Annotated in this window: 45 protein-coding genes, 1 tRNA gene and 1 pseudogene (1 of these 47 only partly in view); 15 read left to right on the top strand and 32 right to left on the bottom strand. The window is 70.6% G+C overall.

The genetic code is table 11. From position 1 onward, the window contains the following. Positions 1-28: 28 nt before the first annotated feature. Complete coding sequence (locus ACTWP8_RS30010; protein WP_443325223.1) at positions 29-772, bottom strand: cinnamyl alcohol dehydrogenase; 744 nt, start codon at positions 770-772, stop codon at positions 29-31. 178 nt (positions 773-950) lie between these two features. Here ACTWP8_RS30010 and ACTWP8_RS30005 point away from each other — a divergent pair, with 178 nt between their 5' ends. Beyond that, the gene (locus ACTWP8_RS30005) at positions 951-2,309 is read left to right on the top strand and encodes an APC family permease (RefSeq protein WP_443325222.1); all 1,359 of its coding nucleotides are present in this window, start codon (positions 951-953) and stop codon (positions 2,307-2,309) included. 69 nt (positions 2,310-2,378) lie between these two features. Here the strand turns inward: ACTWP8_RS30005 and ACTWP8_RS30000 are convergent, their stop codons facing one another. The 3 genes from ACTWP8_RS30000 to ACTWP8_RS29990 all read right to left on the bottom strand — a co-directional run bounded on the left by ACTWP8_RS30000 (position 2,379) and on the right by ACTWP8_RS29990 (position 5,049). After that, positions 2,379-3,272 (bottom strand): MurR/RpiR family transcriptional regulator, encoded by an 894-nt coding sequence (locus tag ACTWP8_RS30000; RefSeq protein ID WP_443325221.1) that lies wholly within the window; start codon positions 3,270-3,272, stop codon positions 2,379-2,381. Between the two features lie 47 nt (positions 3,273-3,319). Next, the gene (locus ACTWP8_RS29995; RefSeq protein ID WP_443325220.1) at positions 3,320-3,472 is read right to left on the bottom strand and encodes a hypothetical protein; all 153 of its coding nucleotides are present in this window, start codon (positions 3,470-3,472) and stop codon (positions 3,320-3,322) included. A 161-nt stretch (positions 3,473-3,633) separates the two neighbouring features. After that, positions 3,634-5,049 (bottom strand): acyl-CoA synthetase, encoded by a 1,416-nt coding sequence (locus ACTWP8_RS29990; RefSeq protein ID WP_443325219.1) that lies wholly within the window; start codon positions 5,047-5,049, stop codon positions 3,634-3,636. A 92-nt stretch (positions 5,050-5,141) separates the two neighbouring features. On the opposite strand from ACTWP8_RS29990, the gene ACTWP8_RS29985 reads away from it, so the two are divergent. Continuing rightward, positions 5,142-5,567: a hypothetical protein gene (locus ACTWP8_RS29985; RefSeq protein ID WP_443325218.1), complete on the top strand. Its 426-nt coding sequence runs from the start codon at positions 5,142-5,144 to the stop codon at positions 5,565-5,567. A 453-nt stretch (positions 5,568-6,020) separates the two neighbouring features. Here ACTWP8_RS29985 and ACTWP8_RS29980 read toward each other — a convergent pair whose 3' ends face one another. Next, complete coding sequence (locus tag ACTWP8_RS29980) at positions 6,021-7,409, bottom strand: cystathionine beta-synthase (protein WP_443325217.1); 1,389 nt, start codon at positions 7,407-7,409, stop codon at positions 6,021-6,023. Between the two features lie 203 nt (positions 7,410-7,612). Between ACTWP8_RS29980 and ACTWP8_RS29975 the strand changes: the two genes are divergently transcribed. From ACTWP8_RS29975 to ACTWP8_RS29965, 3 genes are all read left to right on the top strand, one after another. Beyond that, entirely contained in the window at positions 7,613-8,656 is a 1,044-nt protein-coding gene (locus tag ACTWP8_RS29975; protein ID WP_443325228.1) for an SGNH/GDSL hydrolase family protein, read from the top strand. A gap of 203 nt (positions 8,657-8,859) precedes the next feature. Continuing rightward, complete coding sequence (locus ACTWP8_RS29970; RefSeq protein WP_443325216.1) at positions 8,860-10,080, top strand: acetyl-CoA C-acetyltransferase; 1,221 nt, start codon at positions 8,860-8,862, stop codon at positions 10,078-10,080. A gap of 265 nt (positions 10,081-10,345) precedes the next feature. After that, a complete protein-coding gene (locus ACTWP8_RS29965; protein WP_443325227.1) occupies positions 10,346-11,242 on the top strand; it encodes a hypothetical protein in 897 nt (298 codons plus the stop codon). Between the two features lie 65 nt (positions 11,243-11,307). Here ACTWP8_RS29965 and ACTWP8_RS29960 read toward each other — a convergent pair whose 3' ends face one another. After that, complete coding sequence (locus ACTWP8_RS29960; protein WP_443325215.1) at positions 11,308-11,619, bottom strand: hypothetical protein; 312 nt, start codon at positions 11,617-11,619, stop codon at positions 11,308-11,310. 122 nt (positions 11,620-11,741) lie between these two features. On the opposite strand from ACTWP8_RS29960, the gene ACTWP8_RS29955 reads away from it, so the two are divergent. Next, positions 11,742-11,972, top strand: a complete 231-nt coding sequence (locus ACTWP8_RS29955) for a DUF4287 domain-containing protein (RefSeq protein WP_443314005.1) — start codon at positions 11,742-11,744, stop codon at positions 11,970-11,972. Positions 11,973-12,110: 138 nt separating this feature from the next. Here ACTWP8_RS29955 and ACTWP8_RS29950 read toward each other — a convergent pair whose 3' ends face one another. Together ACTWP8_RS29950 and ACTWP8_RS29945 are read right to left on the bottom strand one after the other, a co-directional pair. Next, complete coding sequence (locus ACTWP8_RS29950; protein WP_443325214.1) at positions 12,111-13,010, bottom strand: Bax inhibitor-1/YccA family protein; 900 nt, start codon at positions 13,008-13,010, stop codon at positions 12,111-12,113. 144 nt (positions 13,011-13,154) lie between these two features. Continuing rightward, positions 13,155-13,237, bottom strand: a tRNA-Leu gene (locus ACTWP8_RS29945). Between the two features lie 374 nt (positions 13,238-13,611). Between ACTWP8_RS29945 and ACTWP8_RS29940 the strand changes: the two genes are divergently transcribed. Together ACTWP8_RS29940 and ACTWP8_RS29935 are read left to right on the top strand one after the other, a co-directional pair. Continuing rightward, positions 13,612-14,400 carry an ABC transporter ATP-binding protein gene (locus tag ACTWP8_RS29940; RefSeq protein ID WP_443325213.1) on the top strand — a complete coding sequence of 263 codons (789 nt, stop codon included), beginning with the start codon at positions 13,612-13,614 and terminating at the stop codon, positions 14,398-14,400. Between the two features lie 56 nt (positions 14,401-14,456). Further along, a complete protein-coding gene (locus ACTWP8_RS29935; RefSeq protein WP_443325212.1) occupies positions 14,457-16,997 on the top strand; it encodes an ABC transporter permease in 2,541 nt (846 codons plus the stop codon). 88 nt (positions 16,998-17,085) lie between these two features. On the opposite strand, the gene ACTWP8_RS29930 is transcribed toward ACTWP8_RS29935, so the two are convergent. The 10 genes and pseudogenes from ACTWP8_RS29930 to ACTWP8_RS29885 all read right to left on the bottom strand — a co-directional run. Then, positions 17,086-18,402, bottom strand: a complete 1,317-nt coding sequence (locus ACTWP8_RS29930) for a class I SAM-dependent methyltransferase (protein ID WP_443325226.1) — start codon at positions 18,400-18,402, stop codon at positions 17,086-17,088. Between the two features lie 326 nt (positions 18,403-18,728). Then, positions 18,729-20,102 carry an NAD(P)/FAD-dependent oxidoreductase gene (locus ACTWP8_RS29925; protein WP_443325211.1) on the bottom strand — a complete coding sequence of 458 codons (1,374 nt, stop codon included), beginning with the start codon at positions 20,100-20,102 and terminating at the stop codon, positions 18,729-18,731. Between the two features lie 355 nt (positions 20,103-20,457). Further along, positions 20,458-21,423, bottom strand: coding sequence for a Ppx/GppA phosphatase family protein (locus ACTWP8_RS29920; RefSeq protein WP_443325210.1), 966 nt, complete (start codon positions 21,421-21,423; stop codon positions 20,458-20,460). Positions 21,424-21,469: 46 nt separating this feature from the next. Then, entirely contained in the window at positions 21,470-21,997 is a 528-nt protein-coding gene (locus ACTWP8_RS29915; RefSeq protein WP_443325209.1) for a DUF501 domain-containing protein, read from the bottom strand. An 84-nt stretch (positions 21,998-22,081) separates the two neighbouring features. Further along, positions 22,082-22,555 (bottom strand): FtsB family cell division protein, encoded by a 474-nt coding sequence (locus tag ACTWP8_RS29910; protein ID WP_443325208.1) that lies wholly within the window; start codon positions 22,553-22,555, stop codon positions 22,082-22,084. A gap of 115 nt (positions 22,556-22,670) precedes the next feature. After that, entirely contained in the window at positions 22,671-23,951 is a 1,281-nt protein-coding gene (gene eno, locus ACTWP8_RS29905; protein ID WP_443314013.1) for a phosphopyruvate hydratase, read from the bottom strand. A gap of 195 nt (positions 23,952-24,146) precedes the next feature. Beyond that, positions 24,147-25,058, bottom strand: a complete 912-nt coding sequence (locus ACTWP8_RS29900) for a transglycosylase family protein (RefSeq protein WP_443325207.1) — start codon at positions 25,056-25,058, stop codon at positions 24,147-24,149. A 127-nt stretch (positions 25,059-25,185) separates the two neighbouring features. Continuing rightward, positions 25,186-26,484, bottom strand: a complete 1,299-nt coding sequence (locus ACTWP8_RS29895; RefSeq protein ID WP_443325206.1) for a cytochrome P450 family protein — start codon at positions 26,482-26,484, stop codon at positions 25,186-25,188. A gap of 325 nt (positions 26,485-26,809) precedes the next feature. After that, on the bottom strand, positions 26,810-27,001 hold the full coding sequence (locus tag ACTWP8_RS29890) for a hypothetical protein (protein ID WP_443325205.1): 192 nt from the start codon (positions 26,999-27,001) through the stop codon (positions 26,810-26,812). A 129-nt stretch (positions 27,002-27,130) separates the two neighbouring features. Next, positions 27,131-27,208, bottom strand: a pseudogene (locus tag ACTWP8_RS29885) (IS5/IS1182 family transposase); the annotation flags it as partial. Between the two features lie 231 nt (positions 27,209-27,439). Here ACTWP8_RS29885 and ACTWP8_RS29880 point away from each other — a divergent pair. After that, the gene (locus ACTWP8_RS29880; RefSeq protein WP_443325204.1) at positions 27,440-27,784 is read left to right on the top strand and encodes a chaplin; all 345 of its coding nucleotides are present in this window, start codon (positions 27,440-27,442) and stop codon (positions 27,782-27,784) included. Between the two features lie 265 nt (positions 27,785-28,049). Here ACTWP8_RS29880 and ACTWP8_RS29875 read toward each other — a convergent pair whose 3' ends face one another. The 3 genes from ACTWP8_RS29875 to ACTWP8_RS29865 form a co-directional block, all read right to left on the bottom strand. Next, the gene (locus ACTWP8_RS29875; RefSeq protein ID WP_443325203.1) at positions 28,050-28,802 is read right to left on the bottom strand and encodes a lysoplasmalogenase; all 753 of its coding nucleotides are present in this window, start codon (positions 28,800-28,802) and stop codon (positions 28,050-28,052) included. 505 nt (positions 28,803-29,307) lie between these two features. Continuing rightward, a complete protein-coding gene (locus ACTWP8_RS29870; protein ID WP_443325202.1) occupies positions 29,308-29,724 on the bottom strand; it encodes a DUF6479 family protein in 417 nt (138 codons plus the stop codon). 84 nt (positions 29,725-29,808) lie between these two features. Beyond that, the gene (locus tag ACTWP8_RS29865) at positions 29,809-30,828 is read right to left on the bottom strand and encodes a nucleoside triphosphate pyrophosphohydrolase (RefSeq protein WP_443325201.1); all 1,020 of its coding nucleotides are present in this window, start codon (positions 30,826-30,828) and stop codon (positions 29,809-29,811) included. Here ACTWP8_RS29865 and ACTWP8_RS29860 point away from each other — a divergent pair. Further along, entirely contained in the window at positions 30,811-31,275 is a 465-nt protein-coding gene (locus ACTWP8_RS29860) for a zinc-binding dehydrogenase (protein ID WP_443325200.1), read from the top strand. The two genes, ACTWP8_RS29865 and ACTWP8_RS29860, sit on opposite strands and share 18 nt — an antisense overlap. A 622-nt stretch (positions 31,276-31,897) precedes the next feature. On the opposite strand, the gene ACTWP8_RS29855 is transcribed toward ACTWP8_RS29860, so the two are convergent. The 3 genes from ACTWP8_RS29855 to mfd form a co-directional block, all read right to left on the bottom strand. Continuing rightward, entirely contained in the window at positions 31,898-32,539 is a 642-nt protein-coding gene (locus tag ACTWP8_RS29855) for a SurA N-terminal domain-containing protein (protein ID WP_443325225.1), read from the bottom strand. Positions 32,540-32,705: 166 nt separating this feature from the next. Next, positions 32,706-33,488 (bottom strand): HNH endonuclease family protein, encoded by a 783-nt coding sequence (locus ACTWP8_RS29850; protein WP_443325199.1) that lies wholly within the window; start codon positions 33,486-33,488, stop codon positions 32,706-32,708. Positions 33,489-33,641: 153 nt separating this feature from the next. Further along, positions 33,642-37,208 carry a transcription-repair coupling factor gene (gene mfd, locus ACTWP8_RS29845; protein ID WP_443325198.1) on the bottom strand — a complete coding sequence of 1,189 codons (3,567 nt, stop codon included), beginning with the start codon at positions 37,206-37,208 and terminating at the stop codon, positions 33,642-33,644. A gap of 409 nt (positions 37,209-37,617) precedes the next feature. Between mfd and ACTWP8_RS29840 the strand changes: the two genes are divergently transcribed. From ACTWP8_RS29840 to ACTWP8_RS29830, 3 genes are read left to right on the top strand one after another with little or no spacing between them, the layout of a single operon-like run. Then, a complete protein-coding gene (locus ACTWP8_RS29840) occupies positions 37,618-38,772 on the top strand; it encodes a CapA family protein (protein ID WP_443325197.1) in 1,155 nt (384 codons plus the stop codon). A 12-nt stretch (positions 38,773-38,784) separates the two neighbouring features. After that, positions 38,785-39,453, top strand: coding sequence for a protein-L-isoaspartate(D-aspartate) O-methyltransferase (locus ACTWP8_RS29835; protein WP_443325196.1), 669 nt, complete (start codon positions 38,785-38,787; stop codon positions 39,451-39,453). Between the two features lie 44 nt (positions 39,454-39,497). Beyond that, positions 39,498-40,040, top strand: coding sequence for a class I SAM-dependent DNA methyltransferase (locus tag ACTWP8_RS29830; RefSeq protein ID WP_443325195.1), 543 nt, complete (start codon positions 39,498-39,500; stop codon positions 40,038-40,040). Between the two features lie 14 nt (positions 40,041-40,054). Here the strand turns inward: ACTWP8_RS29830 and ACTWP8_RS29825 are convergent, their stop codons facing one another. Both ACTWP8_RS29825 and ACTWP8_RS29820 read right to left on the bottom strand, forming a co-directional pair. Further along, positions 40,055-40,564 (bottom strand): hypothetical protein, encoded by a 510-nt coding sequence (locus ACTWP8_RS29825; RefSeq protein ID WP_443325194.1) that lies wholly within the window; start codon positions 40,562-40,564, stop codon positions 40,055-40,057. 133 nt (positions 40,565-40,697) lie between these two features. Beyond that, positions 40,698-41,120, bottom strand: a complete 423-nt coding sequence (locus ACTWP8_RS29820) for a hypothetical protein (protein ID WP_443325193.1) — start codon at positions 41,118-41,120, stop codon at positions 40,698-40,700. Between the two features lie 267 nt (positions 41,121-41,387). Here ACTWP8_RS29820 and ACTWP8_RS29815 point away from each other — a divergent pair, with 267 nt between their 5' ends. Both ACTWP8_RS29815 and ACTWP8_RS29810 read left to right on the top strand, forming a co-directional pair. Further along, positions 41,388-42,239, top strand: coding sequence for a helix-turn-helix domain-containing protein (locus ACTWP8_RS29815; protein WP_443325192.1), 852 nt, complete (start codon positions 41,388-41,390; stop codon positions 42,237-42,239). 11 nt (positions 42,240-42,250) lie between these two features. Then, the gene (locus ACTWP8_RS29810) at positions 42,251-42,451 is read left to right on the top strand and encodes a DUF397 domain-containing protein (RefSeq protein WP_443325191.1); all 201 of its coding nucleotides are present in this window, start codon (positions 42,251-42,253) and stop codon (positions 42,449-42,451) included. Positions 42,452-42,482: 31 nt separating this feature from the next. Here the strand turns inward: ACTWP8_RS29810 and ACTWP8_RS29805 are convergent, their stop codons facing one another. The 6 genes from ACTWP8_RS29805 to ACTWP8_RS29780 form a co-directional block, all read right to left on the bottom strand. Beyond that, entirely contained in the window at positions 42,483-43,646 is a 1,164-nt protein-coding gene (locus ACTWP8_RS29805) for a hypothetical protein (RefSeq protein WP_443325190.1), read from the bottom strand. Positions 43,647-43,929: 283 nt separating this feature from the next. Continuing rightward, positions 43,930-44,604, bottom strand: a complete 675-nt coding sequence (locus tag ACTWP8_RS29800; RefSeq protein ID WP_443325189.1) for a hypothetical protein — start codon at positions 44,602-44,604, stop codon at positions 43,930-43,932. 24 nt (positions 44,605-44,628) lie between these two features. Continuing rightward, positions 44,629-45,303, bottom strand: a complete 675-nt coding sequence (locus ACTWP8_RS29795) for a hypothetical protein (RefSeq protein ID WP_443325188.1) — start codon at positions 45,301-45,303, stop codon at positions 44,629-44,631. Positions 45,304-45,326: 23 nt separating this feature from the next. After that, positions 45,327-46,685, bottom strand: a complete 1,359-nt coding sequence (locus tag ACTWP8_RS29790) for a hypothetical protein (RefSeq protein WP_443325187.1) — start codon at positions 46,683-46,685, stop codon at positions 45,327-45,329. After that, positions 46,682-47,113, bottom strand: a complete 432-nt coding sequence (locus tag ACTWP8_RS29785; protein ID WP_443325186.1) for a hypothetical protein — start codon at positions 47,111-47,113, stop codon at positions 46,682-46,684. The genes ACTWP8_RS29790 and ACTWP8_RS29785 overlap by 4 nt, the downstream gene beginning before the upstream one ends. Positions 47,114-47,128: 15 nt before the next feature. Further along, positions 47,129-47,565 carry the 3' portion of a hypothetical protein gene (locus ACTWP8_RS29780; protein ID WP_443325185.1) on the bottom strand. Its footprint extends 595 nt past the window's final position, so the window shows 437 of its 1,032 coding nt (coding positions 596-1,032); the start codon falls outside the window, past its right edge; its stop codon occupies positions 47,129-47,131.

Below are 47,565 nucleotides of genomic sequence, written 5' to 3'. Positions count from 1 at the left end.
GGTGGGCAGGGCGGCGGTGCGGATTCCGTCACTTGACCCAGTAGTGGATGTTGCGGAAGCGGGCCTCCGCCCTGCCCTCCCCGTGGTGGTAGACGCCGTTCTTGAAGTGCCGGGTCGCGGGACCCCGGTCGTCGGCCGTCAGCACCAGCTCGTCGTCGGCGTAGACCTGGATCCTTCCGGCGTCCGCGTCATGGGCGACCTTCAGGTTCCACCACGTGTCGTAGACACCCTTCTTGATGACCTGGCTGTCGTAGCGCTTGACGGTGCCGCCGTTCTCGTTGTGGATCCGCATCATGATGTCGGTCGCCGGCGTGCCCGCCGGGTGCTTGGCCCGCAGGATCTGCATGAAGTCGGCGCCGTCCGAGCCCGCCGGGATGTAGACGTCGGCGTCCCACATGTGCTTGCCCGAGGTGTACTCCTGGCGCCAGCGCATCTCGGTGCGCGGGTCGGTGCCGCTGCCCTGCTCGAAGGGCTCGTCGGTGGAGTACACCCACAGGGCGTGGGTCTTCGAGCCCGAGTCGTACCGGTAACGCTCGCTCAGGTCCAGGTTCCACGGCTTGTGCATCGAGTGGCTGAAGGACGCCCGTTCCCAGCCGTCCGTCGGATCCGCGGCCGGTGCGGCGGCCCCATCGGCGGGTGCGGGCGCACCCCCTTCTCCGGCGATGACGGGAGACTCCGCCGCGACGAGCGCCAGCCCGCCCAGCGCTGCGGCCGCTGCGACGGATGCCAGGATGCGGCGTTTGGACCTAACGGCTCCGCGGCGTGCGGACATGACGACTCCTCAGCGTGGGGGGATCGGGGTCAGTCCGGGCCGGCCGCGCCACTCAAGGGCTGGCCCAGACCAATGGGCAACGTAGTGGCGCTGGATTGTCATGTCTATACCAATGACTGGGCGCGAGTCCGCCGTGATGCCGGGTGACGCGGGGGCGCGAACGGGGTAGCCGCGTTCCATGCAGACCACGGACACCTCACCCGCCGAAGGCAGCGCTCCCGAAGACGGCACTCCGCTCAAGCGCGCGATCGGCACCAAGCTGATGATCCTGTTCGTCATCGGCGACATCCTCGGCACGGGCATCTACGCCACCACCGGCAAGGTCGCCGGGAAGATCGGCGGGGCGCTGTGGGTGCCATTCGCGATCGGCTTCGTCGTCGCGCTCCTCACGGCGGCCTCGTACGTGGAGCTGGTCGGCAAGTACCCGAGGGCGGCCGGGGCGGCGCTCTACACGCAGAAGGCGTTCAAGGTCCCCTTCCTGACCTTCATCATCGCCTTCATGGTGATGTGCTCGGGCCTGTCGTCCGCGAGCGCGGCCGCCCGCGCCTTCAGCGGCGACTACCTCCAGGAGTTCGTGGACATCCCGCCCACGCTCATCTCGATCCTCTTCATCCTTGCCCTCGCCTCGCTCGCCCTGCGCGGCGTCTCGGAGTCCGTGAAGACGAACGTGGTGCTGACGCTCGTCGAGCTGACCGGCCTGGTGGTCATCCTCTCCATCGGGGCGTGGGCCGTGGTCACGGGCGAGGGCGAGCCGTCGCGGCTCGGCGACTTCCACACCGACGGGTCGGGGTACGCGCTGCTCACGGGTGTCCTGGGCGCGACGGCGCTGGCGTTCTTCGCGTTCGTGGGCTTCGAGGACTCGGTCAACATGGCCGAGGAGACCAAGAACCCGGCGCACACGTTCCCCCGGGCCATCTTCCTCGGCGTCACGGTCACCGGCACGGTCTACGTCCTGGTCGGCTTCGTCTCCTCGCTCCTGGTCGACTACAAGGTGCTGGAGACGTCCTCCGGGCCGCTTCTGGAGGTCGTCAAGGCGAGCGGGCTCGACTTCCCGCCGAAGCTCTTCGCGCTCATCGCGCTGTTCGCGGTGACGAACTCGGCGCTCATCAACATCATGATGGCCTCGCGGCTCTGCTACGGGATGGCGAACGAGCGCATCCTGCCCCGCGGCATGGCCCGCGTCCTCCCGCGCCGCAGGACGCCGATCGTCGGCATCCTCTTCACCACCGCGATCGCGGTCGGCCTCGTCTCGACGGGCGAGATCGAGGGGCTCGGCGACACGACGGCCTTTCTGCTGCTGTGCGTCTTCGCGGTGGTCAACGTGGCCGTGCTGGTGCTCCGCAGGGACCGCGTCCCGCACGCCCACTTCCGTACGCCGACGGCCCTGCCCGTATTCGGCGCCATCACCGCCGTGATCCTGGCCAGCCCGCTGGCGGACCGCGCGGCGGACGTCTACATCCGGGCGGGCGTGCTGCTCGCGATCGGCATCGGGCTGTGGGGGGTCAACAAGCTGGTGCTGCGGGCGCGCGGAGAGTGAGGCGACGGGCCCTACGAGCCTGTACGCCCGTACGAGCGCGAACCGGCGGCAGTCATCACCGGCCCCGGGTCACTCCACGAACAACCCCCGTTCCGCCGCCTGTGCGTCGAACTCCTCCAGGCGCGCCTGGGCGTCGGGAATGGCGTCGCACATGGCCTCCAGGAGGGCCCGGCCGAGCAGCATCGGTGCGCACGCCGTGTCGAAGGCGAGGCCCGTGCCGACCGCCGCGGGCAGCAGCAGGTCGCTGTGCTTGGCGACCGGGGCGAAGGCGCTGTCGGCGACCGTCACCACCGTCAGGCCCGCCTCGCGCGCGTGGTCCAGGGCCTCGACGACCTCGCGCGGATGGCGCGGCAGCGCGAAGCACAGCAGCGCGCTCGCGCCCGCGCGGCGTGCCGCGTCGATCCGGTCGGCGAGCATCGTGCCGCCCTCGTCGAGAATCCGTACGTCCGGGTGCACCTTGGCCGCGAAGTAGCCGAAGCCACGCGCCTGCGCGGAGGCGGCGCGCAGCCCGAGCACCGGCAGCGGCCGGGAGCCGGCGAGCAGCCTGCCCGCGCGCTCGACCGGTGCCGGGTCGGCGAGCGCGGCCGCCAGGTGCCGCAGGTTCTCGATCTCGGCCTGCACCGCCTGCTGGTACTCGTTGTACGAGTCCGCGCCCGCCGTACGCTCCGCGGGCGCGACCTCCCGCAAGTGCCGCCGCAGCGCCGGGTATCCGTCGAAGCCGAGCGCGACCGCGAAGCGGGTCACCGACGGCTGGCTCACCCCGGCCAGCTCGGCCAGCTCGACGCTCGACAGGAACGGCGCGTCCGCCGCCCGCCGTACCATGCAGTGCGCGATGCGCCGCTGTGTCGGCGTCAGCCGGTGCCCCTCGAAGAGCTTCTGCAGCCGCGCGGACGCACTGGCCGTACGGCTGTCCCCGCCCCTGCCCGTACCGCCACCGCTGGTGCTGCTCTCCGCGTCGCTCATGTCCACGTCCTCCCGTCCGTCGTCGCGGAAACCCCGCGTCCCCCGGTTCACCGTTCGGCCAGTTCCGCGAACCGATCGAGCACCCCGGCCGCTCGCGGCCAGTCCCGCGCCCTGGACCGCGCGTCCGCGGCGAGCCCCCGTGCCTGCTGGTCGGGAACGTGCCGGGCGGCGTGGTCGGCCGGCCGTACAAAGTCGGTCACCGACAGGGCCCGGCGTCGAGGACGAAGGCGGCCGGGCTGCGGCCGGGTGCGTCCATCTATTCAGTCCCCAAGAACTCTGCATGAGCATATGCAAACCGGCGAGGGATGGCCAGTGATCACGTTCGACGCGGCAACCGGCCGCCCCCGCCGCGGGCGCCCCGTCACGCAGGCGGCAGCAGCTTCTTCTGCGGCTTGCCCATGGCGTTGCGCGGCAGCGCGCTGAGGAAGACGACGCGGCGCGGGCGCTTGTGGGCGGAGAGGTGGGCCGCCACGAAGTCCGTCAACTGCCGCTCCGTGACGCCCTCGTCGGCGACGACGTACGCGACGATCTCCTGGCCCAGATCGTCGTGCGGCGCGCCGACCACCGCCGCCTCGTGCACCGCAGGGTGGTCGAGCAGCGCGTTCTCCACCTCGCCCGCGCCGATGCGGTAGCCACCGGACTTGATGAGGTCGATGGAGGCACGGCCGACGATGCGGTGGGAGCCGTCGGGGTCGATCGCCGCGATGTCGCCGGTGCGGAACCAGCCGTCCTCGGTGAAGGAGGCGGCGGTCGCCTCGGAGCGGCCGAGGTAGCCACTGAAGAGCGTCGGCCCGGTCAGCTGCAGCTCGCCGATCCCGGCGTCTTCCTCGGTCGCGATGCGGGTGCTGATGCCGGGCAGCGGCGTGCCCACGTACCCCGGGCGGCGCTCGCCGCCCGCCCGCGCCGAGACGGTGATCAGAGTCTCCGTCATGCCGTAGCGCTCCACGGGACGGTGGCCGGTCAGCGCCTCCAGGTCCCGGAAGACGGGTGCGGGCAGCGGCGCGCTGCCCGAGACCAGCAGCCGGGCTCCGGCCAGCGCCCGCGCCGAGGTGGCATCGCGTACGACACGCCCCCACACCGTGGGGACGCCGAAGTAGAGCGTGCCGCCGGCCGCCGCGTACGCCTCCGGGGCCGGGCGGCCCGTGTGCACCAGGCGGCTGCCCACCCGTAGCGCGCCCAGCACGCCGAGCACCAGACCGTGCACATGGAACAGCGGCAGGCCGTGCGCGAGGGTGTCCTCCGGGGTCCACTCCCAGGCCGCGGCGAGCCCGTCCAGGTCGGCCGCCACCGCGCCCCTCGGGATCAGCGCGCCCTTGGGCGCCCCGGTCGTGCCCGAGGTGTAGAGGATCAGGGCCGTGGTGTCGGGCCCCGGCTCCGGCTTCGTCCAGGATCCGCGCTCGGAGAGATCGACCGGTACGGATTCCATGCCCGGCGCCACAGGCTCCGAGCCCTCGGCCGCGTGCCCGTGCCCCGCCGCGCTCAGCAGCAGCTCGGCGCCCGAGTCGCGCAGGATGTGGTCGCGCTCGGCCGGGCCCGAGTCCGGCGGCAGCGGCACCACCGGCACCCCGGCCAGCAGGCCGCCGACCACCGCCGCGACCGTCTCGAGCGACGCCTCGGCCCGCACGGCGGCCGCGGAGGCCCCCGCGATACGGACCGCGACCGCGGCCGCCGCGCCCGCCAGCCGCTCGCGCGAGCAGGGCCGCCCCGCGACGGTGATCGCGTCGGCTCTGTCATCGCCGTACGGCCCGGTCAGGGACGGCAGCAGAACGTCGGACACGGGCGCTCCTTCTCCTCGGGGGGCCGGCCCCCACTTCGCTTCGGGGGTTACCCCTACCGACACCTTCCATCCGTGACCGTAGCGTGAAGGACATGGAGGCCCGCGACCCCGAGCTGAAGAAGGAACTCGACGCGACCCTGCAAGCTCGCAAGGAGCTGGGGCCGGAGTACGAGTCGGAGCTCGTCGACTCGTTCCTGGAGAAGGTCGGTCAGCGGGTGGACGGGACGATCGACCAGCGGATGCGCAGGCAGCTCGCCGAACACCGGATGGTGGTCGCCCGGGGCGCGCGGCCGCCCGGAGCGGCCGCAGGCGGCGACACCTTCGGGGAGCGGTTCGGCTTCGGCATCATTTCGCTCATCCTGGCCGTGCCGCTGTCGGCGATCGGCGCGGCGCACGAGGGCCTGCCCGGCCTGGTCGTCTCCTGGCTGGGCATCTTCGGCGTGAACGCCGTGCACGCCATGGGCCGGATGCCGTGGCAGCTGCGCCGCCGGAAGTCCGCGGGCGGCGACGGGGACTGAGCCATCGGGGCCCGCGGGAGGCCACGGGACACCACAGGGCCGACCGAGAGGGAACCGAGCCGACGGGGACCCGGCCGAGGGGGAAATGACGACCGGGCGGCCCGTATCCGCAGATCACGGGCCGCCCGGCTGTGAGATGTGCGCGGGGACCGCCGCACCCCGGCCGGGCCGGGGGCGGGACGACGGCGGTCCCCGCGAAGGACGCGTGCCGGGTCAGGGCCGGTCTTCCACGTCCGAGGCGACCAGGAGGTCCGGGAGCCGCTCCGGAGGTCCATGGCGCCGTTCTCGGGTGTCGGTTCGTTCACTCGCTTTCGCTTGCTCGCTGCCGCTGTTCCCTTGCCGACGTCCTCTAATGTGCCGGACCCTTGTTAAGTCCGTGCTGCGCGCGCGTGACGCATACGTACCAGTTCTCCGTCGGTGGGGTGGACGGCGCCAACGGCCCTGCCGCACGCGTCACTTGGCCGTGGTCTTGGCCAGGAACGCCAGCAGGTCCTGCCTGCTCACCACGCCCGTCGGCTTGCCCTCCACCAGCACGATCGCCGCGTCCGCGCCCTCCAGCACGGTCATCAGATCCGCGACCTGCTCGCCCGAGCCGACCTGCGGCAGCGGCGCGGACATGTGCTTCTCGAGCGGGTCGGTGAGCGTCGCGCGCTGGGTGAACAGCGCGTCCAGCAGCTCGCGTTCGACGACCGAGCCGATGACCTCCGCGGCCATGACGTCCGGATGTCCCGCGCCCGGCTTCACGATCGGCATCTGCGAGACGCCGTACTCGCGCAGCACCTCGATGGCTTCGCCCACCGTCTCGTCCGGGTGCATGTGGACCAGCGAGGGCAGCGCGCCCTCCTTGTACGCCAGGACGTCGGCGACGCGGGCCGCGGGCTCGCCCTCCTCCAGGAAGCCGTAGTCGGCCATCCAGTCGTCGTTGAAGATCTTCGAGAGGTAGCCGCGGCCGCTGTCGGGCAGCAGCACGACCACGACGTCGTCCGGGCCGAGCCCCTTGGCGACCTTGAGCGCCGCGACGACCGCCATCCCGCAGGAGCCGCCGACCAGCAGGCCCTCCTCCTTGGCGAGCCGGCGGGTCATCTGGAAGGCGTCCTTGTCGGAGACCGCGACGATCTCGTCCGTCACCTCGGGGTCGTACGCGGTCGGCCAGAAGTCCTCGCCGACGCCCTCGATGAGGTACGGCCGCCCGGAGCCGCCGGAGTAGACGGAGCCCTCGGGGTCCGCGCCCACGATCCGTACCCGCCCGTCCGAGACGTCCTTCAGGTAGCGGCCGGTGCCGGTGATGGTGCCGCCGGTGCCCACGCCCGCCACGAAGTGGGTGATCTTCCCCTCGGTCTGCTCCCAGAGTTCGGGGCCTGTCGACTCGTAGTGCGACCGCGGGTTGTTCGGGTTGCTGTACTGGTCGGGCTTCCAGGCGTTCGGTGTCTCCCGCACCAGCCGGTCCGAGACGTTGTAGTACGAGTCGGGGTGCTCGGGGTCGACGGCGGTCGGGCAGACGACGACCTCGGCGCCGTAGGCCCGCAGCACGTTGATCTTGTCGGTGGAGACCTTGTCCGGGCACACGAAGATGCACTTGTAGCCCTTCTGCTGGGCCACGATCGCCAGGCCCACACCGGTGTTGCCGGAGGTCGGCTCGACGATGGTGCCGCCGGGCCGGAGTTCGCCCGACTGCTCCGCGGCCTCGATCATCCGCAGGGCGATGCGGTCCTTCACCGAGCCGCCGGGGTTGAAGTACTCGACCTTGGCCAGGACGGTCGCCTGGATCCCCTTGGTCACGCTGTTGAGCCGCACCAGCGGGGTGTTGCCGACGAGCTCAATCATCGAATCGTGATACTGCACGACGTTCTCCAGGTCAGGCGGGGTCTCCGCGGTTCGGCCGGACAGCCGTGCTCGTACTGCCGGTGCGACCAGCCTATTCCGCCGGGAACCCGGCGGACCCGCCGTATGGGGACGGGGGGAGTTGCGGGGCGGTCCACAACGGGCAACCAGTCAGTAGCAGGGCGTACGAGCGAGTGCGGCGGGAGGCGGGCCGGCAGATGTCGATGTCGATGTCGAGGGCGAGGGTGGCACGGCGGATCGCGGCCGCGGCGGCGTACGGCGGCGGCGGGATCGGGCTGCTGGGCGGGGCCGCGGTCGGGCTGCTGCTGACCGAGGTGCAGTTGGCGAGGCGGTCCGTGGGCGGCTCGGGCGACGCGCCGCCGAACGCGGACGGGCGGTACGGGGCGGTGTTCGCGCGCCACTCGGGGCAGCGGCCGCTCCGGCTCGCTCTCGCCGGGGACTCGACAGCAGCAGGGCAGGGCGTGCACCGCCCCCGGCTGACGCCGGGGGCACTTCTCGCGTCGGGTCTTGCGGCCGTCGCGGAGCGGCCGGTTGACCTGCGGACGGTGGCGCTGCCGGGTGCGCAGTCGGACGACCTGGAGCGGCAGGTGACGATGCTGCTCGCGGACAGCAGCCTGGTCCCGGACGTCTGCGTGATCATGATCGGCGCGAACGACGTCACGCACCGCATGCCGCCGGCGCGCTCGGTGCGGCTGCTCGCGGACGCGGTGCGGCGGCTGCGCCAGAGGAACTGCGAAGTGGTCGTGGGGACCTGCCCGGACCTGGGCACCATCGAGCCGGTCTACCAGCCGCTGCGCTGGGTGGCCCGGCGGCTGAGCCGCCAGCTGGCGGCGGCGCAGACGATCGGGGTGGTCGAGCAGGGCGGCCGTACGGTCTCGCTGGGCGACCTGCTCGGCCCGGAGTTCGCCGCCAACCCCCGCGAACTTTTCGGCCCGGACAACTACCACCCGTCGGCGGAGGGCTACGCGACGGCCGCGATGGCCGTCCTGCCGACGCTGTGCGCGGCGCTGGGCCTGTGGCCGGAGGCCGAACGGCCGGACGCGGCGCGGCGCGAGGGCATCCTGCCGGTCGCGGAGGCGGCCGCCCAGGCGGCTTCGGAGAGCGGCACGGAGGTCGCCGCGGCGGCCCCGGTCGGAATCCGCGGACCGTGGGTGCTGCTGAAGCACCGCCGCCGTCGGCGCCTGCCCACCGGCGAAGCGGCCACGGCGGAGGCGGAAGCGGAAGCGGTCCGCGACACGAAGTCGTAGCCCTTCGGGCGTCGCGGAGTCATACTGGTAGCGAGCACTGAGCAAGCGCTTAGAAAAGAGGCCCTCATCACAGCACACAGGCCGTGACCTCTCGGCATACGTACGGGTAACTTCCCACACAGTCCTGCCGAACCTCCCGTCCGCCGCCCGACCACCGCCCCTCAACGAGGCGCTCTGCGCCGCACCTTCCCTCTGGAGCCGTGATGCCCGAAGCCGTGATCGTCTCTGCCGCCCGCTCGCCGATCGGACGGGCCTTCAAGGGTTCCCTCAAGGACGTCCGCCCAGACGATCTGACCGCCGAGATCGTCGCTGCCGCGCTCGCCAAGGTTCCGGAGCTGGACCCGCGCGACATCGACGACCTGATGCTCGGCTGCGGCCTCCCGGGCGGCGAGCAGGGCCACAACCTGGGCCGGATCGTCGCCGTGCAGATGGGCATGGACCACCTGCCGGGCTGCACGATCACCCGCTACTGCTCCTCGTCCCTGCAGACCTCCCGCATGGCGCTGCACGCCATCAAGGCGGGCGAGGGCGACGTGTTCATCTCCGCGGGCGTCGAGACGGTCTCGCGCAGCGTCAAGGGCAACTCCGACACGCTGCCCGACACCCACAACCCGCTCTTCGCCGAGGCCGAGGCCCGTACCGCGGCGCGCGCCGAGCAGGAGGGCGCGGACTGGCACGACCCGCGCGAGGACGACCTGATCCCCGACCCGTACATCGCGATGGGCCAGACCGCCGAGAACCTGGCCCGCCTGAAGGGCATCACCCGCCAGGACATGGACGAGTTCGGCGTCCGGTCCCAGAACCTCGCCGAGGAAGCCATCAAGAACGGCTTCTGGGAGCGCGAGATCACCCCGGTCACGACCCCCGACGGCACGGTCGTCGCCAAGGACGACGGGCCGCGCGCCGGCGTGACGCTCGAGGGCGTGCAGGGCCTGAAGCCCGTCTTCCGGCCCGACGGCCTGGTGACCGCGGGCAACTGCTGCCCGCTGAACGACGGCGCCGCCGCGCTGGTCATCATGTCCGACACCAAGGCGCGCGAGCTCGGTCTGACCCCGCTGGCGCGGATCGTGTCCACCGGCGTCTCCGGCCTCTCCCCCGAGATCATGGGCTACGGCCCGGTCGAGGCGTCCAAGCAGGCGCTCGCCCGCGCCGGTCTCGGCATCGGCGACATCGACCTGGTCGAGATCAACGAGGCCTTCGCCGCGCAGGTCATCCCCTCGTACCGCGACCTGGGCATCGACCTCGACAAGCTGAACGTCAACGGCGGGGCCATCGCCGTCGGCCACCCCTTCGGCATGACGGGCGCCCGGATCACCGGCACCCTCATCAACTCCCTCCAGTTCCACGACAAGCAGTTCGGCCTGGAGACGATGTGCGTGGGCGGCGGCCAGGGCATGGCCATGATCATCGAGCGGCTGAGCTGACACCACGGGGCTTACGGCACACCGGCCCCATCAACCACACCGGGCCCAGCCACCACCGGGTCGTGACCGAATCTCCCCCAGGATGTGATGTATGTCCTGGGGGACTTCGTTTCAGCAGGTCAGGATGGCTGGGAGGGGAATCGGGAGCACCGGGGGTCTGCCCATTTCGTGATGTTTTGCACTGACAGCGGGCAGCGGTCCACGACAACCTGTTGTAGGAATTCGGAGGACCTCTTTCAATCCCGGGAGTACGTCAGTGAGCGCCATGTCCCTTGCCCTGCTGCTGGCGGCTGCCACGGCCGCGGCCGTGGGCGCCGCCGCCCTGCACGCTGCTCATGGGCTGCGCAAGCAGCTCACCGCTCTGCGTGCCGAGCTCGCCACCTCGGACCGGGCGGCAGCCGCCTCCGTACCCGCCGCCCGGACGACGCCCGCCGAGGAGATACGCGCCGCCGTCGCCGACGCACTCGCCGAGGAGCGGGAGCGGGAGCTGGCCGAGGCCCGCGCGTTCTGGGCCGCCCAGGAGGCGCGCGACGCCGCGGACGCGCCTCCGATGCTGGGCAGCCCGGGCTCACTGGGCGACGAGGTCCCGGTGTATCTGCCGCGCCAGGCCGACTTCGCGGGCCTGGAGCCGGCACTGGGCGCCGAGGTCGCCGAGGTCCTGGAGAGCATCGACGCCGTGGACGCCTCCATCGAGGCGTACGAGCAGGGCCTGGCCGCGGGGAGCCCGGCCGAGGGCGGCGGCCCGGCGGAGGCCGAGGAGTCGCCGGAGCTGGCCGCCGCCCGCCGCCGCCATCCCTCGCACCCGGCCAACTCCCACGATTCAGGCGGCTCGCCCACGGTGCCGCCGGCCCTCGTCGGCCACGACCGCACCATGTCCCGGCTCGAGAAGCTGGCCGAGGACGCCACCCCGCTGAGCGACGTGCGCCCCGGCCCGCTCGGCACGCTCGACGTCTACGTCTTCGCGGACGGCACGACGATCTGCATGACCCCGGGCCACCGCGAGACGGCGGAGCAGCTGGCTCAGGCGCTCCGCGAGGGCAAGGAACCCGTACTGCTGGGCGGTTCCGGCATTTCAGGCGCTTACGCCCTGACCTTCGCATACGGCGATGAGCATGAGGAGAGCGTCTATATCCTCGCGGACCGGGTCATCGCCTCGCTCTGACCCCGCCCGTCGAACGGAAATCCGGCGCATTTCCGACGACACCCACCGGCCGGCGCGGACCCGGACTAGATGCGGTCGGCCGCTTTCTCGACGAATGCCACGGCCTCTGCCAGATCCTCGGCAGAGGCCGTACGCAAGGCTTCGGCCAAATCGTGTCCGGCGACCGCGACCTGGTCCGCAACCGCGAACATCCCCGCGTCCGGCATCGGCCAGGGCTCCTCGCCGGGGAACTCCAGGCGGTGCGCCCGCGCCGCCAACTCCCTCGCCAGCGCCAGTCCTTCCGCCGCGGCGCCGCGCTGCAGCCTGCTCTGCGGAGCCGCCCGCAGCCGGTCGGCGATTCGGTCCACGGCGGCCACCAAGGGCGTCACATCGAGCACGGCGCGAGCCTATGCGCCGACCCCTGCCTGTTGCCAACAGGCGAACACTCAGGCACGGTGTCGTGAAGGACCACTCCTGGGCCAGGTGAATGACCCAGCAATGGACGCGTCCGGAGGCGCCGATGTCCCAAGTCTTCTCCGAAGAGACCCACCGGAACCTGCTCTCCCGTATCCCCCAGTGCACCGGCCGTGAAATCTCCGACTGGCTTCGCACCGTCGACGAAGGCCCCGCCCTCTTCCGTTTCGAGGAGAAGGTCAACTGGCTGCGCGGCGCGCACAACCTCGCGTACGGCCACGCGAAGGCGATCATCCACGAGTACGACCTGCGGCGCGCCGCGCGAAAGTTGCTCTAGCAGCGCCCGCGCACACCGCCCGAGCGAGAAGGCCGAAGGGCCCGGAGGCGGCGCCTCCGGGCCCTTTGCGGTGGTCCGTGCAGTGGCAGTGTCCGTGCGGACCCCGCACCGTCTCCGTGCGGACCCCTGTGCGGACGGTCAGTCGCCGCGCAGGATCGAGATCAGGCGCAGCAGCTCCAGGTAGATCCACACCAGGGTCATGGTGAGGCCGAAGGCCGCCAGCCAGGACTCCTCGCGCGGAGCGCCGTACGCGACGCCGTCCTCGACCTGCTTGAAGTCCAGGGCCAGGAAGCAGGCGCCGAGGATGACGCCGACCATGCCGAAGAGGATGCCGAGGCCACCGCTGCGGAAGCCGAGGCCGTCACCGCCGCCGAAGGCCATGAACAGCAGGTTCACCGCGGTCAGCAGCACGAAGCCGATCGCGGCGGCCATCACATAGCGGTAGAAGCGCCGGTTGACCCGGATCAGCCGGGTCCTGTACGCGATCAGCACGCCGACGAAGACCGCCATCGTGCCCAGCACCGCCTGCATCGGGGCGCCCGCGAACCGCTCGTTGATCGCGCCGCTCAGCGCACCGAGGAAGAGGCCCTCGAAGCCCGCGTACGCCAGGATCAGCGGCGGCGAGGGCCGGCGCTTGAACGCCTGGACCAGACCCAGGACCATCGCGACGAGACCGCAGACCACGGCGAGCCCGAGCGGCATCTCCATGAGCCATGCGACGGCCGCGCCCACGACGACGGTGCCCAGGGTGATGCCGGTCCGCATGACGACGTCGTCCATCGTCATCCGGTCGGTCAGCGGCGGCGCTGCCGGCGGCGCGCCCTGCGCGTACGGATCGGCGGTCTGGGCGTACGGGTTGCCGGACGGCTGCTGCGCGTACGGGTTACCAGGCTGCTGTGCGTACGGGTTGCCGGTGGCGTACGGGTTGCCCTGCTGAGCGGCGGCGGGGCCCCCGGCCTGCTGCGCCGCGTTGAAGCCCGCGAAGCCGTTGTCGCGGCTGAATCCCCGTCGCGAGAAGACCGGGTTGCTGCTCCTCATCTCACTCCTCCATGGCCGCCGGGCGCGACCTTGCCACAAGAGTAATGGGTGGGCAAAGAATGCACCCTAGTACCAGAGGAGGATCTTAGAGAAGAGAGGGCGAATCGCCGGGGGCCGTGGAGTGCGCGCCCGGGGGATTACGGGTGCCCGGAGCCGGACTTGAACCGGCACGGCCCTTAAGGCCAGTGAGGTTTAAGCTCACCGTGTCTGCATTCCACCATCCGGGCAGGGTCCCGGACCTGCGGTCCCCCCAGGGCGCATCCAGAGCCTATCCGGGTCGATCCCCCGAACTGCGGGCGGACAGACCGATGTTGTCTTATTTTATTGGCAACTGAGGGTGCGTCAGACAAGCGGTACCTGCGGTAGGCACATGCCTGGGCGGTTGCGCACGTGCATCTGCACGGGCCCGGGAATGACGGAAAGTCGTCGCCCTTCTCAGGGGTGCCCCAGGGCCGCCGTCATCCCCAGGTAGGACCCGGCGGCGCCGGGCTACCTCCCAGGGCTGCCCCGGGAACGGGAACGTGGACTGATCCTGACGGGGCTTCCGGCCACCACGATGGAAGCCGACCATCCGGACCACGTCCCGACAGGAGACAGACCCGTGCCCCTCTCCCCCACCGGCTTCCCGACCGCCGCCCGCGCCACCACCACCGCGGTGGCCGCCCGCGCCTCGGACCTGACGAAGGTGTACGGCCAGGGTGAGACCCAGGTGGTCGCTCTGGACAGCGTGTCCGTCGAGTTCCGGCAGGCCGAGTTCACCGCGATCATGGGTCCTTCCGGCTCCGGCAAGTCGACGCTGATGCACTGCGTCGCGGGCCTCGACTCGATCTCCTCGGGCTCCGCGCGCATCGGCGAGACCGAGCTCACGGCGCTGAAGGACAAGCAGCTCACCCGCCTGCGCCGGGACAAGGTGGGCTTCATCTTCCAGGCATTCAACCTACTGCCGACGCTGAACGCGCTGGAGAACATCACCTTGCCGATGGACATCGCCGGCCGTAAGCCCGACCGTGCGTGGCTGGAGAAGGTCATCGGCACAGTCGGCCTGTCCGGGCGGCTGAAGCACCGGCCGACGGAGCTGTCGGGCGGTCAGCAGCAGCGCGTGGCCGTGGCCCGGGCGCTGGCGGGCCGGCCCGAGATCATCTTCGCGGACGAGCCGACCGGCAACCTCGACTCGCGCTCCGGCGCCGAAGTTCTGGGCTTCCTCCGCAACTCCGTCCGGGAGCTGGGCCAGACCATCGTGATGGTCACCCACGACCCGGTCGCCGCGGCGTACGCGGATCGCGTCGTCTTCCTCGCCGACGGCCGGATCGTCGACGAGCTGTACGGGCCGACGGCCGACGCCGTCCTGGACCGTCTGAAGGCGTTCGACGCCAAGGGCCGGACCAGCTGAGCCGGCGCCCACGACCGACCACCACCGGCCCCATCTCCCAGGACTGACACAAGCCCATGTTCCGTACTGCCGTGCGCAATGTGCTCGCACACAAAGCCAGGCTGCTGATGACCGTGCTCGCCGTCATGCTCGGCGTCGCGTTCGTCTGCGGCACGCTGGTCTTCACCGACACCATAGGCGAGGCCTTCAAGAACAAGTCGGCCAAGAGCTTCGACAAGGTCTCCGTCGCCATCCAGTCCACCAACTCCTACGCCGAGCCGTTCGACACCGGCCAGGAGGCGAAGCAGGACCCCGTACTCACCGACCGGCTGCTGAAGAGGATCGAGGACCTGCCGGGCGCCGAGTCCGCGACCGGCACCATCTCCGGCTTCACCGCACTCGCCGACAAGGACGGCAAGCTGGTCGGCCAGGGCTGGGGCAGCAGCGGCGCCAACTACTACCCCGGCGCCGGTGGCGAGGACTACCGCTACAGCTTCACCGACGGCCGGGCTCCCCAGGCCGCCGACGAGATCGCCATCGACAGCCGCACCGCCGAGCGCACCGGCTACAAGACCGGCGACACCGCGCGCGTGTCCACCGACGGCCCGGTGATGAAGCAGAAGATCACCGGCGTCTTCGACACCGACGACGGCAGCGTCGCGGCCGGCGGCAGCCTCGTCCTCTTCGACAACGCCACCGCCCACAAGGTCCTCGGCACCCGGGGCGAGTACCACGAGATCACCGTCCAGGCCGCCCCCGGCACCTCCGACGCCGCGCTCAAGACCGCGGCCGAGAAGATCCTGCCGAAGGACACCGAGGTCACGACCGGCAAGGTGCTGGCGGACGAGCAGGCCGAGCAGATCGCCGAAGAGACGAAGCAGTTCGGCCAGGTGTTGCTGTACTTCGCCGGAATCGCCTTGTTCGTCGGCGTCTTCATCATCGCCAACACCTTCACCATGCTGGTCGCGCAGCGCACCAAGGAGCTGGCCCTGCTGCGCGCGGTCGGCGCGTCCCGCCGCCAGGTGACCCGCTCGGTCCTCCTGGAAGCGCTGATCGTCGGCCTGGTGGCCTCGGTGACCGGCTTCGTGCTCGGCCTCGGCATCGCCGTCGGGATGCGCTCGGGCCTGGGCGCGTTCGGCGCCTCGCTGCCCGACGGCCCGCTCGTCATCGCCCCGAGCACCGGCGTCTACGCCTTGCTGGTCGGCGTCATCGTGACCATGCTCGCCGCGTGGCTGCCCGGCCGGCGGGCGGCGAAGATCCCGCCGGTCGCGGCGATGAACAGCGTGCACGCCACACCCACCACCCGCAGCCTCGTCGTACGCAACAGCATCGGCTCGGTCATCACCGCACTCGGCGCGGCCCTGCTCTTCAAGGGTGCCTCGGGCTCGGGGAACAAGTACCTCGCGGGCGGTGCGCTGTTCATCCTCATCGGCGTCATCGTGCTCACGCCGCTGCTGTCCCGCCCGGTCATCGCGGCCGCGGCCCCGCTGCTGCACCGCTTCGGCGTCTCGGGCAAGCTGGCCCGGCAGAACGCGGTCCGCAACCCGCGCCGTACGGCCGCCACCGCCGCCGCGCTGATGATCGGCCTCACCCTCATCACCGCGATGACGGTGCTCGCCACCTCCATGCAGGGCGCCATCAACAAGATGGCCGTGGGCTCCCTGAAGTCCGACTACACCGTCAGCATGGCCAACTTCACCCCGCTGTCCCCGGACGTGCGCAGGAAGCTGGACACACTGCCCGACGTCGAGACGAGCAGCCCGCTGCGCACGGCGTACGGCGAGGCCGACGGCGTCTCCACGGAGATCTCCGGCGTGGACCCGGAGTCCATCGACGACCTGCTCGGCCTCGAGTTCAGCAGCGGCTCGTTCGACGGCCTGACGGGGAACGGCGCGCTGGTCGACCAGAGGACGGCCGACCGCAAGAACCTCAAGGCGGGCGACAGTTTCCCGTTCAGGTTCGAGGACGGGAAGACCACGACCCTGAAGGTCGCCGGGGTGTACGAGGGCAACGACATGATCCAGGGCCTCTTCGTCCCCGCCCCCGTCGTTGACAAGCACCTCGACAAGGTCGCGGACCGGCAGGTGCTGGTGAAGATGAAGGGCGGCGCGTCCGACGCGGCCGAGGACACCCTCGTCAAGGCCCTGGGCGGGAACCCGGCCATCGAGGTCAAGGACAAGCAGGCCACCAGCGACGAGATCGGCAAGCAGATCAACCTGGTGCTGAACATGCTGTACGGGCTGCTGGCGATGGCCGTGCTGATCGCGGTGCTCGGAGTGGTCAACACCCTGGCCATGTCGGTCTTCGAGCGGAAGCACGAGATCGGGATGCTGCGGGCGATCGGCCTCGACCGGGCGAAGGTCAAGCGGATGGTCCGGCTCGAGTCGGTCGTGATCTCGCTGTTCGGCGCGGTGCTGGGGATCGGCCTGGGAATCTTCCTCGCCTGGGCGGCCGGGACGTCCATCGCGAAGTCGGTCTCGACATACGCGATGACGATCCCGTTCGACCGGATCGCGGTCTTCCTGGTCCTGGCGGGCCTCGTCGGCGTACTGGCCGCGCTGTGGCCGGCACGGCGGGCGGCCAAGCTCAACGCCCTGGAGGCCATCAAGGCGGAGTGATCTCCCCGGCCCCATTCGTGATCTCGCCCGCCCGGGCTCAGTGCGCCCGGGCGGGCGGGGTCATGGCTGCGGTGGGGCTGGCGGGGGGCTAGCGCCGCCAGTCCCTGGTGCGAAGGGGGATTCCGGACGTGCCGGACTCCGGGGTGCGGACGGCCAGGATCTGGTTGACACCGATCCGGTTCCGCTCGAAGGAGACCGCGGAGGCGGCCATGTAGAGCTTCCAGACGCGGGCCCGCCCCGGGGAGCTGAAGCGCACGGCCTCGGCCCAGTTCGCCTCCAGGTTCGCCACCCACTGGCGCAGCGTCAGCGCGTAGTGCTCGCGGATGGCCTCCACGTCGCGCACCTCGAATCCGGCCTCCTCCAGGAGCGAGACCGTGGTGCCGACGGGCGCCAGCTCCCCGTCGGGGAAGACGTACGCATCGATGAACTCGTCGACGTGGTAGCGCTCTTCGTTCCCCGGGTCCAGCGGGCGCCGCGCGATCTGGTGGTTGAGCAGCCGCCCGCCGGGCTTCAGCAGGGAGTGCAGGCTCGCCGCGTACTCCCGGTACTGGGCGGAGCCGACGTGCTCGGCCATGCCGATGGAGGAGATCGCCTCGTACGGGCCGTCGCGCACGTCGCGGTAGTCCTGGACCCGGATCTCGACCCTGTCGGTGAGGCCCTCGTCGGCGATGCGCTTGCGGGCGTACGCGGCCTGCTCGGTGGAGAGCGTGACGCCGACGGCCGCCGCGCCGTACTCGCGCGCCGCGTGCAGCACCATCGAGCCCCAGCCGCAGCCGACGTCCAGCAGCCGGTCGCCCGGCTTCAGCGCGAGCTTGCGGCAGATGAGGTCGAGCTTGGCGCGCTGGGCGTCCTCGAGCGTCGACCCGTCCTCCCAGTAGGCGCAGGAGTAGACCATGGACGGGCCGAGCACCCGCTCGTAGAAGTCGTTGCCGACGTTGTAGTGGTGGCTGATGGCGGCCCTGTCGCGGCGCGGGCTGTGCAGAACGCCGCGGCGGCGGCGCACCTCTTCGCGGGGCGGGGCCGGCGGGAGGCCGGCACCGGCGAGGACGATCAGCTCGCGGGCGGCGGCGCGCAGCCCGGGGTCACGCAGGGCGGCGACAGTGGTGAGGGCGCTCCGGCCCTTGCCGGTGGCCGGATTGCGCTCCCAGAAGAGGCCGGCGAGCCGGTCGAGCGCCTCGTACACGTCGCCCTCGATATCGAGTTCGCCGGCGACCCAGGCACGGGCGAGGCCGAGCTCACCGGGCCGCCACAGCAGGCGGCGCAGGGCGCGGCGGTTGCGGACGACGAGGGTGGGGGCGCCTGGCGGGCCTGCCTCGCTGCCGTCCCAGGCGCGGATGCGGACGGGGAGCGGGGCTCCCAGCAGTTCCTCGGCAAGAGCGGTGAGCCGCGGCGCGGCTTCGGCCATGTCGTACACCTCCATGACGGCGGAATCGACGGGGAGGACCTTCACCTACGTAAACCCAACGGACACGTTTCGCAGTCCAGTTCTCACGTAAGAGAACGGTAAAACCCGCAAATATCCATACGCCACGGTGCGGTGGTGAAACACCGGAAAGGGGTCCGCACCACCCCTCACCTCGCCGGGGAGGCCGCTCCACGCCGGGAGTTCGCCTGGTCGGCGCCGGGTCGGCGGAACAGCCTGGCAGACCGGCCGGAAACACCCGAAAGGGCGCCCGCACCACGGATGGCGGGCGCCCTTTCGGGATCAGGTGAGTACGACCTCGGCTGCGGTCAGCCGGCCTTGGCCTTCTCCGACTTGCCGGCCGGGGCCGGGGCCGCGGAGACCGGGCGGGCGGCCTCGTAGAACTCCTCGCGCGGGTTCTCCATCGCGCCGAGCGAGACGACCTCGCGCTTGAGGAACATCGCAAGCGCCCAGTCCGCGAAGACCCGGATCTTCCGGTTCCAGGTCGGGACCGCGAGGCCGTGGTAGCCGCGGTGCATGTACCAGGCGAGGCGGCCCTTGAGCTTGATCTTGGCTTTGCCCAGGACGATCATCGCGACGCCCTTGTGCAGCCCGAGACCGGCGACCGCACCCTTGTTGGCGTGCTTGTACTCCTGCTGCGGGAAGCCCCGCATGCCGGAGATCACGTTGTCGCCGAGGATCCTGGCCTGGCGCAGCGCGTGCTGGGCGTTCGGCGCGCACCACTTGCCCTCGCCCGCGGCGAGGTCCGGGACCTGGGCGTTGTCGCCCGCGGTCCAGATGTAGTCCGTGCCCTTGACCTGGAGCGTGGGCTCCGCGTCCACGTGGCCGCGCGGGCCGAGCGGCAGGCCGAAGCGGGCCAGCGCCGGGTTCGGCTTGACGCCCGCGGTCCACACGATCGTGCTGGAGTCGACCTCGAGCCCGTTCTTGAGCACCACGTGGCCGTCGACGCACGACTCCATCGACGTGTTCAGGTAGACCTCGATGCCGCGCTTCTTGAGGTGCTCCAGGCCCCACGTGCCGAGCTCGGGGCCGACCTCCGGGAGGATCTTGTCGGCGGCGTCGACGAGGACGAAGCGCATGTCCTCGCGCTTCACGTTCGTGTAGTACTTGGCGGCGTCCCGCGCCATGTCCTCGACCTCGCCGATGGTCTCCGCACCGGCGAAGCCACCGCCCACGAAGACGAAGGTCAGCGCCTTGCGGCGGACGTTCTCATCGGTGGTCGAGTCGGCCTTGTCGAGCTGCTCGAGGACGTGGTTGCGCAGGCCGATGGCCTCCTCCACGCCCTTCATACCGATGCCCTGTTCGGCCAGGCCGGGGATCGGGAACGTGCGGGAGACGGCGCCGAGGGCGACGACCAGGTAGTCGAAGGGCAGCTCGTAGGCCTCGCCCACGAGCGGCGCGATCGTGGCCACCTTGCGGTCCTGGTCGATGGTGGTGACGCGGCCGGTGAGGACCTCCGCCTTGGGGAGCACGCGTCGCAGGGGGACAACGACGTGGCGAGGGGAGATGCTGCCGGCGGCAGCTTCGGGAAGGAAGGGCTGGTACGTCATGTACGAGCGCGGATCGACGACCGTGACGGTCGCCTCGCCGTACCGCATCTTCTTGAGGATGCGGCGCGCCGCGTACAGGCCTACGTACCCACCGCCTACTACGAGGATCCTGGGACGCTCCGTGGTGCTCATGTTTCGAGTATCCAGCACCCCCCATAGGGGTGCTCGTGAGCCCCTTCACAAGCATCCCCGGCACCTCTGCTACACTCCGCCGCCGCCGTGACCGAGGCCATAGCGCGGGCGGGGGACCACGGTATAGGGGAGGGCATCGAGTACGGCCCCTGAACTGGCCTTGTGGACAGCCGTACGACTGGACCGCCGGCACCGTACACGGGGCCGCAACACCCTAGAAACGGCGCGTCCCTGCGATTGAGCGGCCGGACGGGACGTTTACCCGGGCTTTGGGAGCCCCCGAGGCCGCCATCGGCCCACTTTTTCATGTGAAGAGTTTCACGAAGTTTTTTCGGCGGGGGCCCGGGACGGCCTCTCAGACCAGGCTCCAGGCGATGCCGTCGAGGATGTCGTGCTCGCTGACGACCACCTCCCGGGCCCCGGTCCGCTCCATGACCGACAGCAGAACGAGGGCTCCCGCGGCGATCACATCCACCCGGCCCGGGTGCATCACCGGGATCGCGGCGCGCTCGGCGTGCGTCGAGGACAGCAGGTTCCCGGTGATCTCCCGGACCTGGTCCAGGGAGATCCGCGAGTGGTGGATCGCGGCCGAGTCGTAGGCGGAGAGGCCGAGGGCGATGGCCGCGACGGTCGTGACGGACCCGGCGAGCCCGACGAGGGTGCGCGCCCCGGAGAGCGGCACGGTCTCCTCGGCGAGGTCCAGGGCCGCGGCGATGTCCGCCTCTATGGCGGTGACCTGGCCGAGCGTCGGGGGGTCGCTGATGTGCCCGTCCCGTACGAGATGACGCTCCGTCATCCGGACACAGCCGATGTCGACGGAGCGCGCGGCCCGCACGTGGTCGTCCCCGACGACGAACTCGGTCGAGCCGCCGCCGATGTCGACCACCAGATACGGCTTCTCGAAGTGGTCCCGGCCCGCCAACTCCTTGGTGGCGCCGGTGAAGGAGAACTCCGCCTCCTGGTCGCCGGTGATCACCTCCGGCTCGACACCGAGGATGTCCACCACGCCGCGCACGAAGTCCTCGCGGTTCTCGGCGTCGCGGGAGGCGGAGGTGGCGACGAACCGGGTGCGGTGGGCGCCGAGTTCGCGGATGACTTCCGCGAACTCGCGGCAGGCGGCGAAGGTGCGGTCGAGCGCCTCGGGCGCGAGCCGCCCCGTGCGGTCGACGTCCTGGCCGAGGCGCACGATCGTCATCCGCCGGTCGAGCTCCTTGAGATCGCCGGTGGCGCCCGCGCCGGAGGCGCTATCGAGCACAGTGACGTCCGCCACGAGCAGGCGGATCGAGTTGGTGCCGCAGTCAACGGCCGCGACGCGTGTCATGCGCACTCCTGCAATCGTCGGGGGGCGGGGGCGGGGCCGGGGAGCATCACGCTTCGCCGGTGCACGGGGTCACGCAGGGGCCCTTGCGCCACCACTCGGGCAGCATCGCGATGGCCTCGTCCCCGAGGGGGTTCACCCCGGGGCCCGCGGCCAGGGAGTGCCCGACCAGGACGTGCAGGCACTTCACCCGGTCCGGCATGCCGCCCGCGCTCGGGAAGCCCTCGAGCACCTCGATGGCGTCCCGGCGCCGGATGTAGTCCTCGTGCGCGGCGCGGTAGGCGGCGGCCAGCTCCGGGTCCTCCTTGAGCCGGGCCGTCATGTCCTTCATGACGCCGTCCGCCTCCAGCGTGCCGATGGCGGAGGCGGCGCGCGGGCAGGTCAGGTAGTAGAGCGTCGGGAAGGGAGTGCCGTCCTCCAGGCGCGGCGCGGTCTCCACCACGTCGGGCAGCCCGCAGGGGCAGCGGTGCGCGGTGGCGCGCAGCCCGCGCGGCACGCGGCCCAGCTGCTCGCCGATCGCCTCGATGTCGGCGTCGGTGGGCGGGGTGGGGTCGGTCTGGGGAGGGGGCGTTTCCATGCCTGCGGGGGTTCTCTTCTTCGGCTCGGATCGGTTCGGTCAGGGGGCGGTTCGGGTCGGTTGTCGGCCGGGAGCGGACCTGGCTCAGTCGCGGGCGTCGACGCGGTCGACGCCGTCCCAGAGGTTGCTGTACCAGGCGCGGTCGGCCCTGCCCTGTTCCTTGGGGCGGCTGCTGTCGTACGTACTGCCGTCGACCACGGTGTAGCCGGTCTCGCCCGGCCTTATGAAGTGCAGGTGCTCGCGCGCCTTCCGCTCCACGTACGCCGGGTCCTGCCAGCGCGCCTTCTCGTCGCGCAGCTTCTCCACCGCCTTGCGCGCCTGCTCAGCCTGCCGCTGCTGCTCGGCGATCTCCGAGCGCTGGGACACCCACTGCCGCATGGGGTAGGCGAGGGCGACGACGAGCGAGCAGACGACGAGCGCGAGCAGCGCGGCGCGGCCGGTGAGCCGGCTGCGGCGCGGGGCTCTGCGGGCCTGGGCCCGGTAGACCCGGGCGGCCGCCTGCTCGCCGAGCGCCTTGAGCCTGGTCGCGGTGGAGAAACGCTCCCGGTCCGCGCCCACGTCGCCTCCCTGCTGTCACGAACGTACGTCCCCGGCCACGGTACGGGACCGCCGCCGGGGACGTACGAAGGACTGGCTGCCTTTGAGCTCAGCCGCGGGGCTCAGCCCGTGCGGCTCAGCCCTTGAAGCGGGGGAACGCGCTGCGGCCCGCGTACACCGCCGCGTCGTCGAGGATCTCCTCGATGCGCAGCAGCTGGTTGTACTTGGCGACGCGCTCGGAGCGCGCCGGGGCGCCGGTCTTGATCTGGCCGCAGTTGGTGGCGACGGCCAGGTCGGCGATGGTGACGTCCTCGGTCTCGCCGGAGCGGTGGGACATCATGCACTTGAAGCCGTTGCGCTGGGCGAGCTCGACGGCGTCGAGGGTCTCGGTCAGGGAGCCGATCTGGTTGACCTTGACCAGCAGGGCGTTGGCCGTGTTGTTCTCGATGCCGCGGGCGAGGCGCTCCGGGTTGGTGACGAACAGGTCGTCGCCGACCAGCTGGACCTTGTCACCGAGCTGCTCGGTGATGGTCTTCCAGCCGTCCCAGTCCTCCTCGTTCAGCGGGTCCTCGATGGAGACCAGCGGGTACGCCTCGACCAGCTCGGCGTAGTACGCGGTCATCTCGGCGGCGCTGCGGGACTTGCCCTCGAACTCGTAGGAGCCGTCCTTGTAGAACTCGGTGGCGGCGACGTCGAGCGCGAGCGCGATGTCCTGGCCGGGCTGGAAACCGGCCTTCCTGATGGCCTCGACGATCAGGTCGAGGGCGTCGCGGTTGGAGTCGAGGTTCGGGGCGAAGCCGCCCTCGTCGCCGAGGCCGGTGGACAGGCCCCGCTCCTTCAGGACGGACTTCAGGGTGTGGTAGACCTCGGCGCCCCAGCGCAGGGCCTCGGAGAAGGACTCCGCGCCCACGGGCGCGATCATGAACTCCTGGATGTCCACATTGGAGTCGGCGTGCGAGCCGCCGTTGAGGATGTTCATCATCGGGACCGGCAGCAGGTGGGCGTTCGGTCCGCCGAGGTAGCGGAAGAGCGGCAGGTCGGACGCCTCGGAGGCGGCGTGCGCGACGGCGAGCGAGACGCCGAGGATGGCGTTGGCGCCGAGCGAGGACTTGTCCGGGGTGGCGTCCAGGTCGAACATCGCCTGGTCGATCAGCCGCTGCTCGGTGGCGTCGTACCCGACGAGCTCCGGGCCGATCTGCTCGATGACGGCGAGCACGGCCTTCTCCACGCCCTTGCCGCCGTAGCGGTTCTTGTCACCGTCGCGGAGCTCGAGGGCCTCGAACGCTCCGGTGGAGGCACCGGAGGGGACGGCGGCACGACCGGTGCTGCCGTCGTCGAGGCCGACCTCGACCTCGACGGTGGGGTTGCCTCGCGAGTCGAGGATCTCCCGGGCTACGACGACGTCGATGGACGGCACGAGCATCTCCTTCTGGGATGTGACGCTGGAATCGCAGGGACTGTGGATCTCTGTGGATCGCTGTCTCTGCGGCACGAGCCTAACCGCCCCCGGGGCATCGGTTGGCCTTCGCCCGCCCGGCGAGACGAAAAGGCCCCCAAAGGTCCGCAAAGCGGACCTTTGGGGGCCTTGAGCGCGGGCTCGTACGGGCGGGACTCAGCTCAGCTGTAGCTGCTGGCCCGGGTGGATCAGGTCCGGGTCGCCGCCCACGACCGCCTCGTTCGTCTCATAGAGCGCGGGCCAGCCACCGTCGAGCGAGTGCTCTTCGGCGATCTCCGACAGGCTGTCGCCCGGCCGGACGGTGTAGTCGCCGCCCTTCCCGGCGCGGCCGGAGTCGCCGCCGCGGGAGGCGTGCCCCCCGTCCTCGCGGCCCTCGGCGCCCGCACCGGCGTCGCCGCCCCTGCCGTCCTGGAGTTCCTCGTCCGCGGGCTTGCCGCGGTGCTTGCCGGTGCCGGAGCCCTCGGCCGGGGTGGAGGCGCCGGACCCGTCGGGCTTCTCGTACGAGCCCCCGGAAGGCTCGCCGGAGTCCGCACTGCCGCCCGTACGGTCCTCCGTACGGCCGTCCGAGCCGCTGCCGCTCGCGCCGTCGGCCTCGTCCCGACCGTCGGTGGGCGCCTGGTCCCCGGAGTCGGGCACGAGGGAGTCGGCCGTCCCCGGGAGATCGATACCGGGGTTCACGTCCGGGTCGGCGCCGTCCTCGGTGAGCCCCGCGTTCGTCGCGCAGTTGGGCCACGCCTCGGGGCCCTCGACGGCGAGCACCTTCTCGGCGACGGATATCTGCTGGGCGCGGCTGGCGAGGTCGGCGCTCGGCGCGTAGTCGCGGCCGCCGTACTGCTCCCAGGTCTCCTGGGTGAACTGCAGCCCGCCGAAATAGCCGTTGCCGGTGTCGGCGCTCCACATGCCGCCGCTCTCGCACTGCGCGACCCGGTCCCAGGTATCGGTGTCCGCGGCCTGAGCGCCGCTCGCGGCCAGCAGCGGCATGGCGATCGCCGAGCCGGTCACCCCTGCCGCGACGAAGATGGCCGGAGCTTGACGGGGGCGGCGGTGCCGACCGGTCCCGGAGCGCATGCGATTGCCTTTCGTGCGACAGGTGGTGCAAGAGGTGCGGGGCTGCGGCATGAAAGTAGCGAGACCGAACTGCTGTCACAAGTCGATGTAGTGGAGATCACGCGAAGATCACGAAATTGAACGCTGCTCACACTTCATGGGGCCGAACGGGGCTGAACTCCACAGGAAGCGTGCGCAATCCACGCATGATGAGCCCGCCGCGCCAGCGCAAATCGGCAGGTTCCACCGCGAGTCGCAGGTCGGGAAGGCGGCGGAGGAGCGTGGCGAGGGCCGCCTGCGCCTCCAGTCGGGCGAGCGGTGCACCCAGGCAGTAGTGGATGCCGTGGCCGTATCCCAGGTGCGGGTTGTCGCGCCGGCCGAGGTCGAGTGTGTCGGGGGCCGCGAAGCGGTCGGGGTCGCGGTCGGCGGCGGCGAGGACGACGAGTACGGGGTCGCCGGTGGCGATGCGCTGCCCGCCGATGGTGAGGGGCTCGGTGGCGAACCGCCAGGTGGCGAGCTCCACCGGCCCGTCGTAGCGCAGCAGCTCCTCGACTCCGGTCGCGAGGAGCGTCTCGTCGCCCGCGGCGAGGGCCTTGTGCAGCCGCTCCCGCTGCTCCGGGTTGCGCAGCAGCGCGTACGTCCCGTTCCCGATCAGGTTGACCGTCGTCTCGAACCCGGCGAACAGCAGGATGAACGCCATCGCCGCGGCCTCGCCCTCGGTCAGGTGCTCGCCGTGATCACTGGCCCGGATCAGTCCGGAGATCAGGTCGTCGCCGAGGTCGGCGCGCTTGCGGTGGATCAGCTCGGCGAGATAGCCGCGCATCTTCTTCACCGAGCGGGCCACCCCGCCACGCGGCCCGCCGCCGTGGCCTCCTCGGGGGCCCGGGGGTCGTCCCCCGGAATGTCGCAGCATCATGCCCGCCCAGTCGCGGAAGTCGTCCTGGTCCTCGGCGGGAACGCCCAGCATGTCGCAGATCGCGTAAATGGGCAGGGGAAAGGCGAACTCATGGATGAGATCGGCTTCGCCCCGCTCCGCGAAGGCGTCGATCAGCCGGTCGGTCAGCTGCTGCACGCGCGGCGCGAACTCCGCGACCCGGCGCGGTGTGAACGCCTTCGATACGAGGCGGCGCAGGCGGGTGTGGTCGGGCGGGTCGATGTTCAGCAGATGCGTCATCAGCTCGGCGCCGCGCTCGCCGGGAATGCCCACCTTTCCCTTGGCGTGGGCTCTTTCGCTGTGGTGCACGGGGTTCTTGCTGAGCCGCTGTTCCGCGAGCGCCTGCCGCGCGTCGGCGTACCGCGTGACCAGCCACGCCTCGACCCCGCTGGGAAGCGTGGTCCTGTGCACCGGGGAGTGCTCGCGCAGCCAGGCGTACGCGGGGTACGGGTCGGCGGCGAACTCCCACGTGAAGAGCGTGGGCGAGGTGGGGGCAGTGGAGTCGTCGTGCACCCTTCGACCGTAACCGGCCTGCTCCAGGGCAAGGGATCCGCTTCATCTTTGCCTGTTGTCTCCTGGGAGCCACATGCCGGGGCCGGGGTTGCCGTTGAGCGCGCTCTGCACGGCCATGACACGTGGCAGGCCTATGCGACGGGGGGCGCGGCCTCGCTCCTGATGCGCCCGAGCGCAGTCCGGGGCCGGCCGTGGCTGTCCGTCCGAACCTCTCCGCCACCCATCCCGTTTCCACGTGCGATGCAGCGCCCTGATGTGGGATGCCCGGGGCGGCATCGAGTGCAGGGATATCCACCGGAAGGGCTGCGGGAATGGTGTCAGGGAACTATAGGAAGACGACCATCGGCTGGATCGCCGGAATCGCTTTGGCGGCGACGGTCCCGGCTGTCACAGGATGTTCGAACAATGTGGATTCCGCCGCGGAAAAGCCGGCCGCACGGGGCTCGGCCGCCGCCGACCCGAAGAAGAGGGATGGTGCGGCGGCCTCGCAGCCATCGGCCACCAGCCAGTAGATCATCCTGTCCCACTCCACCGGAGTGGAGCCGGAGGAGCTGGACGTCAAGATCGACGCCACCGAGATCGATGGCTCCTGGTGCGTGACCAATCTCGAATTCAACATCGGCTCGACTTCCGGCTCTGACTCCTAAGGCACCCGCACCGCGGCGCCGGCACCTTGGTACCCCTTGTCGGCCCAGCAGCGCAGACCAGCCTCGGCCGGGGCGTCCTCCAGGATGACGAACGCCTTTCCGCGCTGCTGCTCGGGCGGCGGCGCCAATTCACTCATGATCGGCGTGAAGTCGAGTTCCAGCGTGCCTGCTCGCGCAGCCAGGGCGGTACGCGGCGCCGTGCTGATCCGATCGGCGTAAGAGTGCGTGACCTGTCGTGGCCCGCGGCGTTGTGGCGTATGCCATCGCGCCATTTGCGCGAACGGTTCCTTTCTGCAGAGGAGACAGACATGTCACGCATGGCCAAGGCCATTGCCGTCACGGCCGCGGCGGGTGCCGTGGTCGCCGGTGTCGCCGGCACCGCGGTTGCCAGCTCGGATTCGAAGGGCGCGGCCGTTAACTCCGGGGGCGTCATCTCTGGCAATGTGATCCAGATTCCGCTCCACATCCCGATCAACATCTGCGGCAATAACTTCAATGAGGGTCCGCTCAGTATCGGCAACGCGACGATCGGCAATGTCTGCATCAACGCCGAGAACGATCACCACGACAAGAAGCACGACAAGAAGCACGAGAAGAAGCACGACAAGAAGAGCTACAAGAAGGACCACGGCAAGAAGAAGCACAGCTGGTAGCGATTCCGCGCGCCGGCGGTGCGCCGCGGCCCGGCCGGCCTCAGCCCACCCTGCACCGGAACGCACTCGGATGCCGGAACGCGGTCGGTGGCCTCCCGCTCCAGTGGGAGGCCACCGTCGCGTTTCACGGAGCGGGTTCCGGCTTCCCCCGCGCCTCGGCGAACGGGGGCGGCGGGAGAGCCGCCCGATGGTGAGCGGCTCGCGGGCCGTCGTCGTTCATGGTCCGGAGTCCCGGCCTTCCAGCGGCTGGAGATTCACTGGAGATTCAAGCGGCGGCGGCCACCCTTGCGTCGGTGTGCTCGAGCCAGCCGGAGGCGATGAGGTACTGGCCGAGGAGGTAGCCCGCCATGATCAGGACCTCGTGGGCCTCGCGGGAGGGGAGCTCACGGCCCGCCGCCTGGAGCCCGATCAGGAGGTCCGAGCCGAGGAAGGCGGCGGCACCCGCGGCCACCTTGCCGCCGACGCCGAGGGCGGCGGCGCCCATCACGGTCAGCGCGAGGCTGTATCCGGCGACGGGCAGCCGGAGCCGCTCGTCGAGCGTCGGCCCGAGCAGCGCGTTGACGGCCGCCCAGCCCGCCAGGCAGCCGACCGCGGGCCACGGCTTCCTCGCGATGCCGCGGAGCGCGCCGAGCTTGCGGGTGTAGCCCGCGGTGTAGCTGACCTGGGTGCCGAGGAAGGCGGCCATGCCGAGGAGGAAGGCGGGCTCGTGCTCGTCGAAGAGGAGCGCGGTGTCGCCTGCGGCGGCGAAGGCGAGCCCGGCGATCAGTGCCTTGGGGAGGGGCTCGGAGGTGTCCTTGCGGCGGCGCAGTACGTGTGCCGCGAGCGCGGGCATGAGCAGCGGCTTCGCCGCCCTGCGGAGGCCGCGGGGGCTGCGGGCGACGGCGGCCAGGTCGGCGGCGGCCAGCGCCCCGAACGCGGCGAGCGCGCCCCGTCCGTGCCCGTCTGGCCGCCCCAGCCGAGCCACGGCCTCGAGGACCCCGTTGCCGTACCGTCGACCGCGCTGCCGGGTGATCGCCATGCGCGGCAGTCTCCCGATGCCGGTGACGCGCCGTCAACGCCCCGGCCCTGTGACCTCGCCCGTTCCCGGCCAACAGGGCGCGCTCTCCGGGCAACCATGGCGCGAATTCCCCGCCCGCCCGCCGCTGGAAGCCCCCTGCGCGCAGCGCCAAGTGGAGCCGATGGACAGCCGCGGCGAGCCCGCCCCGGCCCAAGGCCGGTGCGCGACCGGCATGGGCGCACGATCGATCGGCATGGGCGCACGATTCGGGCACGGCTGGCCGCCAACCTTTCCTCCCCCCGAGGGCGTGGGTAGCCGAGGCCCCTGGCATGGGTAGCCGAGGCCCCGGTCACCCAGCGTCGGACTGGGACCGGCAAGCACCCGCGCGGCCCGTCCGCTGAGGCCCCCGCGGCGGCCGGAGCGCCGCCAGTCCGGGCAGGGCCGGGGCCGCATGCCCCGGTTTGCGACCATCGGGTGGGGTCGGGCGAGCCGTGTCCCCCCAGTTGCTCGCGCGCGGAGCGCGCGGTCAGCCTGTGCCGTGGCCGCTGCCGCCGCGGTCCCACTTCCTCGACTCCGGCTCCCCCTCGTCCGCCGCAGATTCCGACCGCTGGTTGTCGAACTCGTACGGCATGTGCCGGATGCCGTTGTGCGGTACGTCGTGTGGCCTGCGGCGCTCGTGGAAGTCCGTGCGCGGGCGGGCGACGTCCTGGTGACCCGGCCCGTGATTGGGCGGTGCCTCGCCCGTCTCGTGCTCGTCGTGGGTCCCCCACGCGCCACCCCGCCGCTGCGGCTCCTTCGGCGGCCCCGGCTCGCGCGCCCGGACCCGGAGGCCGAGGACGACCGCTCCGAACAGCACGAGCACGACGAAGATCCCGATGACGAGGGGACCGATCCCGACCAGGTAGTCCCGCCGCACGGCAATGTCCATGGTCAGCTGCAACATGCGCCACGAGTACCCCCGCCGGGGAGAGTCAGTCGGCGGCCGGGAGTCAGCCGGCGCGGGGAGTCGCGGAGAGCCAGCGGAGAGTCAGTCCGTCCCCTCGGCCGTACGGATCGCGTCCCGGTAGGCGCGGGCCGCGGCGCGCAGGGCCGACTCCGGGTCCGTGCCCTCCTTCTCCGCCCGTACGGCGAGGGCCAGCAGCCGCTCACCGACGCCTCCCCCGTCCCCCGCCGCAGGCAGCGGCACGGCAAGCCCTGCCGTCCGCACCCGCGCCGCGAGCTTGGCGGCGAGTGCCAGCGCGGGCTGGCCCAGCGGGATGCCGTCCGTGACCGACTCGCGCTGCTTCTCGGCGGCCTTCGTGCGCAGCCAGTGCGCCTTCACGTCTTCCGAGGTCTCGGCGGTCTCCGTACCGAAGACGTGCGGGTGCCGGTGGATGAGCTTCTCGACGATCGTGCCCGCGACGTCGTCGATGGAGAACGGCTCGTCCGGGTCCTCCTCGGCGATCCGGGAGTGGAAGACGACCTGCAGCAGCACGTCCCCCAGCTCCTCCCGCAGCTCGTGCCGGTCGCCCGCCTCGATGGCCTCGACGAGTTCGTACGCCTCCTCGATCCCGTACTTCGCCAGGCCCTCGTGAGTCTGGGTGCTGCTCCACGGGCACTCGGTGCGGATGGTGTCCATCACCTGCACGAGGTCGAGGAGGCGCGCGCCCGGCAGGTCGTACGAGGCGGGCAGCAGCTCGAGGTCCGGCATCTGCACCCGGCCGGAACCGGCCATCCGGGCCAGCCCGTCGGTCAGCTCCGGGTCGCCCTCGCCGGACGGGATGACGACAACGGTACGGCCTCCCGCGCAGTACTCCACCAGCTCGCGGGCGGACGGGGCGGCGTGCTCGACCTCGATGCCCGCCTCGTGCAGGTACGGCAGTTGAGGGTGGTCCGGGTCGGGGCACAGGACGCGGTCGGCGCCCCGCAGCGCCTGCCAGGCGGGCCAGGAGAGCAGGCCCGGGGCGACCCGGTGGCTGGTGGTGAGCAGGATGATGCGGCCGGGGGCCTCTGCTGCTCCTGCTGCGTCGGCTTCTGCTGCGTCGTTCGCATGTGCTGCTGCGTTCACGGGTCGAACGTAACCCACCGCTCACTCCCCCTGGGCGGACGGGATGTCGTCGAGGTGGTCCTCCACCCAGGTGCGCAGCCCTCCCAGGGGCACGGCGAGCGCGCGCGTGGGCTGCGCGCGAGTGCGTTTCTGGTGGAGCCGGACGGCGCGGCGCTGGCGCGGATCGCGGAGCTGATCGACGCGGGGGCTGTCGGCGCCGAGGTCGAGGACGTCCTGCCGCTGGACCGGGCGGCCGAGGCCCACCGCCGCGGCGAGGACGGCGGCACCCGCGGCAAGCTGGTCCTGACCGTGACACCCCCGCGCAACCAGCCGGCCACCGCCCGGCAGTTTCTCCCCTGCCCCGCCCCTTCCCGAAACCGGGGGCTACGCCCCTGGGCCCGGGGTCTCGGGCCCAACCCGAGCCCGGAAATGGCGCGGCGGCCGAGAACCCCACCGCAGGCGAGCTGATCGCCGCTCCCGCGCGGCGGGCTCTGGCCACCCGGGTCTGGCGCTTGAGCCCCGGTGGGGAAGGGGGAGGGGTTGGGCGGACCGATCACCGGGCCCGCGGCGGCCCCCGGCCCTCGGGGGCGTGGGGCTCACCAGGGGCGGCGGCCCTGGCCCCGGGGGCTGGGGCCGGGCCCAAGATTCGGGACGGGGCGGGCACGGGGAATCCCCCAGCAGACCGGCTGATCACCGGAACCCGCGCGACGGCCCCTGGCCTTGGGGTCTGGGGCCGGGCCCCGGATTCGGGGAGGGGCGGGGTGGGGAGAAAGCTGCGCGCAGACGGGCTGATCACCGGACCCCGCGCGGCGTGTCCCTCGCCCTGGGGCCCGGCGGCCGCGCCCCAGATTCGGGAAGGGGATGGGGGAGATAGCCGTGCGCAGACGGGCTGATCACCGGGACCGCGGCCGGGCAACCGGCCCACCGGATCCTGGGGCTCAATCCCAGGCCGGGGAATGGCCATCAGGCGAGAAACCCGCCGCAGACAGACGATCGCCGGGCCCCGCGGGCCTTGGCCCCGGGGTCTGGGGCTGGGCTCCAGAAGGGAAGGTCGGGAGAGAAGCCCGCGTCGGTGGGCGGCCGCGCGGCGTTAGGCCTGGGCGGGCTCCGTGGGCGTTGGGCGGAGCCAGGGGGTCTTCGCGTTGCCCAGCTGGACCTTCTTGGAGTCCCACGTCCCGTAGCGCGGGTTGACGTCGACACCCAGCTTCGTGGAGGCCTCGCTCAGGGCGTCCACCAGCTTCTGCACGCCCTGAGGGCTGCTGCGGTCCGCACCGAGCGACTGCGCGAGCTTGTCCATGGCGACCTGGTTGCGGATCGCGGCCTCCACCTGGCCGGGCGCGATGGCGTACTGCTGGAGCCACTGCTCGCGCAGCCGGTCGGCGCCGCCCGCCTGCCGCTCGGCCGTCGCCTGCGCCTTCTGTACGTCGCTGCGGCTGACGCTCACACCGGCGTCCGCGGCGGCGCGGTCGAGAATCCGGTCGAAGATCATGCTGCTGAGGGTGGCCCGGCTGAGCTGGCCGCTGTCCTGGATCAGCTGCGCGGGCTGCGCGGAGCCGCGCTGCGCCTCCCGTACGGCCTCCACCTGCGTCTGGAGCTCGGAGACGGTGATCCGGTCGCCGTCGACCACGGCCGCCGCACCGGGGTGCGAGGCGCTGCCACAGGCAGCCAGCAGCGGCGACGCGGCGAGCAGCGCGGCGGCGGAGACGGAGAGCGCGGTCCTGCGGCGGATCAGGCGGATCAAGTGGGCCTCCCGGCGGCAACGGTTGTGCGACGGTGCACCGACCTTGCGGTGATCGATGTTAGGCAGTCGGCGTGGTCTGGGCCACTGATTCGGGCAACGATTCGGGGCATGCTTCGGATACGCGGCTCACCCGGCACGAGCCCGGCAAGCCGCCGCCCTACCGGGCCGTGAAGCGCGCCGGCGCCTCTGTGGGGTTGCCGCCGGTCGGCAGCTTCTCCCCCGGGCAGCGCGCCAGCACCCGCCGCATCGCGTCCCGCTCCGCCTGCGTCACCCACAGCCCGTACTTCTTCTTCACTCCCACCTGCCGGGCGACGTACGGGCAGCGGTACGTCCGGTTCGGCGGAAGCCAGGTCGCCGTATCGCCGTCGCTCTTGCCGCGGTTGGTGCTTGCGTCGACCGCGAGAAGGTTGAGCGGGTCGTTGGCGAACGCGATGCGCTTGCGCGGCGCCCACTGCTGGGCGCCCTTCTGCCAGGCGTCGGACAGCGCGACGAGATGGTCGATGTCCACCTCGCTGCGCCCGCCGCGCCGGAACTCCACGCGCCTGCCGGTGTACGGGTCCGCGGCCAGCGCCCCGGACTCCACCACGCACTCCCCGTCCTTCCCGGCCTCCCCGTCCTCCCCTGCCCGGAAGGTCACCGCGTCCAGGTCCCGCTCGAGTATGTCGTCGCGCGTCGGGCAGCCGTTGCTGTCGGTGTCGGCCCACGGCGAGCCGAACCGCTCCCGCTCGTAACCGGTCCTGGGCGCCCGCCCCTTGACGGTCAGGCCGTCGACGGCCTTCAGCGCCGAGCCAGAGTCCGGGCCCGCATCCCCTGTGGCGGACGGCTCCGGCCGACCTCCGTCGCTCCCGCCGCCGTCGGGCACGCACCCGCCGACGGCCAGGAGGGCGGTGAGAGCAGCGGCGGCGTACGCGGTGCGGGCGGGGAGCGAGGACCGTATCAAGGCGGTGTCCCGTCGGGAGGCGGAGGCGGAGGCGGAGGCCTAGGCGGAGGCGGGCTGGGCGCGCGGCATTGCGCGCCCAGCGCGAAATCCTAGGGACGCGCCCCGCCCTTGTCTCCGTCCGCCCCCCGCCCCTGTCTCCGTCCGCCCCCGCCCTCAGCCGCCGAGAATCGTCGTCAGGAACTCGCCCGTCCACGCCAGCAGTTCGCGCCCGACCAGCGGCTTCCCGCCGATACGGGCCGTCGCCGGGCGGGGCACCAGGACCTGCTTCGTGGCCGGCTTGATGACAGAACGCGGGTGGAGGCGCTTGAGGCGCAACTCCTGCGACTCCCGCAACTCGACCGGCGAGAAACGGACGTTGGAGCCCTGGAGGGTGATGTCCGAGACCCCGCACGCCCGCGCGAGCAGCCGCAGCCCGGCCACCAGCAGCAGGTTCTCGACGGGCTCCGGCAGCTTGCCGTACCGGTCGGTGAGCTCCTCCCGTACGGCCGCGATGTCGTCCTCGGAGTTCGCGGAGGCGATGGCCCGGTACGCCTGGAGACGCAGCCGCTCGCCCGGCGCGTAGTCGTGCGGGACGTGCGCGTCGACCGGGAGCTCGATCTTGACCTCGAGCGGCGGCTCCTCCTCCACGCCGCCCTCGAGCGAGGCGCGGTAGTCGGCGACGGCCTCGCCCACCATCCGTACGTACAGGTCGAAGCCGACGCCCGCGATGTGCCCCGACTGCTCGCCGCCGAGCAGGTTTCCTGCGCCGCGGATCTCCAGGTCCTTCATCGCCACGTACATGCCCGCGCCCATCTCCGTGTGCTGCGCGATGGTGGCGAGCCGCTCGTGGGCGGTCTCGGTCAGCGGCTTCTCCGGCGGATAGAGGAAGTACGCGTAGCCGCGCTCGCGCCCCCGCCCCACGCGGCCGCGCAGCTGGTGGAGCTGCGAGAGGCCGAAGTTGTCGCCGCGCTCGACGATCAGGGTGTTGGCGTTGGAGATGTCGATGCCGGACTCGACGATCGTCGTCGAGACCAGCACGTCGTACTTCTTCTCCCAGAAGTCCACGACGACCTGTTCGAGGGAGGACTCCGACATCTGGCCGTGGGCGGTGGCGATACGGGCCTCCGGAACGATCTCGCGGAGCCTCGCCGCCGCCCGGTCGATGGACTCGACGCGGTTGTGGATGTAGAAGACCTGGCCCTCGCGCAGCAGTTCGCGGCGGATGGCCGCGCCGATCTGCTTCTGCTCGTACGGGCCGACGAAGGTCAGCACCGGGTGCCGCTCCTCCGGCGGGGTGGTGATCGTCGACATCTCGCGGATGCCGGTGACCGCCATCTCGAGCGTGCGCGGAATCGGGGTCGCGGACATGGTCAGCACATCGACGTTGGCGCGGAGCTTCTTCAGCTGCTCCTTGTGCTCGACGCCGAACCGCTGCTCCTCGTCGACGATGACCAGGCCCAGGTCCTTGAACTTCGTCTCGGAGGAGAAGAGTCGGTGGGTGCCGATGACGACGTCGACCGAGCCCTCCCCCAGGCCCTCGGTGACCGCCTTCGCCGCGCCGTCGGACTGGAACCGGGACAGCGCCTTGACCACGACAGGGAACTGCGAGTAGCGCTCCGAGAAGGTCGCGAAGTGCTGCTGCACGAGGAGCGTGGTCGGGACGAGGACGGCGACCTGCTTGTCGTCCTGGACCGCCTTGAAGGCCGCCCTGACCGCGATCTCCGTCTTGCCGTAGCCGACGTCGCCGCAGATCAGCCGGTCCATCGGGACCGACTTCTCCATGTCCTCCTTGACCTCGGCGATCGTGGTGAGCTGGTCCGGGGTCTCGGCGTACGGGAACGCGTCCTCCAGCTCCCGCTGCCAGGGCGTGTCGGCGCCGAAGGTGTGGCCGGGGGCCGCCATGCGGGCCGAGTAGAGCTTGATCAGGTCGGCGGCGATCTCCTTGACCGCCTTCTTCGCGCGCGCCTTGGTCTTCGTCCAGTCGGCGCCGCCGAGCCGGTGCAGGGTCGGGGCCTCGCCGCCGACGTACTTGGTGATCTGCTCCAGCTGGTCGGTCGGGATGTAGAGCCGGTCGCCGGGCTGGCCGCGCTTGGCCGGGGCGTACTCGACGACCAGGTACTCGCGGGTGGCGCCCTGCACGGTGCGCTGCACCATCTCGATGTAGCGGCCCACGCCGTGCTGCTCGTGCACGATGTAGTCGCCCGCGAGCAGGGTCAGCGGGTCGATGGTCTTGCGGCGGCGGGCCGGCATCCGGGCCGCGTCCCGGCCCGCGGCCTTCTGGCCCGACAGGTCGGTCTCGGTGAGGACGGCGAGCTTCAGGCCCGGGTCGACGAAGCCGTACTCGATGGAGCCGCAGGCGACGTGGACGACGGACGGGGAGATCCCGGCGAGGTCGCCCCTCTTTTCATCGGACACAGCGAGGCGGGCGGCGATGCCCTCGCCGCCGAGCACCTCGACCGTACGGGCCGCCGGGCCGTGCCCCTCGGTGACGTACACCGTGCGCCAGCCGTCGGCCAGCCAGCCCTTGGTGTCGGCGAGGGCGCGGGCGGTGTCGCCGCGGTAGCTCTCGGGGGCGCGCATACCGAGCCGGAGGGTGTCGCCTTCGGTCCCGCCGGGCTCTTCGAGCTCCGTGTCGGTGACGAAGGGGCTGACCGTCCACCACATCATGCCGAGCTCGCGGGCCCGGTCCCGTACGTCCGCGATGCCCCACAGGGACGCGGCGCCCACGTCGATCGGCGCCTTGCCTCCCCCGGCCGAGGCGGCCCAGGAGGCCTGCAGGAACTCCCGGGAGGTCGCGACGAGGTCGGCGGCCCTGGTACGGACCCGCTCCGGGTCGCAGACCACCGCCATGCTCCCGGCCGGGAGGACGTCCAGCAGCAGCTCCATGTCGTCGACGAGCACGGGAGCGAGGGACTCCATACCCTCGACCGCGATGCCCTCGGCGATCTTGCCGAGCAGCTCGCCGAGTTCGGGGTGGCGCTCGGCGAGGTCCGCGGCCCGCTGCCGTACGTCCGCGGTGAGCAGCAGCTCGCGGCACGGCGGGGCCCACAGGCCGTGCTCGGCGACCTCGAGGGAGCGCTGGTCGGCAACCTTGAAGTAACGGATCTCCTCGATGTCGTCGCCCCAGAACTCGATCCGCAGCGGGTGCTCCTCGGTGGGCGGGAAGACGTCGAGGATGCCGCCGCGCACCGCGAACTCGCCGCGCTTCTCGACCAGCTCGACGCGGGAGTACGCGGCGGCCGCGAGCGCGTCCACGACCTCCTCGAGGTCGGCGGTCCCGCCGGTGCGCAGCGCGACCGGCTCCAGGTCGCCCAGCCCCTTGACCTGCGGCTGCAGCACGGAGCGGATGGGAGCGACGACGACGCTGACCGGCCCGGCGGCGGGATCGTCGGCAGCCGGATGCGCGAGGCGGCGCAGCACGGCGAGGCGGCGGCCGACGGTGTCGGAGCGGGGGGAGAGCCGCTCGTGGGGCAGCGTCTCCCAGGACGGGTACTCGACGACGCCTTCCGAAGGGAGGAGCGAGCGGAGGGCGGCGGCGAGGTCCTCGGCCTCGCGGCCGGTTGCGGTGACGGCCAGCACGGGGCGGCTCGCAGACCTGGCGAGGGCGGCGATGGCGAAGGGGCGCGCGGCGGGCGGGCCGACGAGGTCCACATGCGGCCGGTTGCCGTCGGCGGCGGCCTTCACCGCTTCGGCGAGCGCGGGATCATTGACGACGACGTCGAGCAGACCGTGCAGGCTCATGAAGGCTTTCCCGTCCCGGGTGATCACTTGGCTACGCAGACTTACGAATCGCGGACCTCAGGCGGACAACGCGAATCGCCCGACACGTCATACGGGCCGGGGTGCTCCAGCGTACGTCGCCCCGCCGACAAGCGGAGCCGAGTCCTGGGGAGGGGTGGGCTGAGGGTGGGTGTCCAGGGCACCGATCGGCCTTTCCCCGCTTTAACCCCCGCAGTGCCCCTACAGCTGGTTCCGCCCGCGGGCGCGGCCCTACAGCTGGTTCCGCCCGCGGGCGCCCGGCCCTACAGCGGTTCCGCCCGCGGGCGCCCGGCGCCCCGTCCCGCGGCTTCGATCTGCGGCTCCGTCGCGTGGCAGGGAAGCAGCCCGGCGCAAGTGCCATGAGCCGCCGGACACGTCCTAGCGTGGAAGTATGCGGGGCGACCTGGTGACGCTGTTTCTCTGCGGCGACGTGATGCTCGGCCGGGGCGTGGACGCGATCCTTCCGCACCCTGGCGACCCGGCGCTGAGGGAGACGTACATCCGGGACGCCGACGGCTACGTCGAGCTGGCGGAGGCGGTGAACGGTCCGATCCCGCGCCCCGTCGAGTTCTCCTGGCCCTGGGGAGACGCCCTCGACGCGCTCGACGAGGCCGCGCCCGACGTCCGGGTGGTGAATCTGGAGACGAGTGTCACGCGGAGTGACGACTTCGAGCCGGGGAAGCCGGTGCACTACCGGATGACCCCGGACAATCTCCCCTGCCTGGCCGCGGCCCGGCCCGACGTCTGCGCCCTGGCCAACAACCACGTGCTGGACTTCGGCCGGAGCGGGCTCGAGGAGACGCTGGACTCCCTGGCCGCAGCGAAGCTGCGGGCGGTGGGAGCGGGGCGGTACGCGGACGAGGCGCGGCGCCCGGCCATCGTCCCGGTCGACGGTGGGGCACGCGTTCTGGTCTTCTCCTTCGGAATGGCGTCCAGCGGCATCCCGGCGAGCTGGGCCGCCACCGCAGACCGCTCCGGGGTCGACTTCGTCCCCGAGCCGTCGTACGCCGCGGCGGCCGAAGACGCCGACCGCGTACGGCAGGTGAAGCGGTCGGGCGAAGTCGCGGTCGCCTCGATCCACTGGGGGTCCAACTGGGGCTACGGGGTCCCCCGGGAGCAGATCCGCTTCGCGCACGCGCTGATCGACGGCGGGGTCGACGTCGTGCACGGGCACTCGTCGCACCACCCGCGCCCGATCGAGGTGTACCGGGAGAAGCTCATCCTGTACGGCTGCGGGGACTTCATCGACGACTACGAGGGGATCTCCGGCTACGAGGAGTACCGGGACGACCTGCGGCTGCTGTACTTCGTGTCGGTGGACGCGGACACGGGTGAGCTGGCCGGCGCGCGGATCGTGCCCATGCAGGCCCGGCGAATGCGGCTCCGGCACGCTTCGCGCGGGGACGCCGAGTGGCTGCGCACGGTTCTCGACCGGGTCAGCCAGGGGTTCGGCTCCCACCCGGGCCTCGGCCTCGAGCCGGACGGCACGCTCACGCTTGGGCGGGAGCGGCCGGTGGGGCCGGTGGGGCCGGTCGGGCGAGCGTGAGGACGGCGAGCCATGATGGAAGCGGATTCGCCCGAGGGTCCCGAAGGTCCCGAAGGTCCCGAACACCTGGTCCGAGCCATCCGGGCGGCCGGCATCCGCGACGAGCGCGTACTCGAGGCCGTACGGAGGACGCCGCGCGTCGGCTTCGTCCCCGCGAGCTACGAGGCGGACGCGTACGACGACTCGCCCCTCCCGATCGGACGCGGGCAGGTCACGACACAGCCCTCGCTGTCGGCGAGGATGATCGAGGGCCTCCAACTCGCCGGCGACGAGCACGTACTCGAGGTCGGCACCGGCTTCGGCTTCCAGACCGCGCTGCTGGCCCGTCTGGCCGCCGACGTCGTGAGCATCGACAGATGGCCGGAACTGGTCCGCCAGGCGCGGCAGAACCTCGCCGGTCAGGGCATTCGGAATGTGGAGCTGTGCGTGGGGGACGGCAGCCGCGGCGTACCGCAGCGCGCTCCGTACGACGCCGTCGTCGTCTCGGCGGCGTTCCCGGAGGTCCCCCCGCCCCTGATCGAACAACTCCGCGCCGGCGGCCGCCTCGTGCAGCCCATCGGCTCGGGCGGGGACGAGGAGGTCGTGTCGTTCCGGCGCACCGCAGCCGGGCTGGCACGCGAACAGGTCCTCACCTGGGCCAGGTTCGTTCGCCTCCACGGGGAGCACGGCTTTCCGCCCTGAGAACACGCATCCACGTATGGCCGGGGGCCGCAGGCTGCTCGAACGTGAAGACCGAGCCGGACTTCCTCAGCACCACCCGGGCGTTCCACGACGCCGTGGCCACCGACTACGCCGAGCGCTTCCGCGACGAACTGGCGGCCTGGCCGCTGGCCCGGGCAATGCTCGCCGCTTTCGCCGAACTCGTACAGGCCGCCGGCGCCGGTCCGGTGGCCGACCTCGGGTGCGGCCCCGGCCGCCTGGCGGCACACCTGCATGCGCTGGGGTTGTCCGTGTTCGGGGTCGACCTGTCACCGCAGATGATCGCGCTGGCCCAGCAGGCGCACTCGGGCCTGCGGTTCGAGGAGGGTTCGATGACGGCCCTGAACCTGCCGGACGGCGCACTCGGCGGCGCTGACCGCGCTGGTCCGCACGTACGACAAGCTGCGTCCACCTCGCGGGAGGGCAGGCTGCCGAGTTCCGGATCGGTGGGGGATGTTCGGCGCCCTCACCCGCCGCGCTGCCGCCCATCCCTTCCCTGCCCTCAGGTGCTCTCGTGTCTGCGGAACAGCACCCTGCGCGCTCCAGTCACGGGAAACAGCGTCGGCTGACGCCTGTCAGCCCCTTAGCCGATAGGCCCCCAGTCGCGACGCGGCCGCGACGGTTCGGTCCCGTGGACGGACGCAACGGAGGCTTCCCCACGCCGACGAAAACGCGTCAGCAGCAACAGCACCAGCCCCATGACGACGGGCAGCCCGAACAGCGCCGCGAATCCGATGGAGAACCACCCGCTGCTGTCGCCCCGGCTCAGGGCACGCACACCGGTGACGGCAGCAGCCGCAGCCACCACTATCGGAGGCGGCAACCAAGGCCATGGATCGGGTTGGGGCACCGGTTCGGCACGTCGCCCTTCGCAGAAGGCCGCGTACCAGTAACGAGCAGACCACCAGGCGAGCAGGTACCCCGACACCGCGCCCGCCCCGAACCCGGCGGACGCCAGCAGGGAACCGCCGTTACCGCTGACCGCGACGGCGGTCAGGACCGCCCCGGCGCCGAGCATGAAGAGGAAGAGCATGGTGCCGACGGCCAGGCGGTGACGCCGACTGCCGTCGAGTGCGCGGGGAGAGATGTACACGGCCTCACCCTATGAGGGCCATTGCTGCCGGCCCCTGCGGGTCACCGATCCGTGACGAAGGACCCCATGCCAGGGTCGTGGCGGCTGCGCTGGGCGGAGTGACCGTCCGGCGCATGTAGGGCAGGCCGAGCCATCAGGCAGCGTCGGCACGATCGAACGCCGCCGCAGTGGGCCTGACGAGCCACACCAGATGTGAGGTGATGCCCGCCCCTCGCTCGAACCACTCCGCTGCCCGCTCGGAGGAATCGAGGCTGAACTGCCGCCTGCCATCCACGCTGATCACATCTGCGTGACCATCGTGGTACGCCACTCCCCACGCCGCGACCCATACGTCCGCCTCACCTGCCTCCAGGCCACGTTCCTGGACAACGGCGAAGAGGCGGGGCGCCAAGCTGACTACGAGCGCGCATAGTTCTGCTTCAAGGTTCTCCGGTGGGCGGGTCGTGCGGTCGGCTCCTGGAGGCTCCAGCACGGCGCTTTCGGGCGCGCCTGGGGATGCGAGATCGGGCTGGTCGGATGATCCAGAGCCGGGGCACTTCGGGGATACGGTGGTCATAGAAGTCTCCTGCTGGGAGGTGGAGTTGGTTGGACCGGAGCAGAGTGCTGACAGAGCCGAGAGACAGGGCCATGCGGTGGCATTGCCGCCCTCCCGCTGCAGCCGGGCAGGGCGGTGCGCTTCCGACGAAGTGGCACTGCCGGTGGGTGACTTGACACACACCGTAGCGCCGCCGATGTAAGTTATTCCATCGAATCTTGGAAATTCTTCCATGTAGCCCGTGCGGGTGACTCGGGCACACCCAGTACGGCCGATGAGGGGACCTCGATGCCGCCGAGCACCAACCCCACCCTGCGTCAGCAGCGCCTCGGCGTCGAGCTACGCAAACTCCGCGAGCGCGCAGGGCTTGCCTCAACCGCAGCCGCATCCCTCCTCGGTGGCAACCAGGCCCGCATCAGCAACATCGAGGCGGGCCGATACGCGGTGAGCGCTGATCGGGTGCGAACGTTGGCCCGTATCTACACGTGCGCGGATCAGGAGTATGTTGACGCCCTCGCCGGAATGACCGGCGGACGGAAGCGCGGCTGGTGGGAGGAGTACCGAGAGACCCTTCCCAGGGCTCTCGTCGACCTCGCCGAACTCGAATACCATGCGGACGCCTTGCGCGTGGCCGTCATGATCCACATGCCTGGGCTGCTTCAGACGCCGGAGCACGCCCGCGCGACTTTCCGCGAAAACGTTCCCCGGCTCCGGCCACACGAGGTGGAACACCGCGTCTCATTCCGGATCAAGCGGCAGGAGATCCTCTACAGAGACCATCCCACTCCGTACACAGCGATCGTCCACGAGGCCGCCTTGCGCATGGGGGTCGGAAGCCCTGACACAGTCCGAGAACAACTCGGCTTCCTCATCGAGATGAGCGAACACGACCACATCTCTATCGTCGTGATCCCATTCGGGGAGGCAGCCTTTCCGGTGTCTGGCCAGCCCATCGTCTACGCCTTCGGCCCCACGCCTCAGCTTGACACGGTCGAGCTCGACACCGAGTACGGGTGCGAGTTCATCGACGCCGAGGCACAGTTGGCAAAGTACCGGACGGTGCTGGACCGCATGGAGGCACGCGCCCTCAAGCCAAGCAAGTCACGCGACCTGATTCACCGCATCGCACAGAGCATCTGAGAGGAATCAACGTGTCCACGTACGACTGGCAGAAATCCTCGTACAGCAACGAAGGCGCAAACTGCATCTTCGTCGCCGCAGCCGACGATGGCTCGATCAAGCTCCGCGAGAGCGATGACCCCGATGTCATAGTCACAACGACGCCCGAGAAGCTGAGAGCGTTCATATACGGCGTCAAAGCGGGCGAGTTCGACCACTTCGTCGGGCACTGAGCAACGTAGCGAACCGCCACCACTGGGAGACTCAACCCAGCACGCGAACGCCAGACTGCGCCAGCTCCTCGGCAAACGCCCGGGGTTCAGGTGTGCGCAGCTCGATGGCCTCACCGGAATGCAGAAGCAAGTCGACAGAGCCGGTGAGCCAGGCGACTCCGGAGGGAATGACAACGGCCCCGATAAGCTCGGTGAGAGGCAGGTCGAGAGCAGAGCCGTCTGTACCCCGCAGTTGGAGAGTGCCTGAGGTTACGACAACTGCGCCGGTGCGGGAGGGGCCGTGGTCCCAGTCGGCTGTCCCTGCACCACTCAGACTGGCGTCGTTGAGGCCGTACCGCACGGGCCGCACTCCCCCGGTGGCCCCATCGAATGCGGTGGCGAGCCGGTCTGCTGCCGACGCCATGGCTTGCCGTTCGCGCTGGCGCTTAATGATCACGATGGGCAGGCCGAGAATCAGGATGGCCACGGCGATCGACGCAATGACGCCGAAGCCAGCGGCCATCCTCGGGCGTGCCGTGAAGTAGATCAGCGTGACGATGACGGTGGGAGCGAGGAGCAGCGCGTAGAGGAGAGCAGGGTGGAGCCCTTGCACGGTGCTGGTAGGAGGCTGGCCAGCTGCTAGTTGGCTTCGCTGCTGCCAGCGCCTCCGTTCCCGGCCTCGGACCAAGCGTTCAGTAAGACACCACCGGTGACGCTTGATGTACGTAGCCGTGACGCACCAAGCAGCCACCGTGACGACCGTAAACAACAGGAGCAAGCCGATCAGCCCCGAGTCAGCAAGATCTCCCGCAGCCACGGGAATAGCGATCACAAGCACCACCCCGACCATGCAGATCGCCGCCCCCGTAATACCGCGGCCGTGGGGGTAGGCGGAAACCCCGTAGACGTCGGGTACTTCCGTGCTTTCGACGGCGGAAGTCGGCGGCGCTCCCGAACGTTCCAGGTCGTATGCCATCGCGAGACTGCCCGGTATATCCCCAGGCGGCAGCGCACGCGCCTCCGGCCGACGGTCCAAGACCACCCACTCCTGGATCAGGGACCAGCGTTGCATCCCCCGGGCGCGCATGGCGCGCAGCACCAGGGCAGGGGTCACTCCGAAGATGGCGATCACGATGAGCGCCCCGACCAAGCCCGGTGCAGCATCCGTGACTCCGCCCTGGTCCGAGGCAAGAGCGTCGCCGATCAGCTTGGGCACAAGGGCTGCGGCCAGACCAAGCGCTGCAACAGTCAATAGGAATCCAAGCCCCCTACGGCGTGAGACATCCTCCCCCACCAGAGCATCCAAGGCTTCGGACCGCTCGTGGAGCAAAGTGGCGCGATCGGCGTAGGAGTTGACAGAGCGAGGCGCTGGTGGAAGTTCCTTGCGCCAGAACCGAGAAGACCCGTTCCGCCCACTCGTACGCCCAGCATCCGTGGTCGTCATGCCATTGCTTCCTTGGGAGTCCCCTCGTTTCGATTCCTGAGTGGCCAGGTCCCGGTCATGCCGGGCTGGTCAGCGGGTTCTCGAAGCTGACCATGTCGGCGATCTGATGGAGCATGCGGCGATAGTGCTCGCGACGGCCAACGGCCATGGTGCTCAACGTGAGGACTGCCAAGCGCTTGCCGTCCGGATGCGGAAGGTGGGCGTAGATCTGGAGAAGGGGTTCCTGGGGAACGCCGCTGTCGGCAGGGGCGGTACGTACCATCTCGCTGAGGGACGCCGGGCCACAGGGCAGGTCGAGGTACTCGATGTGGGTGTGGCCCTCGGCGGTGACCACAGCGCGGGCGGCGGCTATGGCGCGCGGGGCCCAGGCCGTTTCCCGCCAGGAGAGCGTGAAGAGGGAGAGAAGGGGGCGCCCGTAGCCGCTGTCCGTGTCGTCGACGTCATCGCGGTGCAGGCCGAGGGAGCAGTGGACGGTACCGACCTCGTGCAGCGCGAGCAGGAGTTGCTGGCCGGCAGCGAGCCGTGCGGTGAACTGCTGACGGGTGATCTCGTCCGGGACTGCTTCGATGACCGGGGCGAGGGCCTGGCGCAGTTCCTCGGCGGCCGGGGAGCCGGGTGGGGCGAGCAGGGCATCGAGCGGCATCTCGGTGAAGCCTTCGGGGACGGCGAACCAGATGCTGGCGTGGGGGTCCTTGGCGGAGTCGTGGATCGTGAAGCGAGGAGTCAACATTAGGGACTTCTTCTCGGGCTCAGATCAGGGCCGAGGGTCGCCAGCGGGGTGGATACCGGCTCGCCGACCACGATCAATGTCTTCCGGGGTAACTCCCCAGTCAGAGAGAGAACGGCGGCCGCCGTCCGACCCCATCTGCTGCTGGAGGACGTGCAAGCGGCGAGGCGCCCTACCATCAGAGGTAGGCGCGGCGACGAGACCGATGAAACGGGGATCGCCTGCGAACCACACCACGTCAATTTGCGCCTTCAGTTGAGGCTTGGCACGGGGGGCCATACGGCGGTGCCACCAGCCGACCCGCATGTGCCGGGGGAAGACCAGCGGCAATCGCTGCTCAGCGCGACCCGGATTAGGAAATTCGAACCATCCGTATTGCCTGCCCAGAACTTCCGGGTGCTTGGTCAGTCCACACGGAACGCCTTTCAGTACCTGCCATGGGTACTCTCGCAAGATGCGCATCATGCGCACAGCCCACGGAAAGTAGAATAGTTGAACAAACGCCCGATAGAAGGTATAGATCAGAAACGGGACGAAGAGGAAAGTGAAACCCGGGGACAAGAACACCACCAAGACTGCCAGCAGGCCAAACCAGGCGGCAATCCATCCGATGAGGCCTACGACGTTCATCGCCATGTGTTTCATCCACGCGTTTCGGGCTGGCGGGTGGTCCCAGGCGGTGGGGTAGTCGGCGGGATCCATGTGGGTCACTCTCTACGGAGGGGTCAGAAGAGGTGGCGGGCGAGATCGAGCAGCCCGCCGCTGTCCATGCCGAACCGTACGCCGTCGATTCCCGTGGCGCCGTCCTTGGCCCCGTCATTATCGGCTGCGTCCACGGTGTTGGCGACCAGGCCGTAGCCCGCGGTGAGCACGCCGGCGGAGGCAGACGTAACCTCCATCACCCTGCCTACCTTCGCGGGGTCTCCCGCACCTCGCACCACGAGGTCAAGCACTGGGTTGCTGAGATCAGAGACAGTCCGGGCTTCTTGCAGGGTCTTGGTACTGAAGGTGGCCAGCTTCTGCGTCAACGTCAAGGTCTCGCCACTGGCACGAACGGCGCTCACCGTTTCTCGGATCCCCAGTCCCACCGCGCCAAATCCCGGGAGTGCGCCAAGGACATCGCCTCCGACGCTGACGAGGTTGCCCCAGAAATCTGAGTCGAATTCACCCTTGGTAAAGCCGTCCTTCAACGACGCCACGACCTCGGGGTGGTCGAAGAGCCGCAGCGCCAACGCCCCCGCGCTCATCGCCGCTGCCGTCAGGAGCAGTACCGCCGCCAACGTCCCCCCCGACAGAACGAACAGCGCCACCAGGCCGATGACACCCGCCGTGAAGCTGAGGATGTCAGGGAGGTTCTCGCTGATCCACTCACCGATCTCCTCGAAGAGGCCCGGCTCGTGGGGCGCGAGCTTGTCCGTTGCGTCACGGATCCTGTCGGCCCGCTCGGCGGCCTTGTCCTCGTGCTCCTGGGCGAGTTTGCGGGCCTTGCTCAAGATGCGTTCGAGATCAGCGCGGGCGTCGTCCACGTGCCCGTTGGCACGCTTCAGCGCCTTCTGCGCGTCGTCGTGCCGGGCTCCTTTCTTGTCCAGGTCCGGGTCGTCGCCCGCCCGGCCGGCCCGCGCCTCGGCGGCGTCCAAGGCCGCCCGGGCGTCCTTCGCGTCGTCGTTCAGGCGCTTGGCGCGGCGCTGGAAGTCGTCGAGTTCGCCTTCCCAGTAGCCGAGTTGCTTCGCCGCCTTGCGGATGGAGTGGGCGGCGTTCTTGAGGTTGAGCGGGAGCGGGCCGCCCTCGATCTGCTCGCGGAAGGCGACGGCGGCGTCGCCCTCCCAGTAGCTGCCATCCATCAGTCTGCTGACCAAGCCGTGGGTCTCTTCGAGGGTCTTGGCGCAGTTGGTCAGCTTCTTGTGCAGGGCGCGTACGGTGTCTGTGCTGCCCGGCACCGGATTGAAGCCCAGATCCGGGTAGTCGGGATTCGGGATGTGCGGGGAGGACTTGAGGCCCTGAGGCTTCGTGAGGTCGTCCACGTAGTTGCCCCGGCGCGGGGGTGTGGTCGGCTGCGGAGGTTCTATGCCGGGGGGATACGTCACTTCGCATCACCGCTTCGGCCGCCCTTGCCCTTACCCTTCTTCAGGGCCTCCTCCAACGCTTTGTCGACTTCCCGGTAGCTGTCCTTGCTCTCGCCCACGATCTTTGCGAGTTCCTCCGTCTGCTCACCGATCTGCTCGGCGCCATACTTCCAGTCGTTCTGGAAGTCCTCGCACGCGGAGTCGAGGTTGTCGGTACCGAGGCCGGTGACGGTCGCGTCGCTCAGCGCCTTGCGCAGACCTTTCAGCGAATCGGTCGATTTCTTGAGCAGTTTGATGAAGTGCCCGAGTTCATCGCCGTCGACGGCTAGCCGCTCCGCCACCCCCACCTCCAGAATCGTCTCTTGCCGCATACGTAAACCGGGCGACGGTATCGGTATCGCCGCCGCCCGGTCGCCCAGCCCCTGCGCTGGACAGAGGCGCGTGTTCACTCAAGGGTCCACTGGTCAGCGGTTGATGGCCTGGACCTCTTGGACGGTGACGTCGGTCGTCGTGCCGAAAGTGCCGTCCGGGAGGTCACCGCCCGTGCCCCCCGAGCCCTGCCAAGAGATCTTCCAGGTCAAGGTCGCCTTGAGCCTGTGCGGCGGGGCGTTGTTGGTGGAACGCAGGTACGTGATGCCGCACGGCGGATCCTGCTTGGCCTTGTCCTTGGTGTACGGAGTTCCAATGCTTCCGTCGTCGTTGATCGGGCAGTCACCCGAGGCTGGGAAGACCTTCGCGTCCTCCGTACCAGGGTCGAGGTGGAGACTGACCGGCTCGGCTTTGGTCGCAGCCCACATTCCGGTTCCGGGCAGTTCGGCCCTGACTTCCACGGGCTCGAACTTAGCTTTGTCCAACCAGATCCAGGAGGGCAAATTGACCGTCTGCTTGCCGTCCGGGTTCA

Origin of the sequence: Streptomyces sp. 7N604, assembly GCF_052245475.1 — a bacterium.
GTDB lineage: Bacteria > Actinomycetota > Actinomycetes > Streptomycetales > Streptomycetaceae > Streptomyces.
Note: the sequence above shows the minus strand (reverse complement) of the source record. Positions and strands in the feature narration are given on the sequence as shown.

Excerpts from the sequence above, each read along its gene's own strand:
- ACTWP8_RS30010 (WP_443325223.1), bottom strand. The coding sequence starts at position 772 with ATGTCCGCACGCCGCGGAGCCGTTAGGTCCAAACGCCGCATCCTGGCA.
- ACTWP8_RS30005 (WP_443325222.1), top strand. The coding sequence starts at position 951 with ATGCAGACCACGGACACCTCACCCGCCGAAGGCAGCGCTCCCGAAGAC.
- ACTWP8_RS30000 (WP_443325221.1), bottom strand. The coding sequence starts at position 3,272 with ATGAGCGACGCGGAGAGCAGCACCAGCGGTGGCGGTACGGGCAGGGGC.
- ACTWP8_RS29985 (WP_443325218.1), top strand. The coding sequence starts at position 5,142 with ATGGAGGCCCGCGACCCCGAGCTGAAGAAGGAACTCGACGCGACCCTG.
- ACTWP8_RS29975 (WP_443325228.1), top strand. The coding sequence starts at position 7,613 with ATGTCGATGTCGAGGGCGAGGGTGGCACGGCGGATCGCGGCCGCGGCG.
- ACTWP8_RS29970 (WP_443325216.1), top strand. The coding sequence starts at position 8,860 with ATGCCCGAAGCCGTGATCGTCTCTGCCGCCCGCTCGCCGATCGGACGG.
- ACTWP8_RS29965 (WP_443325227.1), top strand. The coding sequence starts at position 10,346 with ATGTCCCTTGCCCTGCTGCTGGCGGCTGCCACGGCCGCGGCCGTGGGC.
- ACTWP8_RS29955 (WP_443314005.1), top strand. The coding sequence starts at position 11,742 with ATGTCCCAAGTCTTCTCCGAAGAGACCCACCGGAACCTGCTCTCCCGT.
- ACTWP8_RS29950 (WP_443325214.1), bottom strand. The coding sequence starts at position 13,010 with ATGAGGAGCAGCAACCCGGTCTTCTCGCGACGGGGATTCAGCCGCGAC.
- ACTWP8_RS29935 (WP_443325212.1), top strand. The coding sequence starts at position 14,457 with ATGTTCCGTACTGCCGTGCGCAATGTGCTCGCACACAAAGCCAGGCTG.
- ACTWP8_RS29930 (WP_443325226.1), bottom strand. The coding sequence starts at position 18,402 with ATGGCCGAAGCCGCGCCGCGGCTCACCGCTCTTGCCGAGGAACTGCTG.
- ACTWP8_RS29925 (WP_443325211.1), bottom strand. The coding sequence starts at position 20,102 with ATGAGCACCACGGAGCGTCCCAGGATCCTCGTAGTAGGCGGTGGGTAC.
- ACTWP8_RS29920 (WP_443325210.1), bottom strand. The coding sequence starts at position 21,423 with ATGACACGCGTCGCGGCCGTTGACTGCGGCACCAACTCGATCCGCCTG.
- ACTWP8_RS29915 (WP_443325209.1), bottom strand. The coding sequence starts at position 21,997 with ATGGAAACGCCCCCTCCCCAGACCGACCCCACCCCGCCCACCGACGCC.
- ACTWP8_RS29900 (WP_443325207.1), bottom strand. The coding sequence starts at position 25,058 with ATGCGCTCCGGGACCGGTCGGCACCGCCGCCCCCGTCAAGCTCCGGCC.
- ACTWP8_RS29890 (WP_443325205.1), bottom strand. The coding sequence starts at position 27,001 with ATGATCTACTGGCTGGTGGCCGATGGCTGCGAGGCCGCCGCACCATCC.
- ACTWP8_RS29880 (WP_443325204.1), top strand. The coding sequence starts at position 27,440 with ATGTCACGCATGGCCAAGGCCATTGCCGTCACGGCCGCGGCGGGTGCC.
- ACTWP8_RS29875 (WP_443325203.1), bottom strand. The coding sequence starts at position 28,802 with ATGGCGATCACCCGGCAGCGCGGTCGACGGTACGGCAACGGGGTCCTC.
- ACTWP8_RS29870 (WP_443325202.1), bottom strand. The coding sequence starts at position 29,724 with ATGTTGCAGCTGACCATGGACATTGCCGTGCGGCGGGACTACCTGGTC.
- ACTWP8_RS29860 (WP_443325200.1), top strand. The coding sequence starts at position 30,811 with ATGTGCTGCTGCGTTCACGGGTCGAACGTAACCCACCGCTCACTCCCC.
- mfd (WP_443325198.1), bottom strand. The coding sequence starts at position 37,208 with ATGAGCCTGCACGGTCTGCTCGACGTCGTCGTCAATGATCCCGCGCTC.
- ACTWP8_RS29840 (WP_443325197.1), top strand. The coding sequence starts at position 37,618 with ATGCGGGGCGACCTGGTGACGCTGTTTCTCTGCGGCGACGTGATGCTC.
- ACTWP8_RS29835 (WP_443325196.1), top strand. The coding sequence starts at position 38,785 with ATGATGGAAGCGGATTCGCCCGAGGGTCCCGAAGGTCCCGAAGGTCCC.
- ACTWP8_RS29820 (WP_443325193.1), bottom strand. The coding sequence starts at position 41,120 with ATGACCACCGTATCCCCGAAGTGCCCCGGCTCTGGATCATCCGACCAG.
- ACTWP8_RS29815 (WP_443325192.1), top strand. The coding sequence starts at position 41,388 with ATGCCGCCGAGCACCAACCCCACCCTGCGTCAGCAGCGCCTCGGCGTC.
- ACTWP8_RS29800 (WP_443325189.1), bottom strand. The coding sequence starts at position 44,604 with ATGTTGACTCCTCGCTTCACGATCCACGACTCCGCCAAGGACCCCCAC.
- ACTWP8_RS29795 (WP_443325188.1), bottom strand. The coding sequence starts at position 45,303 with ATGGATCCCGCCGACTACCCCACCGCCTGGGACCACCCGCCAGCCCGA.